Consider the following 56,485-nt stretch of genomic DNA (forward strand, 5'->3'; position numbering starts at 1 on the left):
GCGAGGACGGCGAGTTCCGCTTCCAGGGCGGCTGGCATGTCAATGCCTTCATCGCCGCCGGCATCGGCGCCGTCTTCTCGTCGATCCTGCCGAACTTCACCAACTGGCTGCCGTCCTGGTGGGGCGTCTATGGCTGGTTCTTCGGCGTGGCGATCGCCGGCGTCATCTACTACGTGCTGCGCACCGCCGCCCTGGGTGCAGGTGCCAAGATAGCAAAAGCCTGACGAACTTCTCTGGGGCGGCGCAACGCCGCCCCAGATTTACGCTCCTATCATCTCGGCCAGCTTGCGCACCGTGTTCCAGTTGCGCGAGGTTCCGATGCCCATGCGCTTGTGATTTGCGGCCGCAAGCAGCCGCGAGCTAGGCCTCTCCCGTGAAAAGACGACCCAGATGTCGCCGCCGACCAGAAGCACCTTCTCGTCCGCGGCGGCATAGGCCTGAAGGCCCGATATGGCATTCTCGGCCACGGGTTTGCGCATCACGCGCACCGCGACCTGATCGCCGGCTTCCACCGACTCGGTCGGGAATGGATTGCCGCTTGCGAGTTTGCGCCAGTCTCCGGCGGCACGGACGATGATGTCGACATGGCGGCCAAAGGTCTGTTCGAAGGCGGATTCCAGCCGCTTCTCAAGTCCGGCGATCGAGATCTTTTCGCTCTCGAAAACCAGGTTGCCGGTCGCCGCCAGGGTGCGGACATTCTTCAGGCCGAGGCCTTCCGCCATCGCCTTGAGATCGGACATGACGACCCGCCGCCCCTCTCCCAGGGTGATGCTGTAGAGAAGCGCCACGTAGGTCCGCATGGTAGCGATCAGACCAGCCGGCTCTGCTCCACCGCCGCCTCGATGAAGCTGGCGAACAGCGGATGCGGATCGAGCGGCCGGCTCTTCAACTCGGGGTGATATTGCACGCCGATGAACCAGGGATGGTCGGGATATTCGACCGTCTCCGGCAGCACACCGTCGGGCGACATGCCGGCAAAGACCAGCCCGCAATCCTCCAGGCGCTTCTTGTAGTCGATATTGACCTCGTAGCGGTGCCGGTGACGTTCGGAAATCTGGGTGTCGCCGTAGATATCGGCGATCTTCGAGCCTTTGGCGAGCTCGGCCTGATAGGCGCCGAGCCGCATGGTGCCGCCGAGATCGCCGCTCGCCCTGCGCTTTTCCAGCATGTTGCCCTTCAGCCATTCGGTCATCAAACCGACGACTGGTTCCTTGGTGGGCCCGAACTCGGTCGATGAGGCATGTTCGACACCGGCCAGTGAGCGTGCTGCCTCGATGCAGGCCATCTGCATGCCGAAGCAGATGCCGAAATACGGCACCTTGCGCTCGCGTGCGAACTTCGCCGCCAGGATCTTGCCTTCGGAACCGCGTTCGCCGAAGCCGCCGGGCACGAGGATGCCGTGCACCTTCTCCAGCCAAGGCGTCGGGTCTTCCTTTTCGAAGATTTCCGATTCGATCCAGTCGAGCTTGACCTTGACATGGTTGGCCAGCCCGCCATGCGAGAGCGCCTCGATCAGCGATTTGTAGGCATCCTTGAGGCCGGTATACTTGCCGACGATGGCGATGGTGACCTCGCCCTCCGGATTGTGGATGCGGTTGGAGACAGCCTGCCATGGTTCCATGCGCGGCTTGGGCGCCGGGTCGATGCCGAACGCGGCCAGCACTTCCGAATCGAGACCTTCCTTGTGATAGGCCATTGGCACGTCGTAGATATGCGGCACGTCGAGCGCCTGGATCACGGCGCTCTCCCTGACATTGCAGAACAGCGACAGTTTGCGGCGCTCTTCCTTGGGAATGGCGCGGTCGGCGCGCACCAGAAGAATATCCGGCGCAATGCCAATGCCGCGCAATTCCTTGACCGAATGCTGGGTCGGCTTGGTCTTCAACTCACCCGCCGTCGGGATATAGGGCATCAAGGTCAGGTGGACATAGACGGCGTTGTTGCGCGGCAGATCGTTGCCGAGCTGGCGGATGGCTTCGAGGAACGGCATCGCCTCGATGTCGCCGACCGTGCCGCCGATTTCGCACAGCACGAAATCATAGTCGTCATTGCCGTCGAGGACGAAGTTCTTGATCTCGTCGGTAACGTGCGGGATGACCTGCACGGTCGCGCCGAGATAGTCGCCACGCCGCTCGCGCTCGATGATATTCTTGTAGATACGCCCGGTCGTGATGTTGTCCTGCTGGTTGGCGGAACGGCCGGTGAAGCGCTCGTAATGGCCAAGGTCGAGGTCGGTTTCGGCCCCGTCATCGGTGACGAACACTTCGCCATGCTGGTACGGCGACATCGTGCCGGGATCGACATTGAGGTAGGGGTCGAGTTTTTTGATGCGTGCGCGATAGCCTCGCGCCTGCAGGAGAGCCCCAAGGGCCGCTGCGGCAATGCCTTTTCCAAGTGAGGAAACCACGCCGCCTGTGATGAATACATATCGCGCCATGGGAGTCATCGCTTAACGCGGCCGGATTGATTCCGCCAGAGAAAAAACCGCCGCGAAGGCTTTTTCCCAAGATGGCGCTCGAACCATGACCCCGAAAAGTGGAATCCGGTTTTTGGACAAGATCACGACCAAACAGGTTTGAGCGGGACCTTAAGCAAAACAAAAGGGCCGGCTGAGCCGGCCCTTTCGGCATGATGATGGAAACGTCAGATGATGACGACTTTGGTGCCGACCCGGACGCGACTGTAGAGGTCCATGACGTGCTCGTTCATCATGCGGAAGCAGCCATTGGAGGCACTGGTGCCGATCGACTGCGGCGCGATGGTGCCGTGGATACGCAGATGCGTATCCTTCTTGCCGTCATAGAGATAGATGGCGCGTGCGCCGAGCGGGTTCTGGCCGCCGCCGGCCATGCCGTCCTTGTACTGGCCGTAGTGCTTGGGCTCGCGCTTCTGCATGTCGAGCGTCGGGATCCAGCGCGGCCATTCCTGCTTGTCGCCGACCGCGACCGTGCCCTTGAACTGCAGGCCTTCGCGGCCGACCGCGATGGCGTAGCGGCGTGCGGTGGTCGATGATTCGACGAGATAGAGCCGGCGAGCACTGGTGTCGATGACGATCGTGCCGGCATCGTAGCCCGTGAATTCCACGTCCTGAGGCACGAATTCCGGCTTCACCTTGAACGGCTTCTTGGCATTCTTCTGGGCAAGTGCCGAGTCGAGCGCGCGTGTCTCGGGCAGATAGCTGATCGATGAGCCAGATGAGGTTCCACCGAACAGACCGGCGAACAGGCCGCCGCTTGACTGCTTCTGGCCGCCGACCACCTCGCTGCGCAATTCGCCATTGTTACCGGTCAAAGCGACATTCATCACCTCGGCCGGGACAGGCTCGGCCGACTGGATAGGCGTGACCGGTTCAATCGGCTCGATAATCTTGATGGTCTTCTTGGTCGGCTTGGCATCGGCCACTTCGGTTGCCGGTGCTTTCTGACCCTTGCTGGCCAGGAATGCCTTCCGGTCCGCGTCAGCCCTGGCTTTGGCTGCCTCGCGCATCGCCAGCTTCCTGGCTTCGAGCGCCTTGGCTTTGGCGTCTTCCTTGCCAGCGGCGATCTTGGCCTCGATCTTCTTGATCTGGGCGAGGTCGTCCGGTGTCGGGGTTTTCTTCTTCTTGAGAAGCTTCAACTGCGCCGCATCGCTCTTGGCCGCGACGGGGATGGCGTCGGTTTTTTCAAGCGACACCGACTGTTGTGCGGCCATATTTGCCGGCATGCCGGCGAAGGCCGGGGAACTCATGCCGATTGCGGCGCAAAGTCCCAGGAAAATGAAGCTGCGAAGCTGCATGGCGAAGATCCGATCGTTCAATGCTTGTTGCCCACGGCGTCGCCCGGCGTCCCCCAAGGACGCCGAAAATGCCGCGTGCAATCTATAGTCGAATAAGCGCGGATGCCTCAAGCGCGAGACCGCACTGCTGCCCGTCGAATCTTCGTGATCGCGCAGCATTTGCCGCGACTGTGTTCAAACGATCACAGATCGCGGTTTGGAAACGTCAAGGTTACTGGTTCGGAACCTGAGGCGCCGCCGGCGCGGTGTTGGTGGTCCCGGTCGCTGGCGGCGTCGAGCCGGCGGCGGGTGCCGTGGCCGGGGCCGTTGCCGGAGGCTTTGCCGCGGCGTCGTTTCCGGACGGCGGCGTCGGCGTAGCGTTGCCGGCCGGTGCCGGCGTGGTCTTACCCGGCAGTTGGTTGAGCACGCCCTTGCCGTCCGAGGTTGTGGGAACCCGATCGAGAATGTCGATCGGTTTCTCGCCGTAGCGGGCGATGATCGACAAGGTCAGCGACGTCACAAAGAACGCAGCCGCCAGGATCGCCGTCGCCCGGGTCAAAGCGTTGGCGGCGCCGCGTGCAGTCATGAAGCCCGATCCGCCACCAATGCCGAGGCCGCCGCCTTCGGAGCGCTGCAGCAGCACCACGCCGACAAGGGCGAGTACGACCATGAGATGGATGACGATCAGTACGGTTTGCATAGTTTATCCTGGCAAGGCCTTGCCCGGCCGCGGACACGACCGGTGAATTGGAGGCGGCTCAATACAATGCTTTCACGGCATTTCCAAGCCCGTGGCCGGAATATGGGAAGCAACGCGCCCTTTGCAACGAATTTGGACGGGACGAGACCCGCCCACCCTCGTGACTCTCAGCCTGCAATGCTGCGATAGGCTTCGGCGATACCCAGGAAATCAGCCGCTTTCAGGCTGGCGCCGCCGACCAGCGCGCCATCGACATTCCGGACGCCCAGCAGCTCCACCGCGTTGGACGGCTTGACCGAGCCGCCATAGAGAATGCGCATCCTGGCGGCGGCGGCGCCGAGTTTTTCCGACAGCTTTTCGCGGATATGCGCATGCGCTTCGGCCACATCGGCCGCGGTTGGCGTCAAGCCGGTGCCGATCGCCCAAACCGGCTCATAGGCAATGACGGTGTTGGATGGCGTGGCACTTGGCGGCACCGAGCCGGCCACCTGGCGCGACAGCACCTCCAGCGTGGCTCCAGCCTCACGCTCCTGCCGCGTCTCGCCGATGCAAACGATGGCCACCAGCCCGGCACGCCAGGCCGCGGTGGCCTTGGCCTGGACCGTCGCGTCGTCCTCGCCGCTTTGTTCGCGGCATTCGGAATGACCGACAATGACATGGCTCGCGCCCGCGTCCTTCAGCATCTCCGCGGAAATGCAGCCGGTATAGGCGCCGCTCTCCTTGCTATGGCAGTCCTCACCGCCGGCATGGACCGGCGTGCGCGACAGGATCTCGGCGGCATGGGAAAGCAGTGTCGCGGGAACACAGACCAGTGCTTCGGTCTCGGCGTCGAGCCCGCTCATGAAACCGTTACCGATCATCCTGAGCTCGTTCAGCGAGGCGCTGGTGCCGTTCATTTTCCAGTTGCCGGCGACAAGCGGGCGAATTCCTGGCGTCATGGTGTGCTTCTCCGGGGGATATCAGGCTCTGGCCCTCACTACCAAAATCAGGCCACAAAGCAATCGACAGTGGACCGGAAGGGCGCTATTGCGCTTGTTTCAGACTCGGCGCATGCGAAAATGCGCATAAATCGGAAGTAACCATGCTTGGTATATTGAGAAGCGCGGCGGGTACCTGGGTCGCGAAGACATTGCTTTCGCTGCTGGTGGTCAGTTTCGCCGCGTGGGGCATCTCCGGACGGCTGATGGGCGGCCTTGCGGGCCACGATTCGGTGATAACGGCCGGCGGCACCAAGGTATCGATCAACGAATACCGCCTTGCATATGACCGCCAGCTCGCCGTCATGTCGCAGCAGTTCGGTCAGCGCCTCACTCATGAACAGGCAAAGGCGCTCGGCATCGACAACCAGGTGCTGGCGCAACTCGTTTCCGGTGCCGTTCTCGACGAACAGGCACGCAAGCTGGGCCTCGGCCTCTCCAAGGACCGGCTGGCCGAACTCACCCGCGAAGATCCGGCTTTCAAGGGCCCTGGTGGTCAGTTCGACCGAAGGACATTCGACTACATGCTGCACGAGGTCGGCATGCGGCCCGAGGATTACCTGAAGAACCGCGCCCAGGTGGCGGTGCGCCAGCAGATCGTCGAGGCTGTCTCGGACGGCCTCAAGGCGCCGGACACGTTCTTCAAGGCGGTCGCGCTCTACCGCGGTGAAGACCGCACCGTCGACTATTTGACATTGCCAAAGACGCTGGTCGAGCCGATCGAAGCGCCGAGCGACAGCGTGCTCCAGGCCTATTTCGAGGCCAACAAGAAAACCTACGCCGCACCTGAATACCGCAAATTCTCGTATGTCCGCCTGGAGCCGGTGGACATCATGGACACGACCGCGGTCACCGACCAGCAGGTCAGCGACGACTACAACAAGAACAAGGCACGCTACACCACGCCCGAAATGCGCACCATCGAGCAGCTTGTGTTCAAGACGCCGGATGCGGCCAAGGCAGCACTCGATTCGCTCAAGGCCGGCGCCACCTTCGACAAACTGGTGATCGCCGAAGGCAAGGCCCCGGCCGACACGCTGCTTGGCACGCTCGCCAAGGACAAGATCGCCGACAAGGCGGTTGCCGATGCCGCCTTCGCGCTCAACGTCAATGAAGTCAGCCAGGTCGTTCAGGGCACCTTCGGCCCAGTGCTGTTGCGCGTGACCGAGATCAAGCCCGAGGCGGTAAAGCCGCTCGCCGAAGTGTCCGACCAGATCCGCAAGGACCTGGCGCTGGGCGAGGCAAGCCGTATCCTTTTGGATGTGCACGACAATTATGAGGACACCCGTGCATCGGGCAGTTCTCTGGCCGACGCGGCCGCCAAATTGAAGCTTAAGGACATCACCGTCGACGCCATCGATCGCAATGGCCTGAGGCCCGATGGCTCCATCGTCAAGGACCTGCCGGAATCACCGTCGCTGATCAAGGCCGTCTTTGATGCGGAACCCAACACCGAAAACGAGGCGCTGACCACCGCGGACAACGGCTTCGTCTTCTATGAGGTCGGTTCGATCACACCGGCCCGCGACCGCACTCTTGACGAGGTGCGCCAGAAAGTTGTCGCCGACTGGACGGCGGCCGAGACCACCAAGCGGCTCGCCGCCAAGGCGGGCGAACTCGAGAAGCGCCTCAAGGCCGGCGCCACGCTCGACGTCATTGCCGGTGACCTCAAGCTGGAAAAGCAGACCAAGCGCGGTTTGAAGCGCGAAGCCGATGATGCCGATTTCGGCAAGGAGGGCGCCGCCGTGATGTTCGGGGTCGGCGAAGGCGGCACCGGCTTGATCCCCTCGCCCACCGGCGACGGCCAGATCCTGTTCAAGGTCGCCGAAGTGTTCGAACCGGCCGGCGCCGACGCCAGCTCGGTGCCGGAAGACGCGCAGAAATCATTCACCTCCGGCATGTCCGACGACCTGCTCGACCAATTGGTGGCGCAGTTGCAGACGCAGTACGACGTCCGCATCGACCAGGCCGCCGTTGCCCAAGCCTCGACGAGATGAGCGCGCTGAAAACCCATATCGCCAAGGTCGCGACCGGCACTGCCCTGTCCTTCGAGGAGGCCTGCGAGGCCTTCGACATCATCATGTCGGGCGATGCGACCCCAGGGCAGATCGGCGGCTTCCTGATGGCGCTGCGCGTGCGCGGCGAGACGGTGAACGAGATTTCGGGCGCTGTCGCAACGATGCGCGCCAAGATGCTTCGCGTCGATGCCCCTGACGGCGCCATCGACATCGTCGGCACCGGCGGCGACAATTCGCACTCGGTCAACATCTCGACGGCCTCCGCCTTTGTCATTGCCGGCAGCGGCGTGCCTGTCGCCAAGCACGGCAATCGTGGCCTGTCCTCGCTGACCGGCGCGGCCGACGTGCTGATTGCCCTCGGCGTCAAGATCGACATTGCGCCGGAGATGATCGGCAAATGCATCCATGAAGCCGGTGTCGGCTTCATGTTCGCGCCGGCGCACCATCCGGCGATGAAGCATGTCGGTCCGGTTCGGGGCGAGCTTGGCACGCGCACCATCTTCAACCTGCTCGGCCCGCTTTCCAACCCGGCCAGCGTCAAGCGGCAGATGGTCGGCGTGTTCATGCCGGAATGGATCATGCCGGTGGCCGAAACGCTGAAGGCGCTCGGCACCGAGCATGCCTGGGTCGCCCATGGCGATGGCTATGACGAGATCACCACCACAGGCGAGACGCAGGTTGTCGAACTGGTTGGCGGCGAAATCCGCAGCTTTACGCTGACCCCGGAAGAGGTTGGACTGAAGCGCCATACCAAGGATGAGCTGCGCGGCGGTGATGCCGCCTATAATGCCAAGGCCTTGCGCGACATGCTGGGCGGCGCCGCCGGCGCCTACCGCGACACGGTGTTGATGAATGCCGGCGCCGGACTGGTGATCGCCGGCAAGGCGACGACACTCGGCGACGGCATCGCCATCGCCGCGCAGGCGATCGACGGCGGCCGGGCGCTGCAGGTGCTCGACCGGCTGGTCGAAATTTCGAACGGGTGAACCGTGTCTGACATTTTGCGTAAGATCGAAGCCTACAAGCGCGACGAGATAGCCGCCGCCAAGGCACGCCTGCCGCTGGCCGAGATCAAGGCGCGCGCAAAAGACGCCGACGCGCCGCGCGGCTTTCTCGCCGCGCTCCAAGCGAAGCGCAGATCGGGCGGCTTTGCACTGATCGCCGAGATCAAGAAGGCAAGTCCGTCCAAAGGGTTGATCCGTGCCGATTTCGATCCGCCGAGTCTGGCCAAGGCTTATGAAAAAGGCGGCGCGGCCTGCCTTTCCGTGCTGACCGATGCGCCCTCCTTTCAGGGCGCACCGGAGTTCCTGACCAAGGCGCGAGCCGCCGTGACGCTGCCCGCCCTGCGCAAGGATTTCCTATTCGACCCCTACCAGGTCTACGAGGCGCGGGCCTGGGGCGCGGACGCCATTTTGATCATCATGGCCAGCGTCGATGACGCCATGGCAAGCGAACTCGAATCGACGGCATTCGAGCTCGGCATGGATGCCCTGATCGAGGTGCACGACGAAGCCGAGACGGAGCGCGCGCTGAAACTGTCATCGCAATTGATCGGTATCAACAACCGCAACCTGCGGACATTCGAGACCAGCCTCGATACGTCGGAGCGGCTGCGGGCAATGGTGCCGGTTGGTCATTTGCTGGTCAGCGAGAGCGGCATCTTCTCGCGTGACGATTGCCTTAGACTGCAAAGGATGGACATCGACGCCTTCCTGGTGGGCGAGAGCTTGATGCGCCAACGGGATGTGACCGCTGCAACACGCTCGCTGCTCACGGGCAAGGCGCCCGATGGGTCGGCCCGAAAATCGGAATCGATTTTCGGAGAGCACGATGCATAGAGTCAAAGTGATAGAGCGCACTTTGTGCGTCCGAATGGACGCACGTCGTTCTATGGCGATTTGACGATGGCGGCCGGCCTCACTCATCTCGGCGCGCAGGGCGAGGCCAACATGGTCGATGTCGGCGACAAGGACGAGACGACGCGCACCGCGATTGCCGAGGGTTTCGTCTCGATGCAGCCAGAGACGTTGAAGACCATCCTTGCCGGCAATGCCAAGAAAGGCGATGTGCTCGGCACCGCGCGCATCGCCGGCATCATGGCGGCGAAGAAGACGCATGAATTGATCCCGCTCTGCCACCCCCTGCTGCTGACCAAGGTTTCCGTCGACATTGAGCCTGATCATGCGCTGCCAGGCCTGAAGGTCACTGCCCTGGCGCGCGTCACCGGCAAGACCGGGGTCGAAATGGAGGCGCTGACCGCCGCGTCCGTGGCCTGCCTGACCATCTACGACATGGCAAAGGCGGTGGACCGCGCCATGGTCATCTCAGGTATCCGGCTGGTCGAAAAGACCGGCGGCAAGTCTGGCGACTACAAGGCAGGTGCCTGATGGCGCTGGTTCCAGTCGTCGAGGCGCTCGAACGCCTGCTTGATGGCGCCGTGCCGCTGGAGGGCGAAAGCGTTCCTCTCATCGAGGCTGTCGATCGTGTGCTGGCGGAACCCGTCGTGGCGCTTCGCACCCAGCCACCTTTCAACGCTTCGGCCATGGACGGCTATGCAGTGCGTGCCGCCGACGTGGCGTCGGTGCCGTCGAAACTCGCGGTGATCGGCATGGCGCCAGCCGGGCGCGGCTTTGACGGTACGGTCGGCCAGGCACAGGCCGTGCGCATCTTCACCGGCGCACCGCTGCCTGACGGCGCCGACACCATCGTCATCCAGGAAAATGTCCGGGATATCGGCGGTGGCAATATCGAGGTGATCGAGCCCGCCGCGGAGTGGCGTAACATCCGCCGCATCGGTCTCGATTTTTCCAAGGGCGACGTGCTGCTGGAAAAGGGACGCGTGCTCGACCCGGCGGCACTGTCGCTGGCGGCATCGGCCAATCATCCCCGAGTGAGCGTGGTGAAACGGCCGCTGGTCGCCATCATCGCCACCGGTGACGAGCTGTTGCCGCCCGGGAGCGAACTCGGGCCTGACCAGATTATTTCGTCCAACGCTTATGGCGTCGCCGCTGCAGCACAGTCGGTCGGTGCCCGCGCGCTCGATCTAGGGATCGCCGCCGACCGCAAGGACGCCATCGCCGGCATGGTCAGGAAAGCGGTCGCGGCGGGCGCCGATGTCATCGTTACGCTGGGCGGCGCCTCGGTCGGCGACCACGACCTGATCCATGACGTGCTGACCGGCGAAGGCATGACGCTCGGCTTCTGGAAGATCGCCATGCGTCCCGGCAAGCCACTGATGTTCGGACGCCTCGGCGATATCAGATGCATCGGCCTGCCCGGCAACCCGGTGGCAAGCCTGGTCTGCTCGCAATTGTTCCTGAAGCCGCTTCTGGCCAGGCTGGGCGGTCGCGCCTACCGTCAGGACTTCCGTCAGGCGCGGCTGGGCACCGCAATGCCCGCCAATGATCTGCGCCAGGATTATGTGCGGGCGGTGGTCAGGGAAGGCCACGGCGAACTGGTGGCAACGCCGTTCGGTATCCAGGATTCCTCGATGCTGAGGATGCTTGCCGACGCCAACGGGCTGGTCGTGCGCGCGCCTTTTGCCCCTGCATCCGCTGCCGGAGACGTTTGCAGCGTTCTGATGTTGCGCTAAAGAATTTTCCCATAAATAAGCTGATAAACAAGACAAAAATGATCTCGGCTATTCCGAGATCAAGGTCCGGGTCAACGCATGGGCCGGATCGGCAAGGCCATCAACGACGTCGTAATGATGCCGATCGGGCTCGACCACGGCACTGGTGATGGCGCCAAGCCCGGTCCAGATATTGGCCAGCAATGCATTCTGGCGCAGGAACTCGGAACGCTCCCCGCCGCCAGCCCAGCAGGTGATGCGGACACCATCCATGGGCCGCAGCAGTGCCGGGCTTTCCGTCAGCGCCTCATGCTCGTCGATTTTCAGCACCGTGTTCATGTCCGTGCGCATCAGCGGACGCAAATCATGCAAGCCTGAAATCGAAACGACATGGCGTATGCGCCGCGAGACATCGGCCGTCAAAGGCGTCGATGTCGTCACCATGCGGCTGGCGAGATGGCCGCCGGCCGAATGTCCGGTCAGCATCAGTGGTCCCCCGACCATGGCCGCCGCCTTGCCGATCGCCGCCCCGATTTCGCTGACAATGCCGGCGATGAGTATATCGGGGCATTGCGTATAGGACGGCATCGCCACGGCAAAGCCGGTGCCGACCCCGCCACCGGCGAGGTGCGACCACAAGCTCTTGTCGGTCTCCATCCAATAGCCGCCATGGATGAACACCACGAGTCCCCTGGGCGCGACATCGGGAAGGAAAAGGTCGAACCGATTGCGCGGCCCGTCGCCATAGGCGATGTCGAGCCGTGCCCGGCCCTGCGCCGACATCGCGTCTCGGAATGCTTGCGCGGGTTCCGCCCAGGCGGCCGGCCAACGGTCGCTGCCGGCGATATTGGCGCCGTTGGCGTAGGCATTGTCCCAGTCGGCAATGCGATGGTCGAGCATCGGCACCCTCCCCGAAGCGGTATCGTTTCAACACTAGCAATGGCCGCCGCCATGTCATGCGTCAATGCTCGAGCGAAAAACATTTTAGGCTTGAAACAAATTTCGACTGGTGCGATCCTGCGCTCTGTTCGACCATGGACGTGAGGCAGACAGGGGCAGCCGCAAGATGCTTGGGCCTTCAGCGCATATCGACACGTTCACGCGCGATCATTTGCCGCCGCCCGACCAATGGCCCGACTTCCTGCTCGACGGCTTCGACTATCCGGAACACCTCAACGCCGGTGTCGAATTGACCGACAGGCTGGTCGAGAAAGGCCTTGGCGACCACACCGCGCTGATCGGCAACGGCCGTCGCCGCACCTACAAGGAACTGTCCGACTGGACGAACCGGCTCGCCCATGCGCTGGTCGAGAATTATGGCGTCAAGCCGGGCAACCGGGTGCTGATACGCTCCGCCAATAACCCGGCAATGGTCGCCTGCTGGCTGGCCGCCACCAAGGTCGGCGCTGTCGTCGTAAACACCATGCCGATGCTGCGCGCCGGTGAACTCACCAAGATCGTCGACAAGGCGGAAATAACGACCGCGCTCTGCGACACCAGGCTGATGGACGAGATGACCGCCTGCGCCAAGGACAGTGCGTTCCTGAAGCAGGTGATCGGCTTCGACGGCACCGCCAACCATGACGCCGAGCTCGACCGCGCCGCCCTCGACAAGCCGGTCACCTTCACCGCCGTCAGCACCGGCCGCGATGACGTCGCCCTGCTCGGCTTCACCTCGGGCACGACAGGCGTGCCGAAGGCGACGATGCATTTCCACCGCGATCTCCTGATCATCGCCGATGCCTACGCCCGTGAAGTCCTGCAGGTGACGCCGGACGACATCTTCGTCGGCTCGCCGCCGCTCGCCTTCACCTTTGGCCTTGGCGGGCTCGCCATATTCCCCCTGCGCTTCGGTGCGGCGGCGACACTGCTGGAACAGGCGACGCCGCCCAACATGGTCCACATCATCGAGACCTACAAAGCGACCATTTCCTTCACCGCGCCGACCGCCTACCGGGCCATGCTGAAGGCCATGGACGAAGGCGCCGATCTGTCATCGCTGCGTGTTGCCGTTTCGGCCGGCGAGACCTTGCCGGCGCCGGTCTTCGAAGAGTGGACGCGAAAGACCGGCAAGCCGATCCTCGACGGCATCGGCGCCACCGAAATGCTGCACATCTTCATCTCCAACCGCTTTGACGACAGGAAGCCGGCTTCGACCGGCAAGCCGGTCGGCGGCTATGAGGCCCGCATCGTCGACGGCGACATGCACGAGGTGCCGCGTGGCGAGACCGGACGGCTGGCGGTGCGCGGGCCAACCGGCTGCCGCTACATGGCCGATGACAGGCAGAAGGACTATGTGCGCGACGGCTGGAACCTCACCGGCGACACCTTCACGCAGGATGAGGACGGCTTCTTCCACTTCGCCGCGCGTTCCGACGACATGATCGTCAGCGCCGGCTACAACATCGCCGGACCCGAGGTCGAGGCGGCGCTGCTTTCGCATCCCGATGTCGCCGAATGCGCGGTCATCGGCGCCGACGATGGCGAGCGCGGCCAGATCGTCGAGGCGCATGTCGTTCTGGTGCAAGGTGTCTCGCCAGACGCGATGACCGTCAAGCGCCTGCAGGAGCACGTCAAGGCAACCATCGCGCCCTATAAATACCCGCGATCGGTCAAATTCATCGCCGCCCTGCCCAAGACCCAGACCGGCAAGATCCAGCGCTTCCGGCTGCGCACGGAGAAGATCAATTGAGCGAGCCCTACGATCCGGCGTCCGAAGGCGCTGAGATGTCGTTCAAGGAACGCATGTCCTACAGCGACTATCTGCAACTGCAGAAAGTGCTCGACGCGCAGGCGCCGCTGTCATCGGCGCATGACGAAATGCTGTTCATCATCCAGCACCAGACATCGGAATTATGGATGAAGCTCGCCTTGCATGAGATCGGTGCTGCGATCCGTTCGATCCGTGCCGATCGGCTCGAGCCGAGCTTCAAGATGCTGTCGCGCGTCGCCCGTATTTTCGAGCAGTTGAACAATGCCTGGGACGTGCTGCGCACGATGACGCCCAGCGAATACACCGAGTTCCGCGACTCGCTCGGCCAGTCCTCGGGTTTCCAATCCTGGCAGTATCGCGCCATCGAGTTCATGGCCGGCAACCGTAACCTCGCCATGCTCGGGCCGCACAAGCACCGGCCGGACCTCAACGCCAAGCTGGAGGCAATCCTGGCCGAGCCGTCGCTCTACGATGAAGCGCTGCTGCTTCTGGCGCGCAACGGCTTCGACATTGGGGCGGACGCAAAGCGCACGGAGTGGCGCGAGACGCGGACGGAAAACGAAGAAGTCCTGGTCGCCTGGCAGACGGTGTACCGCGATCCGCAGCGCTACTGGATGTTCTACGAATTGGCCGAGAAGCTGGTCGACTTCGAGGACTACTTCCGCCGCTGGCGCTTCAACCACGTCACCACAGTGGAACGCATCATCGGCCTGAAGCGTGGCACCGGCGGCACATCGGGCGCCTCCTATCTCAAGAAGATGCTCGAGGTCGTCCTGTTTCCGGAACTCTGGAACGTCCGTACCCGGCTCTGAACCCTTGTTTGACGACTGTTCAGGTCACCGCCGTCTTGACCGCGAAGCGCGCATCCTTCCAGGCGCCGGTGCGCAGGATATCTTCCAGTACGTCGACCGCCTGCCATACATCGGTGTAACCGACATAGAGCGGCGTGAATCCGAAGCGGATCGTCGACGGCGCACGGAAATCGCCGATCACGCCGCGCTCGATCAGTGCCCGCATCACCTGGTAGCCATTGGGGTGGAGGAATGAAACCTGGCTTCCACGCGCATTGCCGTCGCGCGGGCTTTCCAGCTCCAGGCCGTAGGCGCCGCATCTGGTCTCGACGAGTTGGATGAACAGATCGGTGAGCGCGATGCTCTTCTTGCGCACCACCGCCATGTCGACATCGTCCCAAAGGTCCAGTGCCCCCTTCAGCGCCCGCATCGACAAGACAGCCTGCGTGCCGCACAGGAACCGGCGGATGCCGCTGCCGGCCGCATAACCCTGTTCGAAGGCAAAGGGCCGCGCATGGCCCCACCAACCGCTGAGCGGCTGCCGGACTTTGTCGTGATGACGCTCGGCTGCGTAGATGAAGGCTGGCGCGCCCGGACCACCATTGAGATATTTGTAGGTGCAGCCGATGGCGAAATCGGCATTGGCGCTGTCGAGCTCGACCGGCAAGGCGCCGGCCGTATGGCAGAGATCCCAGACGATGAGCGCACCGACCTGGTGGGCCTTGCATGTCAGTGCCGCCATGTCGCGCAGCTGGCCGGATTTGTAATTGACATGGTTGACCAGGATGACCGCGACACGCTCGTCGATCAGTTCCTCAATGGTCGGCGCGTCGACGCCCTCGAGCCGCAGCACGGTGCCGGGTCGCGTCGAGGCCACGCCTTCGGCCATGTAGAGATCGGTCGGAAAGCTGTCGCCCTCGGCGACGATGATCGAACGTTCCGGCCGCATGCCGAGTGCGGCATGCAGCACCTTGTAGATGTTGATCGAGGTCGTATCGCAGACCACCGTCTGGCCGGCCGCCGCACCGATCAGGCGTCCCAGCTGGTCGCCAAGCGCGACCGGCATGTCGAACCAGCCGGCTGTGTTCCAGGCACGGATCAGGTCCTGCGCCCACTCCTGCGTCGCTGCCTTCTGCAATTCGTCAAAGACGGCGGGCGCCGCGGCCCCGAGCGAATTGCCGTCGAGGTAGATGACGCCTTCCGGCAAGATGAAGCGGTCGCGCATGGCGCGCAGCGGGTCCGCCGCGTCCATGGCTTCGACGGCTGCGAGATCGGGAATTGCGCGCATCATTTGTGACATCCCTGATTATTCACGCCCTGGTGGGGTTTGGGGGGACTTGGGGGGCTTGGGGTTTACGAGCTATTCACGGATCGCTTCGCGTGCTGGCGCCGGCCCGCGACTGCGCTTGAGACTGGGCAAGGCGAGCATGGCCAGCACGAACAGGCCCGTGGCAAGCTTCAGGTCGGGCGGCGGCATGCCGGCGGCAAGGCAGAACGACACCAGCTGGTAGTAGATGATCGCGCCGGCGAAAGGCGCCAGCAGCTGCCGCCAGACCGTCTGCTTGCCGACGACGGCCTCGCCGATCATCAGCGCGGCAAGGCCGTTGATGAGGATGCCCAGCCCCATATTGACGTCGGCGAATCCCTGCGACTGCACCATCAGCGCGCCGCTTGACGCCGAAAACGCGCTCGCCAACCCGACACCGCCTATGGTCGCGGCCCAGACATTGATGCCTTGCGCCTCGGCCATGTCAGGATTGGCGCCCACGGCGCGCACGGCCGTGCCCTTCTCGGTCCTGAAGAACATGTAGAGCAGCATGAAGGCGATAAGCGCGAGAAGGCCAGCGACGACGATCTTGCTGGCGGGAAAACCCGGCCGCGCGAACGGCACCCAGTCGAACACCGTCGGCGAGCCGAACACGGAGAGGTTGGACTTGCCCATGATGCGAAGGTTGATGCTGTAGAGCATCGTCATCATCAGGATGCCGGCAAGAAGCGTGTGGATGCGGAAGCGCAGATGGATGAACGCGGTACAGCAGCCCGCCGCGAAGCCGACAACGAGGGCGGCGGCGATGCCCATCAGCGGCGATGCGCCGGCGGCAAGGAGAACGCCGCAGACGCAGCCGCCCAGCGGAAAAGCGCCTTCGCTGGTGAGATCGGGAAAATTCAGCATGCGAAACGGGATCATGATCCCGAGCACGACAAAGGCCAGGATCAGGCTCTGCGCCATGGTGACCGGCATGATCGCGACGAAGCTGGCGAGAATGTCCTGAACAAAACCCATGGTGATCAGCTCGCCAGCAACATGCGGTCGGTTTTGACGGAGAAATGGCCGATCAGATCGATAACCGTGACCCTCGCCTTCTCCTCGCCGCTAACTTCCAGAAGGACGCGGCCCGCGTCGAGCATGATCACGCGGCTGCCATAGTCGACGGCGTGCTGCATGTTGTGGGTCACCATCAAAGTCGTCAGCTTCAGCGCGCTGACGGCGCGCACCGTCGCCTGCATGACAATCTCGGCCGTGCGCGGATCAAGTGCCGCGGTATGTTCGTCGAGCAGCAGCAAGTCAGGCGATCCGCCGACCGCCATGATCAGCGACAAGGATTGCCGCTGCCCGCCCGAGAGCAGGTCGACGCGTGTGTCGAGGCGGTTTTCAAGGCCGAGACCCAGTATCGACAGGCGTTCCCTGTAGGACGCAAGGCGGGTGGCGTTCAGCCCCTGGCGTAAGGTGCGCTTGCTGCTGCGCAAATCAGCCAGCAGCATGTTTTCAGCAACCGTCATGCTGGCGGCGGTGCCGCGCATCGGATCCTGGAATACGCGAGCCAGTCTCGAGGCGCGCTTGTGCACCGGCATACCAGTCACATCGGCGCCATTGATCAGAATCTGGCCGGAATCGAGGATCAGAGCGCCGGAAATGGCGTTGAGCATGCTGCTCTTGCCGGCCCCGTTGGAGCCGATGACGATGCCGAACTCGCCTGTGGCCAGCGACAGGCTGAGACCGTCCAGCGCGATCTTCTCGTCAGCCTGGCCCTTGTAGAATACCTTACGCGCGGATCGGATCTCGAGCATCGTTCCTCCCTGACCTTGTGGTGACAGCGCCCGCGCCGTCACCCTCACAGCGCCGATGTCAGTCGACGATGCAGCCGCAATCGGCCATCGAAGCCGGTATTTCGATGCCGAACGCAGCCATCGCCTTGCGCGAGATCAACGCCATGTGGTCCTTGTAGGCCGGGCGTGACGGTGCGATCGTCTTGGGATCCTTGCCCTTGAGGATTTCGGCCGCGATGTTGCCGGCGTTGATCCCGACCTGCGTATAATTGACCGCGAAGCTCGCCGGCACGGTGCCGTTGCGGACCGCGCTGTCATCGGCGTTGACGACCGGGATGCCGGCCTGGCGCGCGGCGGCGGAGACAGCGGCGATCGCCGGCTGGATCAGGTTCGAGGTCGGTCCGTAGATCACATCGGCTTTCCCGGCGAGCGAGGCGATGCGTTGCTGAATGTCATTGACGTTGTCGATGCCGACTTCCACGACCTCGAAACCGGCGGCCGGTGCCGCCGCCTTGATCTTCTCGATCAGGGCAACGTCGTTGGCTTCACCGGGATTGTAAGGCACACCAAAACGCTTGGCGTTTGGCAACAGCTTCTTGGTGAAGGCCATCACCGCGGCAACATCCTGAAGATCGGTGGCGCCAGTCATGCCTTCATCACCCGAGTCCCACGACGGCACGAGCTTGGCCGCCACCGGATCGGTGACCGCGGCAAAGACGATCGGAATGCCGGAGCCCGCGAGCGCTTTCTTGGCGATCTGCGAGACCGGCGTGGTGATGGTGTAGATCAGCTTGGGCTGCTCGGCCTGCAGCTTTGCGATCATCTGCGGCACCAGCGATGCATCGAAATTGGTATGGCTCTCCGTATAGACGACGTCCTTACCATCGACGAAGCCATTGTCCGTCAGCGCCTTCTTGAAGCCGGCTATGGCCGCGTTCAATTGCGGATGCTCGCCAAAATTGGCGATGCCGATGCGGATTTGATCGGCGGCGGCACTGCCGGCGCTCACCATCAATGCGCCGGCCAAGAACAAACCCGACAGCCAAGCGGATTTCGACTTCAACATCATTTCCCTCCCAGATTTGATCGACGCCGTTTGCAGCGCGGCTACTGCGGCGATCATGGTCAGTCCGTCGGCCCGTGTCAAACATTATATATAATTCTTGCCATGCCCCCACATCATATATAATTTTCTTTGGCAGACGATGGATGGACCGCGATGCAGGATCAAACGATCTCCACAAAGACGGAGGCAGCCTATCAGCTGTTGCGGCGCGATATCCTGACGACGCGCCTCATGCCCGGGGCCCCGCTCAAGCTGAGTGCGCTGCGCGGCACCTATGGTGTTGGCTGGACGCCGTTGCGCGAAGCCTTGTCGCGGCTAGAGGCCGAACGCCTGGTCACCGCCATCAGCAATCGTGGTTTTGCCGTCGCTCCGGTATCGCGGGCCGAACTGGAGGACCTGGCACGCGCCAGGATGGTGGTCGAGATACCCCTGTTCCTCGAATCGATGGAAAAAGGCGGCAAGGAGTGGGAGGATGCCGTTGTCACCGCCCACTACCGGCTCTCCCGTTGCAAGACCGCGGTCGACGATCCTTCGGATGCGGCCGTCGATAAATGGGACGAGAACCACGAAGCTTTCCATGCGGCGCTGCTGAGCGCGGCGACTTCCAATTGGCTCATGCGATTCCGCTCGACCATCGCCGATCAGCTGCGACGGCATCATCGTTTTCTCGGCCTGGCGCCGACATTGCGGGCCGCGGCTGGCCTGAAGGACGGTTATGAAGAGGCTATGGAGGCATTGTGCGAAGCGATTGCGATCGAACACCATACAGCGATCATGGAAGCTGCACTCGATCGTGACGTCGAGCGGGCCAAGGCGCTGATGACGGCGCATATCGGCTATACCCTGCACGTCTATGTCCATAGCGAAGACAGCGGCGCGACCAAATACGCCGCCCGCGCCGGCAGTTTGAAAGCGGGTTCCGGGTGACTTCAGCGCTTCCGCGACGCCTATTGGCATGCGCTGGCCGGAGTGGGCCAAACGCCTGGATCCATCGCCGCCCCAAAGCTACCAATCGTTGGCGTTTTGGTTTCGTTTCGTTCCGCGAATAATGGATCCATAAATTGTACAATCCACCCGCGAAGAGCCCTCCGAAAGACTGATGCCAAGGCCTATCAGAGGATAGGCCACAGGCCATTAACCAAAACGATTTCAATGCCTCCCGATCGCCGAAAGGGTCGGCCGCAGTCCGCTGTCGCGGCAAAAAACTTCAGACGCGTTAACAAATTCATTAAACTTTAAACAGTTGCGGAACACAACTGGAACGGATAGTGTTTGTTCTGGGTTTGTTTTTTCGATTCTGGTTCAGACCTTTCGTTCAATGCCTTGGGGGCCGCCATGCTGACACGCAAGCAACATGAACTGCTGATGTTCATCCACGAACGGCTCAAGGAAAGCGGAATACCGCCCTCCTTCGACGAGATGAAGGAAGCACTCGATCTTGCCTCCAAGTCGGGCATCCATCGCCTGATCACGGCGCTGGAGGAACGTGGCTTCATTCGCCGGCTACCCAATCGGGCGCGCGCGCTGGAAGTGCTGCGGCTGCCGGACTCGATCGCGCCGGGCCTCAATGCGGCAAAGAAATTCTCGCCAAGCGTCATCCAGGGCAGCCTTGGCCAAGGCAGTCCCGGCCGCCAGATCAGGCCGGCGACGGCGCCTTCGCGCCTGCCCGCGGCCGGCAACGACGACGATGCTGTTTCAGCCGTGTCCATCCCGGTCATGGGTCGTATCGCCGCCGGTGTGCCGATCGATGCCATCCAGCATCAGACGCATTCGATTTCGGTGCCGCCGGACATGATCATGGGCGGCGAGCACTATGCGCTGGAAGTCAAGGGCGACTCGATGATCGAGGCCGGTATCTTCGACGGCGACACGGTCATCATCCGCAATGCCGATACAGCAAGTCCGGGCGAAATCATCGTGGCGCTGGTCGACGAGGAGGAAGCAACGCTGAAGCGGTTCCGCCGCAAGGGCGCCTCGATCGCGCTCGAAGCCGCCAATCCAGCCTACGAAACACGCATCTTCGGACCGGATCGGGTCAAGGTGCAGGGCAAGCTCGTCGGGCTGATCAGGCGCTACTGAACTGGCTTACCATCGGGCTTGTCGGCCTTTTTATAGGGGGCCAGCCCCCTCGCCTCGCGTGAGAATTTTCGCTGCTCGTGCCAGGGTCGGTATGGTCCGTCGATGGCGAATTCGATCTCAGCCGGGGTCGTGGCCGATTGGGGATCGAAGAAAACGGCGGCACTCCCCTTGCGGGCGAGCTGGCGTTTGGTGACGACGAGAACCAGCGGATTATGGCAGGCGTCATAGGCGGTCGCGTCATTGACGACGATCAGGTCGGCGAAAGCGCAGGCCTTCCAGGTGTTCTTGCGATCCTCGACATAGGCGATGATCGCGCCGGAAGGGTGCCTGGCAAGGCACAGGCCTTCGCGGCAATAAAACGGCGATCCCTGCGGCAGGTCGGTGGGAGCGGAAATATCGAATTGCCCGTCCGTCTTGTCGAACATTTCCGGTAGGACGATTGTTTCGGAGATCAGAGCGCGTTTCCAATTGTCGGCTGCGAATTCGTTCGGACGTTCCCGGTTGACGGCCAGTTCGCCATTGCCGATCGACAGAGCCACCAGCCGCGCATCTTCCGAGATCAGCACATCGGGCGCGCGCGTGTGCGACACAGTCAACAGACCGGCAAGCGCGAATGGCACCGCCGTGAGCCGGAGCCACGTCGTCGCCATCGTCGCGATGACCAGCGCGACGGTGACCAGCAGCACGGATTGCTGCGAAATCAGTCCGACTCCATCGACCGGAGAGCGCTCCGATATCCACGCCGATATGGCGATCATCGCTGTCAGGCCCTTGCCCATGAGGTAGAGAGCCGGCCAATCCAACCCGAACGGCATCAGCAACGCGCTGGCGACGGCCAGGAACATCACGATCGATACGATCGGCATGACGGCCAGATTGGCGAACAGGCTGAGCGGTGACACCCGCTGGAAATGCCAGATGGCAAACAGTGCCGTCGCGCTGCCGGCGATGATGGACGTCATGGCCAATCCACCTGTCGCCAAGAGGAATTTTCGCGTCAGAAATCCGGGTAGGGATCGCTTTGGCGGCGGAGGCCTCGTCTTTCCCGCATGGTGGTCGGCCCAGCCGGCATAGGCGCCAACCAAGGCTGCGGTTGCCGCGAACGACATCTGGAAACTCGGGCCGACGACCTCGTGCGGCGAAACCAGGATAACGGCGATCGCCGAGATCGCCAGATTGCGCATGGTCAGCGCCGCGCGATCGAACAAGACGGCGATCAGCATCACCGCCAGCATGATGAAGCTGCGTTCGGCCGCGACGACGACGCCCGAAATGACGAGATAGGCGGCGATCGAAAACAGTGCGGCGGCGGCGGCGTATTTCTTCACCGGCCGGCGCGCGGAAAAGCCTGGAAACAGCGCGAAGGCGCCGCGCAGCAGACCCATGATGGTGCCGGCCACCAGCGCCATATGCAGACCCGAAATCGAGATGATGTGATAGATGCCGGTGCGCCGCATCGCTTCGTTGATTTCATCGGGAATGCCGGCCCGCACGCCGACGATCAGCGCCGCCGCGATCTCGCCTTCCGCGCCGCCAATGCTGCCCCTGATGTGGTCGGCGATGGCTTCGCGGGCATTTTCGATGCCTGAAAACACGCGTGCCGGCAGCGGTATCTCACCGGCTTCGGCGGAGACAACCGTTGGATTGCCGAGAAAGAAGCCGCTGCCGCCGATGCCGGCGAAATAGCTGTCGAAGGAGAAGTCGTAGCTGTCCGGCCGCACCGGGCCGGTCGGCGGCAGCAGTTTGGCATAACCTGTGACAAGCGAGCCGGCAGTCATTTCGGGCGGTATCTTGCGTGCCGAAAGCCGGACCCTTTCAGGCGCGTAGCGCAGTTTCGGCCGGGCGGTCGAAATCACGTCCATGGTCAGCCGGATGCGGCCGCTCTCCATCTCCTCGAGCGAGATCACGCGGCCGGTCAGTTGCGTCGAGATTTCCGAGCCCAGCATCCGGGTTCCGGCTCGCCATGTTTCGACCTTCGCCGCAAGCAGGCCAAGCGCACACAACAGCACCGCCATGAAACACAGATGGGTTTTCGGCCAGGAGCGCGAGACGAATGCACAGACCGCCGCCAGAACCACGACCGCGACAGGCTCTGCAAAATCGGGCTCGGACGCCAGCGAAAAGTAGCAGATCGCCCCAACGGCCAGGCAGACCGGCACCAGCAGGAAGGCGATGCCCCGGTCGAGTTCCAGCTCCGCCGCCTTGGCCACGACGTGACGCAGGCGAGGCAAGGATACCAGGCCGATTTGCCGGCGCACGCGCACAATTCTGCGTGCGGCAGGAGATGGAGTTGGCGCCGGGCTATCCGCCTGCAGCGGCTGGGTTGCGGGCGCAGCCACGAGCGGCGATGGCAGCGGGATCGCAGGAGGCGTCGCAAACAGCGATCGCTCGCTGACGCCGACAATGGCGCCCTCGCCCCGATCCGAGCCTCGGCCTCGTCCAGTCATCGGGTCTGCCCCTTGCGCCCTCGACACCCTATGCTACATGAACGCGCGACGCGCGAAAGTCCGCGCACTCCGCACTCAGCTTCAGACGTTTTCCGAGAGTTCCATGCCCGACAAGGTCATCACCCGTTTTGCTCCCTCGCCGACCGGCTATCTGCATATCGGCGGCGCGCGCACGGCGCTGTTCAACTGGCTCTATGCCAAGCACACCGGCGGCATGATGCTGCTGCGCATCGAGGACACCGATCGCGAGCGTTCGACCGATGCGGCCACATCGGCCATTCTGGACGGCCTGACCTGGCTCGGCCTGTCGTGGGATGGTGACTCGGTCTCCCAATTCGAGCGCGCGCCGCGCCACCGGGAGGTGGCCGAGGAGCTGGTGCGCCTGGGCAAGGCCTATTACAGCTACGAGACTTCAGCCGAGCTCGAGGCGATGCGCGAGGCAGCACGCGCCAAGGGCCTGCCGCCACGCTATAACGGCCACTGGCGTGACCGCGCCCCGTCGGAGGCACCCGCCGGCGTCAAGGGTGCCATCCGCATCAAGGCACCGACCGAGGGCGAGACGGTGGTGCAGGACCGGGTCCAGGGCGAGGTGCGTTTCCCCAACAAGGATCTCGACGATTTCATCATCCTGCGTTCGGACGGCAACCCGACCTATATGCATGCCGTCGTCGTCGATGACCACGACATGGGCATCACCCATATCATCCGTGGCGACGATCACCTGACCAATGCCGCACGCCAGACCGTGATCTACAACGCCATGGGCTGGGACGTGCCGTCGATGTCGCACATCCCGCTGATCCATGGCGCCGACGGCGCCAAGCTGTCGAAACGCCACGGCGCGCTGGGCGTCGAGGCCTACCGCGCCATGGGCTATCTGCCCGAGGCGCTGCTGAACTACCTGGCGCGGCTGGGCTGGAGCCATGGCGACGACGAGGTCATGTCGATCAAGGACATGATCTCCTGGTTCGATATCGGCGACGTCAACAAGGGCGCGGCGCGCTTCGACTTCGCCAAGCTCGAGGCGCTGAACGGCGTCCATATGCGCCGCATGGCCGACACCGAATTGTTCGACATTTTCATCGCCACCTTGCCCTATCTGGAGGGTGGCCCGGCAATGGCGGCGCGCCTCGACGAGAAGAACAAGGCGCAATTGCTGGCAGCACTTCCGGGCCTGAAGGAGCGCGCCAAGACGCTGGTCGAGCTCGTCGACGGCGCCGGCTTCCTGTTTGCCGCGCGGCCGCTGCCGATCGACGACAAGGCGGCACTCCTGCTCAATGACGATGCCCGCAAGATCCTGCGCGGCGCTCACGAAGCTTTGAACGCGCTGTCCGGCGACTGGACAGCCGCCACGGCCGAGGCCGCGATCCGCGACTATGCGCTGGCTGGCGGCCATAAGCTCGGCGCCGTGGCCCAGCCGCTGCGGGCTGCCTTGACCGGCAAAAGCACCTCGCCGGGCGTGTTCGACGTGCTGGCCGTGCTGGGGCGTGAGGAAAGCCTGGCGCGCATAGCGGATCAAATCGATTAGGAGCAAACTGGCCCAAGAAGATTGGCATTGAAAGGCGCGTTTCGCAGTGCAACATTAGGCTTGGCCCAATCTGGCACGCACCTCCTAAAATGCGGTGGCGAATACGCGCATTGCGGTGATTTCGACGTGTCGCTCTGCGGAATTTGCCTTTGCCGGCATGAGGAAACAAGAAGGAGTTTGCAATGACCGAAGCTGCGAAAAAACTGGATGTGGGCGGCCAGGAGGCCACGGCAACGCTGCAATTTGCCGGCAAGACTCACGAATTCAAGGTGCGAAGCGGCTCGGTCGGACCTGACGTCATCGACATCGCCTCGCTCTACAGCACCACCGGCGCCTTCACCTATGATCCCGGCTTCACCTCTACGGCAAGCTGCGAGTCGGAGATCACCTTCATCGATGGTGATGCCGGCATCCTCCTGCATCGGGGCTACCCGATCGACCAGTTGGCCGAACACGGCGACTTCCTCGAGGTCTGTTACCTCCTGCTCTACGGCGAACTGCCGACGAAGGCGCAGAAGGACGATTTCGATTATCGCGTGACGCGCCACACCATGGTGCACGAGCAGATGTCGCGCTTCTTCACCGGCTTCCGCCGCGACGCGCACCCGATGGCGGTGATGTGCGGCGTGGTTGGCGCGCTGTCGGCCTTCTATCACGACTCGACCGACATCTCCGACCCATACCAGCGCATGGTTGCGTCCATGCGCCTGATCGCCAAAATGCCGACGATCGCGGCCATGGCCTACAAGTACCACATCGGCCAGCCCTTTATTTATCCGAAGAACGAGCTGAATTTCGCCGCCAACTTCCTGCACATGTGCTTTGCCGTGCCGTGCGAGGAATACAAGATCAACCCGGTGCTGGCCCGCGCCATGGAGCGCATCTTCATCCTGCACGCCGATCATGAGCAGAACGCTTCGACCTCGACCGTTCGTCTCGCCGGCTCTTCGGGCGCCAACCCTTTCGCCTGCATTGCCGCCGGCATCGCTTGCCTGTGGGGCCCGGCCCATGGCGGCGCCAATGAAGCGGCGCTCAACATGCTGGGCGAGATCGGCCATGTCGATCACATCCCGGAATTCATCGCCCGCGCCAAGGACAAGAACGATCCGTTCCGGCTGATGGGCTTTGGCCATCGCGTCTACAAGAACTACGATCCGCGTGCCAAGATCATGCAGAAGACGGCGCATGAGGTTTTGGGCGAACTCGGCATCAAGGACGATCCGCTGCTCGACATCGCGATGGAACTGGAAAAGATCGCGCTGACCGATCCCTATTTCATCGAGAAGAAACTCTATCCGAACGTCGACTTCTACTCCGGCATCACGCTGAAGGCGCTGGGCTTCCCCACCACCATGTTCACCGTGCTGTTCGCGGTCGCCCGCACGGTCGGCTGGATCGCGCAGTGGAAGGAAATGATCGAGGATCCGCGCCAGAAGATCGGCCGCCCGCGCCAGCTCTACACCGGCGCGCCGGAGCGTGACTATGTGCCGATCGCCAAGCGGTGAATGGAAAAGTCAGTAGTCAGTAGTCAGTAGGGAATAGCCGACATATTCCCACTCACTACTCACTACTCACTACTCACTACTCACTCCCTTGATGTGCCGCATCACAACCTCCGCGGCGATTTCACCGGACGGTTTGTCCGTTGCCATACGCCGTGAGATCTCGGCAAACCCGTCTTTCTGCCAGGCGCGCATGCCACTGTCGGCCAACAGCGCTTCCAGCTGGCGCGCCAGATTGTTCGGTTTGACGTACTCGTTATAGAATTCCGGGATCAACGCGCGATCCGAGATCAGGTTGGGAAGCAGCGCCGACCAGACGGAAACGAGATACGGCGCGACGACGCGTGCGACCGGGTCGAGCCGATAGCAAGAGATCATCGGCACCCCGGACAATGCCAGTTCCAGGGACACCGTGCCGGACGCGATCAACGCGGCGTCGGCCTTGCCGAAGGCCTGCCATTTGCGCTCGGGCTCAAGGATAATCTCGGGTTTCTCGTCCCAGCGCGTGACCGCGGACCGCACGGTATCCGCGACATGTGGCACCGTCGGCAGCATCAGCCGGAGCCGATGCCCGCGCGCCCGCAACATCGACACGGTCTCGCCGAACGGTTCGAGCAGCCGCCGCACCTCGCCGCGCCGCGAGCCGGGCAGGACGAGCAGCGTCTTCACGCGGTCTGGTGATAGATCACGCGGCTGGGCTTGAGCCTTTGCCGCCGAGAGCACACCCGCGTCGTGGGTCAGACGGTGCCCGACATAGGTGCCGGGCGGACCACCCAGCCGATCGAGTTCATTCACTTCGAACGGCAGGACGCACAGAATGTGGTCGACATAGGGCTTCATCGCCACCGCCCTGCCCGGCCGCCATGCCCAGACGCTCGGGCAGACATAGTGGACGATCGGGATCGACGGGTTGGCCGCGCGCACTTTTTTGGCGACGCGCAGCGAAAAATCGGGACTGTCGATGGTGACGAGGCAATCGGGCTTGGCGTCCGCAACCATCCCCGCCAGCTGGCCGATCCGCCGGATCAGGCGCGGCAGGTCACGCAGGACGGCGCTGAACCCCATCAGAGCGACCTCGTCGGCGTCGAACGGCGAAACCAGCCCAAGCGCCTGCAGGTGGCGGCCGCCGAGTCCAACGAGCTGCACCTCGCGCCCTGTCATCTGGCGGAGCGACCGGACGATGTCGGCGCCAAGGAGGTCGCCTGACTCCTCGCCCGCGACGATCGCGATCTTCAGCGCCCTGTCAGCCATGTCCGGACTCCGCTGCGGCAAGGCCAACGATGAACAGCCCAAGCTCATTGGCACGCGAGAGAGTTGCGGGGCCTTCGAGGATCAGGGAGCGCCCCGCTTCGACGGCAATGCCGGCAAGGCCGGCCGCATGCGCTGCTTCTACCGTCTGTGGTCCCATGGAAGGAAGATCCGCCCGCAACTCCTGGCCAGGCTTGGCGCATTTGACCAGAACGCCGCGCGTCTTGCCGGCGATACGGCCGTGGCCGCGCAGCAGCCTGGCGCGGTCCAGCAATCCGGCCGTGCCCTCGATGCCTTCAAGCGCAATGGTCCGGCCACCGACCGCGATCGCCGCCTGGCCGATATCCAGCGCCCCAATGGCCTTTGCCGCGGCAAAACCCGCCTCGATGTCGCGCCAGTCCGATTTCAGAGGCTTAGCCCTGGTCAACACCCCTTCGGCGGCGACAAGGTTCGGCACGATCTCGTGGGCACCCACGACCTTAATCCCCCGGGCCTCGAGCCCGCGCGCCACCACCTTGAGCAGCCCGTCATCGCCACGCGCCAACGCCATGACAACAAGGGGCACCACGGCGAGCAGGCTGAGGCTTGGTCGCAGATGTGCCAGCCTTGGCCTGCGCTTTATCTCGCCGGCAAGTACCAGATGGGTAATCCGGTTGCGCTTGAGCAGCGGAACGAGCGATCCTATCGCCTCTAGGGCAAGGGTATCATGCTCGTACCTGCACAACTCCGCCAAGCGGTCAGCCTCACCGTCCATGAGCACGATGAAGGGCGCATGACCCTGTTCGGCCAAACCGGCAGCGACTTCGACCGGAAGGCTGCCGCCGCCGGCGATGATGCCGACCCTGGCATCAGGCGGGAGATCAAGACCAGCCGCGGCTGTCTCAGCCTTCGTCATCGGTATCGTCGCCATCGCCGCCCTTGAGCGATGGCACCGCATAGTGCCGCTTGCCGCGACTGGTGATGAAGTCGATGATCTTCATTGCGGTCGGCGACGAGGCGAACTCCGCCTTGGCGAACTCGATGTTCTCGCCGACAGTGCGGGAGCGGTCGAAGATCGTCTTGTAGGCCTTGCGCAGCAGATAGATTTCGGAACGCGGCAGACCGGCGCGCTTGAGGCCGATGATGTTCAAGCCGCGCAAGCTGGCGCGGTTACCGACCGCGATGGCGTAGGGAATGACATCACCAACAAAAGCCGAGCATCCGCCAAGAAAGGCGTTGTCGCCTACACGCACGAATTGATGAACGGCGCTGAGGCCGCCGATATAGACATTGTTGCCGATCTCGCAGTGGCCGCCCAATGTCGCCCCATTGGCGAAGGTGGCGTTGTTGCCGACGGCGCAATCATGGGCGATATGGGCGTAGGCGAGGAAATTGCCATTGTCGCCCACCGTCGTTTCGCCGCGGCTGGTGTCGGTGCCGACATGCATGGTCACGCCTTCGCGGATGGTGCAGTTGGCGCCGATGACGAGTGTGGTGCGACCGCCCTTGTGCTTGGTGTTCTGCGGCGGTCCGCCCAGGATCGCCATCGGATAGACCTTGGTCGACGCTCCGATCGTGGTCGCGCCCATGACCGAGACATGGCTAACCAGTTCGACACCGTCACCGATCACAGCATCGGCGCTGACATGGCAGAACGGCCCAATGCGCACACCGTGGCCGATTTTGGCGCCTTCTTCCACGACGGAGGAAGGATGGATTGACGTGTTGATTTTCATAGGCACTCGATCGTCAGTCGCCGGTGACCATCATGGCTGAAATCTCGGCCTCGGCCGCCTTGGTACCTTCGACCAGGGCTTCGCAGGCGAATTTGAGCAGGTTGCCGCGCTTCTTGATTTTCTTGACATGGATCTTCAACTGGTCGCCGGGAACGACCGGTTTGCGGAATTTGGCGTTGTCGATGGTCAGGAAATAGACCAGCGAGGGCTTCGACGCCCCGAGGCTGCGGATACAAATGGCGCCCGCCGTCTGCGCCATGGCCTCAACGATCAGCACACCTGGCATCACCGGCTGCTCCGGGAAATGACCCTGAAAATGCGGCTCGTTTATGGTCACGTTCTTGATGCCGATGGCGGAGTCGTCGCCATCGATGTCGACGATGCGGTCAATCATGAGGAAGGGGTAACGGTGCGGCAGGAGCTTCATAAGCCCCAATATGTCGACCGCTTCCAGCGTTGTCGCCGCCACCATGTCAGCCATTGTCCTTGCCCTGCTTGCGTGCCCTAGCCATCGTGCGCAACATGGCTATCTCTCGCATGGCTTCCGCCATCGGCTGCGCCGGATAGCCACCCCATATCTCGCCGGCGGGAACATTGCTCATAAATCCACTTCTGGCGGCAAGCTTGGCACCTGTACCAATCGTCAGATGATCCGCAAGCCCGACGCCGCCGCCCATGGTGACATTGTCCCCCACCACCACGGAACCGGAAATACCCGAAAGCCCGGCTACTATGCAATTGCGGCCGATGCGGACGTTATGGGCGATCTGCACGAGATTGTCGATCTTGGTACCTTGCCCGATGATCGTATCGGACATGGCGCCGCGATCGACGGTGGAGTTGGAGCCGATCTCGACATCGTCCTGGATGATGACCCGCCCGATCTGTGGAACACGTTCGGGACCCTTGGCGCCGCCGACAAAGCCAAAACCGTCCTGTCCGATCCTGGCGCCACCATGGATGATGACCCGATTGCCGATCAATGCGTACTGGATACTGGCGCCCGGGCCGACATAGCCGTCACGGCCAATCTGGCAGGACTGTCCGATGACGGCGTTTGGCGCGATGACGGTGCCGCTGCCGATCGAGACGCCTGGCCCGATGACCACGCCGGCCTCGATGACAGCGCCGGCTTCGACATGCGCTGTCGGATCGACGTGGGCATGGGGCGAAACACCGGTTTCACCGGTCATCGGCCCCGGCGTAGCGGCCGTGGGGAACAGCAGCCGACCAACCAGGGCGAATGCCTGTTGCGGCCGCGGATGAATCAGGACGGCGACGCTAGCCGGCGCCTTGTTTGCGAATTCCGCCGGACACAGCACCGCTGCCGCCCGCAGCGACGGCATCAGCGCCGAATTGCGCCTGCCGTCGACGAAAACGAGCGCGTTGGCGCCGCCTTCATTGGCTGGCGCCAACGCTTCGATCGAAACGTCGGAGTGGCCGGAATCGACAAGCACCGAGCCAGTCAGATTCGCGACTTCGGCCGCCGTATACCGGCGTGATGGCGCGAAGAACACCGGATCGGTCATTCCAGAAGCTATATCCAGCTAGGTCGGAACATTTCTCCCGGATCCAAAACCCGGGAGCATCGTTGGCCGCCGATCAGAAGCGGGTCGATATGCCGAAGTTGAATTCCTGCACGTCGTCTTTGGCTTCCTTCTTGACCGGGATCGCATAGTCGATACGGATCGGCCCGAACGGCGAGGCCCACATCAGGCCGACACCGACCGAGGCGCGTATCTGCAAACCGGTCGAGTCCTGATCGACCAGTGACTGATCGGCAATCTTGTTGCCGTAGAGCGTCGCCGCATCCGCGAACACCGCGCCACGCAAGCCGAAGCTCTCGGGAATAACCGGGAGCGGGAATTGCGCCTCGGCCGAAGCGTTGAAATAGGTCGTGCCGCCCAGATGATCGCCGCTGGTACCGGTAGCGACCGGGCCGATGCCACCATAGGCAAAGCCGCGGATCATGCGATCGGTGCTCTGGAAGTGGTCGAAGATGCGCAGATCGCCGTCGCTGCCGTAACCCTCGACGTGACCCGCGCCACCTGAAAGGAGGCCGACAAGGTCAAGCTGCTCGGACAGCGTCTGATAGATGCTGCCGCGGCCGGTGATCTTCACGAACTTGGCATCGCCACCGAGACCCGCGACCTCCACGGTCGTGTTGGCGTAGATACCCTCGTGCGGGTTCTTCATGTCGTCGATGGTGTTGTAGACCAGCCCCAGGCTGACCGAAGACTTGATCCACGGGCTCTCCTCGATACCATCCAGGACAGCCTGGGAGATGTTGCAGTTGCCTTGCGGAACCGCATCGGTGGGATCGCAACCATCGTCGACCTTATATTTCTCCTGCGAAATATTATACGCCAGCTGGGTCGTGATGCTGTTGGTGATTGGCAGCCCGAAGCGGATCGTCGCGCCGGTGGTGTCGCTGTCGTAGTTGTTGTTGTATTCCCGCGTCGACTTGTAGATGTCGAAGCCGGCGGCGATGCGCCGCCCGAGGAAATAGGGCTCGGTGAAGGACAGGCTGTAATCGCGCGAGTTCTTGCCGCCACCGGCCGACACCTTGATGAACTGGCCACGACCGAGGAAGTTGCGCTCGGTGATCGATCCTTCGACGGACGGTCCGGCCGAGTCGCCACCGGTCGAATAGCCGGCGCCAACCGAGAATTCACCCGTCGACTTCTCGACCACATCGACCACCAGCACGACCTGATCAGGGGCCGAGCCAGGCACGGTCGAAATGTCGACTTTGTCAAAGTAATTGAGGTCTTCCAGACGCTTCTTCGCGCGCTGGATGAGCACCTGGTTGAACGCGTCGCCTTCGCTGACATCGAATTCGCGGCGGATGACATAGTCACGCGTCCGATCGTTGCCGCGGATCTCGATGCGCTCGACATAGGCCTTGGTGCCCTGGTCGACCGTGTAGACCACCGAAATCGTATGGTTCTCGAAGTTGCGATCGCCACGCGGAGTCACCTGCGCGAATGCGTAGCCGGAACCGGCCACCTTCTCGGTCAAGGCAATGATCGAGTCTTCGACGTTCTTGGCGTTGTAGACATCGCCCTTATGTGTTTCCACTACCGATTCCAGCGACTTGGAGTCCACTTCCGGGATCGTGCTTTCGACGCTGATGTCGCCGAAAGTATAGCGCTCGCCTTCCTGGACGGTGATGGTGACCGTGTATTTGTTGGTCGCATTGTCGAGTTCGCCGACAGCGGACACGACCTGGAAATCAGCATAGCCGTGATTGTAGTAGAAGCGGCGCAGCAGTTCCTGGTCAGCGCGCAGCTTGTCTTCATCATAGACGTCGTCGCGCAGGATGAACGAGACCCAGGATGAGCGCTTGGTGTTGATCACGTCCGACAGGCGGCGGCTGGAATAGGCGCTGTTGCCGACGAAATTGATTGCCGCGATCTGCGTGCGATCGCCTTCGGTGACGTGGAACACCACATTCACGCGGTTGTCGCCGAGCTCCATGATCTGCGCGGTCACGCCGGCATCGTCACGGCCGATGCGCCTGTAAGCGGCCTTGACCGCCTCGACGTCCGAATCGAGCGTAGCCTGGGAGAACGTGCCGCGCGGCTTCAGCTGAACCGCTGCCTGAAGCGCGTTGTCCTTGAGCTTCTTGTTGCCCTGGAACAGCACCTGGTTGACGACTTTGTATTCCGAAACCTTGACGACCAGGGTCGAGCCGACCTGGTTGATCTGGACATCCGAGAACAGGCCGGTGCCGAACAGCGCCTTGACCGCGCTATCGACATCGGAGCTGGAGAAGGCCTTGCCGGGCTTGATGGTGATGTAGTTGCGGATGGTATCGGCGTCGACACGCTGGTTGCCGCTCACCTCCACCCTGCTTACGACAGCGGCTTCGGCCGCCGATGTGGCAACGAACTGCACTGCGAGCGCACCGGGTACGACCAGAGCGGCGGACAGTGCCGCCGCTGACGCGGCGTTTAGAAACTTGGATGCTGCCTTCATCGGGCTTAATAACCTTTTCTCGTAGTCCCCACGGCGAGAAAACCGGACGTGCGGTCATTTCCCCTACCGTATTAACCGGATTTTCCCTACACGCAAGGCTTCTGGTTAATTTGTATTTACTTAACCCTGTTGCGTGGCTTTCGCGTCACTCATATCCCCGTGCATGGTAAACGGCGTCTCAACATCGACCATGCCCAGGCCGAATTTCTTCATGATTTCAGCACCCAAAGAGATCGTTCCAGAACACGAACCCCATGAAGCACAGTACCAGAAGCAGACCGGCCCGATAGGCCATTTCCATCATCCGTTCCGACACCGGCCGGCGGATGACGGCCTCCACCCCGTAGAACAACAGATGGCCGCCGTCGAGGGGGGGAATCGGCAAAAGGTTTAGAATGCCTATCCCGACGGAGAGCAGCGCGACAAGCTGCACCAGCCACTCGAAACCGAGTTTGGCAGCCTTGCCGGCCATGCCTGCGATCTTGACCGGACCACCCAGCTGGCACTTGTCCTCGCGCCCGACGACGAAGCGCTGCAGAAACTGGCCCGTGCGCTCGATGACATGGCCCGTTTCCTCAACGGCCGCCGCAACGGCTCCCACCGGGGTGTATGTGATGAGACGAGGCTGGCCGAGTTCCTTGTTGTTGACGACGCCGATCACCGCAACCTTGATCTTGTTGCCGAGCGCGTCCTCTTGTTCCATCAGGTGCGGCGTCGCGGTCACCGTGACCTCCTTGCCGCCGCGCAGCATGACGAAGGTGATGGTGTCGCCGGCCCGGCCCGAGACCAGCCGCTGCACGTCTCCGAAGGTTTCGACCTTGCTGCCGTCGACGCTGACGAATCGGTCGCCAGGCAAAATGCCGGCCTTGGCCGCGGGACTCTCGGCGGTAACCTCCGCCACCATGGGCTCCGCGACATAACGCCCATAGGAGGCAAACAGCACGGAAAAGACGACGATCGTCAGCAGGAAGTTGAACAGCGGCCCGGCCACCACCGTTGCCGCGCGCTTCCAGATCGCCTGGGTGTGGAAGGCAACCTTGCGTTCCTGGTCGGTCAGCGTTTCGAGCTCGTCCGATGTCGGCTTGCTGGAGGTGGCACTCATGTCGCCGACAAACTTGACATAACCGCCAAGCGGGATGGCGCAAAGCTTCCAGCGCGTGCCGCGCCTGTCGTTGAAGCCTATGAGCTCCGGACCGAAGCCGATCGAGAAGGCCCTTACCCCGATGCCGCACCAGCGGCCGACGAGGTAATGGCCCATCTCGTGAACGAACACCACCACGGTCAGTACGAAGAGAAACGGCACGAGCGTGCCGAGAAAGAGGCCTTCCGTGCTGAAAATCGCGTGAAGAATCTCGTTCAACTCAAGCCCTCAAGTTCTTCCGCGGTCGCTGCCTGACTGTGACATCAATACAGGCGAATCCAAGGCACGTCCGCGCCAGATCGTGGAATGACACCATTCAAATGGCAAACAGCCCCTGTGCCGGATGGTCGGCGCCCGCCGCAATCCAACCGATGACGTATAGGGCAAGAGCGGCCGCGACAAGCCCGTCGACACGATCCATGATGCCGCCATGGCCAGGAATGAGCACGCCCGAATCCTTGCGGCCGTGCCGCCGTTTGACCCAGGATTCGAACAGGTCGCCAGCCTGGGCGACAACGGACAGCACCAGCGCCACGAGGCCGAGCAACGCCAGGTTGCCGGCGCCGGCAATGGCTGCCAGCAAAAGTCCCGCGACGACGCCACCGACCGCCCCGCCGAACGCGCCGCTGCGCGTCTTGCCTGGCGAAATCGACGGCGCCAGTTTGGGCCCGCCGACGGCGCGCCCGACGAAATAGGCGAAGATGTCGGTCGCCCAGACGACCGCGAACAGGAACAGGATGGCGACGAAGCCCGAATGGTCGCCGTCGCGCAGCAGGGCAAGCGACAGACCCGACACGCAGGCATAGGCAAGGCCGCCAGCGTCCCACTGGTCGATCCTGCGAATTCCCGCGGTGGTCGCCGTTATCGCAACCAGAATCACCAGGAGCGGCAGCAGCCACAATGCGGACAGGCCGGCAATCAAGGCACCGACGAAAATGACCATCAGCGCTTCCGGCAGGAAGCCAAGCCCGTCGGCCGCGGCGGGCCGCGACATGCGTGTCCATTCATAAAAGATCATTGCCGCCATGACGGCGCACAGCAGCCGGAAAGGCAGGCCGCCAAGCCAGGTCAGGCCAAGGGCCGCAATAGCGAGCACGACCGCCGAAATCACACGTAGCTGAAGGTTGCTCATCCCGCGGCCGGTCGCGACGCGACGTCTTGCGGGTCCAGTCCGCCGAAGCGGCGCTCGCGGCCGGCATATTCGCGTAGAGCCTCGGCGAGGTGCTCGCGATTGAAGTCCGGCCAGTAGCACGGCAGGAAGACGAGCTCGCTGTAGGCGGCCTGCCACAAGAGGAAGTTGGACAGGCGAAGCTCGCCGCTGGTGCGGATGACCAGCTCCGGATCGGGAATGCCTTGCGTGTCGAGAGAGCCGGCAAAGCTTTCGGCGGTGATCGCCTCGCTGTCGATTTCACCGAGCGCCACCGCCTCGGCGAGCTTACGCGCCGTGCGCACGATCTCGTCGCGCCCGCCATAATTGAAGGCGATCACCAGCGTCAGCGAGGTGTTGTGGATCGTCAGCGATTCGGCTTCCTCGAGCAGCCCCCTGATGTCTGCCTGCAGCCCTGCCCGGTCGCCGATGATCCTGACCCGCACGCCGCTCTGGTGCAGCTCGGCAAGGTCGCGACGGATGAACAGCTTCAACAACCCCATAAGGTCGCTGACCTCGGACTTCGGCCGTGACCAGTTCTCCGACGAGAAAGCATAGACGGTCAGGAAGGAGATACCGAGACCGGGGGCGGCACGCACAGCCTTGCGCAGCGCCTCGACACCGGCGCGATGACCCGCGAGCCTCGGCATACCGCGCGCCTTGGCCCAGCGTCCATTTCCATCCATGATGATCGCGACATGCGCGGGCGTTGTCATGATCTCGCTTTCGGATCAGCCAAGGGCCAACCCTAAACCTGCATGATTTCAGCTTCCTTGTCGGAAAGCAGATGATCGATGGTGCTGATGGTCTCGTCGGTAAGTTTCTGGACCTGGTCGGAACGCTTGCGCTGATCGTCCTCGCTGATGTCGCCGTCCTTCTCCGCCTTCTTCAGGAAATCCATACCATCGCGACGCACATGGCGCGCGGCGACGCGCGCGTTCTCGGCATAGCCGTGCGAAATCTTGACCAGTTCCTTGCGGCGCTGTTCGTTGAGCTCCGGCAGCGGAATCCTCAGATTGGTGCCGTCGACGATCGGGTTGAAGCCCAGATTGGATTCCCGGATCGCGCGGTCGACCGCGCCGACCATCGACTTGTCCCAGACCGAGACCGAGATCATGCGCGGCTCCGGCACGGTGACGTTTGCCACCTGATTGATCGGCATGGTGGTGCCATAGGCTTGCACCTGGATCGCGTCGAGCAGGTTGCTGGAGGCGCGACCGGTCCGCAGCGAGGCCAGATCATGCTTGAACGCCGCGATTGCCCCATCCATGCGCCGCTTGAGATCGTCGTACTCACCACTCATTCTAGTCTCCTCGACCCGTCTGCCGCGGGTTCACTGCTTCGGGGCAAAGGCCCCGTGTTCGAGCCTGATCTCGAAACCCGGTTTCCCGGGATCAGGCCCGGATCACTCGTCCGCGACGACCGTACAGCGGCCGCCGCCCCTCAGAATATCGCCGAAACCACCTTTTTCGTGGATCGAATAGACGATTATCGGAATGTTGTTTTCGCGCGCAAGTGCAATCGCAGCCGTATCCATGATCGAAAGGCCGCGATTTATGACTTCGGCATGGCTGATGCGCTCGAAACGTGTCGCGCTTGGGTCCTTTTTCGGGTCGGCCGAATAGACGCCGTCGACCTGCGTGCCCTTGAACAACGCGTCGGCGCCGATTTCGGCCGCACGGAGCGCTGCGGCCGAATCGGTGGTGAAGAACGGATTGCCGGTGCCGCCGGCGAAGATCACCACCTTGCCCTGGTTCATGTAGGCGGTCGCCTGGCGCTGCGAAAAGCTCTCGCAAAGCTCAGGCATGGCAATCGCGGACAGCACGACGGCGTCGACGCCGATCTTGTTCAGCGATGTGCGCAGCGCCAGCGAATTGATGACAGTGGCAAGCATGCCCATATGGTCGCCAGTAACGCGGTCCCCACCCTTGGAGGCAACGGCCACGCCGCGAAAGATATTGCCGCCGCCAATGACGACACCCACCTCGATACCCAGCGCGCGCGCCTCGGCAATGTCGCCGGCGATGCGGTCCACGACCGAGACGTCGATGCCGAAATGCTGTTCGCCCATCAACGCTTCGCCCGAAGCTTTCAGCAGAACACGTCGATAGAGGGGCTTCACCGTCATCTGGTTCCTCGAAAATCCCGGCGCGGCAAGCTCTGAAGGGGAAAAAGGCCTCCTGCTTCGCCCGGCGGTGCTGTCATGACGGGTTGACCGGATACACGAAGGGCGCGGCGATGTCACGCCGCGCCCTTGTGCAAAATTCCAGGCTTTTTGGATCAGTTGCTGCTGATGGCAACAGCCTCGCCTTCGACCACGACCGGCAATGCATAACCGGACGGCTTGTCGCCGGTCACGACACCGCCGGCGACACGGACCTGGATCTCGGGACCGAAATAGGAATGCGGGAACGGCGCCGGCGTGCCGCTCACCTTGTCCAGCCGCTGGCGAAGCGCGGGCGGTATCGAGAAATCGAGCGCGGCAAGATTGTCCTGCAACTGCGAAAGTCTCGTTGCCCCAAGGATAACGGTGGCGATTCCTGGCTGTGTCGCCACCCAGTTGAGCGCCACCTGAGCCATGCCGCGGCCGAGTTCGGCGGCGACTTTCTCCAACTCCGCCACAACAGCCCAGTTGTGATCCGTGAATTTCTGGAAGCCGGGATGGGTGGTGTTGCGGAAACCGTCGAGCCGGCCGGCATTGCCCGCTTGCGCCGGGCGGTATTTGCCGCTCAACAGGCCGCTGGCCAGCGGGCTCCAGACCATGATGCCGGCGCCATGACGTGTCCCGAACGGCACGAATTCATGCTCGATGGCACGTTCCGCCAGGGAGTATTCGAGCTGCAACGCCGAGATCGGCTCATAGCCACGCAGTTCGGCGATCGCCTGAGCCCGCCCGGCATACCAGGCCGGCACGTCGGACAGGCCGATGTGACGTATCTTGCCTGCCCGAACCAGATCGTCGAGCGTACGCAGCACTTCCTCGGCCGGCGTCAGCCTGTCCCAGATATGCATGAGATAGAGATCGATGTAGTCGGTGCCCAGCCGCTTCAGCGAGGCGTCGACGGCACGCATGATGTTCTTGCGGCCATTGCCGCCGGCGTTCGGATTGCCGGGGTTCGAGTTCATGGTGAATTTGGTGGCGATCACCGCCTTGTCGCGCAAGCCTCGCTCGGCCACGAATTCACCGAGCCAGGTCTCGGCGGTGCCCCCGGTATAAAGGTCGGCGGTGTCGAAGAAATTGCCGCCGGCCTCGACATAGGCGTCGAACATCGCGCGCGCCGTATCCCGGTCCGCGCCCCAGCCCCATTCCGTGCCGAAGGTCATCGTGCCCAGCGCCAGCCGGCTGACGCGCAGGCCGCTGTTGCCGAGTGTGTAGTAGCTCATCGTCATTGTCTTCTCCGATCCTGATCCGGTTGATGCGGGCGTCATTGGCCCGGGGTCGTCTTGACCCAGGGATTGCCGCGTTCATGCGTCATGCGGAAGGTGAAGCCATCGACCTTCCAGGTGGTGCCAGAACGCGTCAGGTGGTGCTCATAGGTGCCCCAGACTTCCCAGAGTGGATCGCCATTGCCCTCCATCAGGTTCCAGGCATAGCCGTTCGACAGAACAGTCGCCGTGTCCGCCTCGAGGACGACCTGGTGATTGGTGCGCAGGTGCAGGCTGGTCTTGCTGCCCTTGAGATTGCCGGCCCAGGCGCCGATCAGATCGTCGGAGGCAATGTTGGCCGCGGGCTGCCCGGACAGGCTGCTGAAGTCGGCGGTGACCCGATCCGCGAAATAGCTGCGCGCGCGTTTCCAGTCCTGTGCGTCGACGGCGCGGTCGATGGCATCGGCGATACGGATCACGGCGCGTTCATCGGCAAGTGCCTGCCAGCCGGTCGGTTCGGCACCACCGGCATCGACGGGCGCCAAGGCAAGGCCTGCGGCGAAGGTAACGTGTTTCAAGGCATTCATTTCGCTTCTCCTTGTGCCATCAGCCCGATCGCCGATGTGTTGGCGACAATGTGGACCTCTGCCTCGGCGTCGATAAGATTGCATGATCTGCATGGACCGTGCGATATGGTTCATGAATGGACCGAGACCTGCTCACCCACCTGCCTGTCATTGTAGCCGTTGCGCGGCGCGGCGGCTTCGCACTTGCCGCGGCGGAACTCGGGATGAGCCCGTCGGCGGTCAGCCATGCGGTGCGGCTCGTGGAGGAGCGTATCGGCCAGCCGCTGTTTGCGCGCACGACGCGCAGCGTTTCGCTCACCGAGGCCGGCAAGGCGCTGGTGGAAACGGCGGCCCCTGCCCTCCAGGATATTGCCGAGCGGATGGACCGCATCCGCAGCGACAAGGGCAGGCCGTCTGGCCTGCTCAGGATCAACGCCTCCAACATCGCGATTCCATTGGCGGTGACGCCGGTCGTCGCCGCGATGGCCGAGCGCTATCCCGACATTTCGGTCGAGATTTTTGCCGATCAGGGATTGGTCGACATCGTCGGCGAAGGTTTCGACGCCGGCATCCGGCTCGGCGAGATGATCGCGCAGGACATGGTTGCCATCCGCCTGACGCAGCCCTTCAAAGTCGTCATCGTCGCCTCTCCCGCCTATATCGGGCGACGTGGCCGTCCGCGCCGAGTAGCCGATCTCGCGAACCACAATTGCATCGGGTACCGGCTTGTCCGCTCAGGGGCTCTCTATCGCTGGGATTTGACCGAGGATGGCAAGGATGTGGTCATGGAAACCAGCGGTACGGTCATCGTGACAGATTCGCTCGCCGCCATTGATCTGGCGCTCGCTGGCGTCGGCCTCGCCTATATGTTCGAGCCGCTGGCCCGCGCGGATCTGGCAGCCGGGCGCCTGGTGCAGGTTCTGCCGCAATCAGCGATCGAGGAACCCGGCCTTTTCCTCTACTTCCCGCGCCGCGCGGCGATGGCGCCGAAGCTCAGGGCGTTTATCGATACCGCAAACGAAATCGGCCGGGCATCCCTGCGGACGCCCAGCCGAAAAACACAGTCGGAATAAAGCGGTAGGGCGCTTACTTCTTGACCGCCGCCGCGACTTCCGCGGCGAAATCGGACTCTTCCTTCTCGATGCCCTCGCCGAGCGCGAAGCGCAGATAGGCCGTGATCTTGGCCGGCGCGCCGATTTCCTTTTCGGCATCCTTCAGCGCCTTCTCGACAGTGATGTCGGGGTTGAGCACGAAGGCCTGCTTCAAGAGCACGACTTCCTCATAGAACTTGCGCAGGCGACCCTCGACCATCTTTTCGATGATGGCTTCCGGCTTCCCGGACTGGCGCGCCTGGTCGGAGAAGATTGCCTTCTCACGCTCGACCGCCGCCGGGTCGATCTGCTCGGCGGTCAGCGCCATCGGGTTGGTGGCGGCGACATGCATGGCGACCTGGCGGCCAAAGGCATTGGCGGCATGCTCGTTGCCGGTAGTCTCGATCGCGACCAGCACGCCGAGCTTGCCAAGGCCATCGGCAACCGAATTGTGGACGTAGGTCGCAACCGCGCCATGCGGCACGGTCAGCTTGGCCGAGCGACGGAAGCCCAGGTTCTCGCCAATGGTGCCGACAGCGTCCTTGATGGCGTCGGTGACCGACTTGTCCGAACCCGGATACTTCGCGGCGGCCACAGCCTCTGTCGTGCCATAGGCAAGCGCCACCTTGGCGACGTTGGCGACGATTTCCTGGAAGGCGGCATTGCGGGCGACGAAATCAGTCTCGGAATTCACCTCGACGACGGCGGCTTCGCGCACGCCGTTGTCGACGCCGATCAGGCCTTCGGCGGCGGTGCGGCCGGCCTTCTTGTCGGCCTTGGAGATGCCCTTCTTGCGCAGCCAGTCAACGGCTTCTTCCATGTTGCCGTTGGTCTCGTTCAACGCCGCCTTGCAGTCCATCATGCCCGCGCCGGTCAAGTCGCGGAGTTCTTTGACCTGTGCAGCCGAAATGCTCATTGTCGCCTCTTTGTTTAAATGCACCGACGCACCATCGTTATTCGATGGTGCGTCTGTTTAGCGTGCCAAAATATGAGAAAGATGAAGGCCGCAAACCGGCCTTCGACTATCAAGCCTCTGGGGCTTCCGACGCAGGAGCCGTATCGAGTGCCGGCTCGACCGGAGCTTCGACCGAAGCGCCGATATCCATGCCGAGCGCGCCCTGCTGACGGGCGATGCCGTCAATCGCGGCCTTGGCGATCAGATCGCAATAAAGCTGGATGGCGCGGGCCGCGTCGTCATTGCCGGGGATCGGGAAATCGATCTTGTCCGGATCGCAGTTCGAATCGATGATGGCAACGACCGGGATGCCCAGGCGCTTGGCCTCGAGGATGGCGATCGCTTCCTTGTTGGTGTCGATCACGAACATCAGGTCGGGCGTCGAGCCCATGTCCTTGATACCGCCGAGCGCCTTGTCGAGCTTCTCGCGCTCGCGGTCGAGGTTCAGGCGTTCCTTCTTGGTCAGGCCTTGCGCCTCGCCGGCCAGCATCTCGTCGAGCTTGCGCAGGCGCTGGATCGAGTTCGAGATCGTCTTCCAGTTGGTCAGCATGCCGCCGAGCCAACGCGAATTGACGTAGTACTGGGCCGAACGCTGCGCGGCATCGGCGACGATGTCGGACGCCTGGCGCTTGGTGCCGACGAACAGCACGCGGCCGCCCTTGGCAACGGTGTCGGAAACCTGCTTCAGCGCCTGGTGCAGCAAAGGCACCGTCTGCGAGAGGTCGATGATGTGGATGTTGTTGCGGGCGCCGTAGATGTAGGGCGCCATCTTCGGGTTCCAGCGGTGGGTCTGGTGGCCGAAGTGAATGCCAGCTTCCAAAAGCTGGCGCATGCTGAAATCAGGCAGTGCCATTCTCATTTCCTTTCCGGTTAGCCTCCACGGACACAGGCATTTTTTGAACGAAGTCCTCGAACGCCACCGGAGGTTTCAGCCGGATTTCTCCCGGGCAGACACCAAAGTCCGTGTGTGGAATGAGCGGGCATATAGAGGGGAAGCGCGATAAACGCAAGCCGTGTGACGCTTTCCGCTCAGCGTGCGGCAATCAGCGCTCCGGTGCCCATCATGGCACTGCCGGCGAACCTGTTCATCAGTCGCATGCGCCGGGGCGTCCTGAACCAGCCCGAGGCCTGGCCCGCCAGCGCGGCATAGACACCCATGGTGAGGATATTGACGCTGATAACGACGGCCACCACCAGCAGGCCATCGACAAACGTCAGCGTGTCGAGATCGAGGATCAGCGGCATGATCGAGGCATGGAACAGGATCGCCTTCGGGTTCCCCAGCGCAATGGACGCGCCAAGGAAGAAGAATCGCGACAGTCTCGCCTGTGCCGTCTGCGACCCGTTCGGTTGCGTGGCCGAGGCCCGCCACATCCTGATGCCGAGAAAAATCAGGTAGGCGGCGCCTGCATATTTAAGCAGGAGGAATATCCATTCGAATGTCTGGGCCAGGGCTACCAGCCCGAGCAGTGCCAGAGTGACCAGCACGGCATCGCCGGCGGCGACCCCCACGCCGGCCATGAAGGCGCGAAGAAAACCACGCGACACGCCATTGGTGATGACCGTGAACATCGCTGGCCCCGGTGTGGCGGCGGCGAGTGTGACGGCTGCGCAATACGCGAAAAATGCCGTTGGAGTCATGACCGGGCCTTTCCGTTGGGTACCCGCACGCGCCTGAAGATCGCGACGATCTCCTCGCGGCTGCATTCGATGGCGCCGAGCCGCACCGCGCGGTCGCGCTCGAAACCGGTTATGTCATAGTGTGGCGCCGATGTCCTGGGCGGCCCCTGGTAGGACGAGCGCTTCACGCCAAGCCGGGATGCGAACCGATGCAGTTCTTCGGTGTCGTCGGCCATCAAATGGCACCAGCGATGGCCTGCCCACTTCCAGATCGCCGCATCGACATAGACCGCCATCAAGCCCGGCCAGTTCACTTGCGCATCGCTGCTACTTCGATACGGGACAAGGCTTTGTCTGGTCGAACAGCGACAGGTTGACCAGCTTGCCGGTCATGGAGAAGTCGCCATAGTCCATGACGAGATCACGGGTGATGCCGTTTTCGTGCAGCTTGAAGCTGATCCGGTATTCCGGCACTTCCTCGCCCTTCTGCGCACTGTCGTCGAAATAGGCGATGTCGACCGGCCAGTATTTGTCGGTGGCAAGCTTCGCCAGTGCCGGCGCTTCCGGATCGGCCTTGTCGGCTTCGGTCTTCTTGCCGACGACAACCGTGGTCGTCATCACCTTGTTGGCGTCCTCCGACCCGTCGAACAGGTTGGTTTGATAGAAGTTTTCGCCTTTTTCGGCCTTGCCGATCAACTCGACCAGATGCTGGGTCGGAAACTGGGTGGCCGCGAGTTCAAGACTGTTCTTCTCCGGCTTGTCGATATCGACCTTCAGCCCCTTGGCATTCTTTGTCGCGACGCCCTTGACCTCCTTGTCGAGGTTCTGGTCGACGAAGGACTTCGTTACGAAAGAAAACACCTTGCCTTCCGCGTCCTCGAAGGTGGTGGTCTGCTGGTCGGTCAGCTTCGTGTTGTCGCTGGTCGCGATCTGCGTGACGAAACGGAATTTCACCGTGTAGCCTTCGCAGGCCGAGCCGTTGAACTCGTAGACCATACGGCCGGTGATACCGGTGATGCCGGATCGATCATCCGCCTTCTTGAGGGTGAGATCGTAGACGGCGCGATGCGCCTGCAGCGCCGGTACGGCGAAAGCGGAGCCCACAGGGAACAGCGCCGACAACAGAACGGCGTGGAATGCAAGGCGCGCTGCGCGCATGAGGTACTCCAATCGTCGCGGCTGATGGCAGGGCCGCAGGGAAAGATGGTCCAGCTTAAAAAAAGTCGTGGCGGAAGCGAGGCAAAAATAGCAATTTCGGCCCGGCCAGCGCGGCACCTTCCAGCAATAGGGAAAAGCAATGAGTGAAACAATCGAAAAGCGGCTAAGTGATCTCGGCGTGACGCTTCCTGTTGCCGCCGCGCCTGCCGCCAACTACGTGCCCTATTGCAGGACCGGCAACCTGCTGTTCACGGCGGGACAATTGCCGCTTAAGGACGGCAAGTTGCAGGCGAGCGGCCTGCTCGGCCGCGACGTCGACACGGCAAGCGGCAGGAACGCGGCGAAATACTGCGCCATCAACATCCTGGCGCAAGCCAAGGCGGCACTTGGCGACCTCGAGAAGATCCGCCGTCTGGTGAAGATCACCGTCTTCGTGGCGTCGGCGCCCGACTTCGTCGAACAGCATCTGGTCGCCAACGGCGCGTCCGATTTCCTGGTTGCCGCGCTTGGCGAAAGCGGCAAGCACGCACGCTCCGCCGTCGGCACCGCCTCCCTGCCGCTTAATGCCGCGGTGGAAATCGAAGCGATCTTTGAAGTCGAATGAGTGAAGGTGCGGACATGACCGACCTCTCCTGGCTGACTGCCCGGCCGGTTGCCCATCGCGGCTTTCACGACATGAACAAGTCGCGCTGGGAAAACACGCTTTCCGCCTTCGCCGCCGCGGCCGAACGCGGCTACGCGATCGAATGCGACGTGCATCTGTCGTCGGATGGCGTTCCCATCGTCATCCATGATGACGATCTGCAACGGCTGACAGGGCAGGACGGTTTCGTCTGGCAACGCAGCGCGGCCGAACTTGCCGCGCTCAAGGTCGGCGGCACGGCGGATCACGTGCCGACGCTGCAGGAAACGCTCGACCTCGTCGACGGCCACGTGCCCATGGTCGTCGAGCTGAAAGGAACTCCCGGTCGCGATGAGGGCCTGGTGGCGCGCGTCGGCAAGATGCTGAAGCGCTACAAGGGCAAGGCGGCGATCATGTCGTTCGATCACTGGCTGATCCGCGATTTCCCCAGGCACGCGCCCGGCGTTCCGGCTGGATTGACTGCCTATGGCAAGGACGCCAAGCTGATCGAAGCACATTTTTCCATGCTGGCGCACGAACTCTCCTTTACCTCCTATGCCGCCGGCGATCTGCCGAACCCGTTTGTCAGCTTCGTGCGCGAAAAGCTCAAAATGCCTGTCATTACCTGGACGGTGCATGACCAGCCGGCGGTCGACCTGACCTTTAGATATGCCGACCAGATGACGTTCGAAGGGTTCGAACCCGACCTGGTCAAAGTCGCCTGAGCAGGGTGCCCGAAACGTGACTTGTAGCGGCCCGAATGGAGCTTAAATAAGCCTCATGGATCAGGGCGACGACTGCGACGGACAATCGGCGAATGCGGGCTATTCGATCCGCATCGCCGCGGGCATAGGCGCCTTTACCTGCGATGAATGGAACGGCTTTGCCGGGACCACGCGCGGCGACGCGGCCGGATATAACCCGCTCGTTTCATTCGCGTTTTTGAGTGCTCTGGAGGATTCGGGCTGCGCCGTGCGGCGCACTGGCTGGCAAGGCCATCACCTGCGGCTGGAAACCGCGCAAGGCAGGCTGCTCGGCGCTATTCCCTGCTATCTCAAATCGCACAGCCAGGGTGAATATGTGTTCGATCACGGCTGGTCGGATGCCTTCGAGCGCGCCGGCGGCCACTACTATCCAAAACTGCAAAGTGCCGTGCCGTTCACGCCGGTCACCGGCCCTCGCCTGCTGGTCGGCAAAGGCGAGGATCAGGACGCGGTTAAGGCCGGGCTTGCCGCCGGGCTCAAAATGGTGACCGACAAGCTCGGCATATCCTCGGCCCATGTCACCTTCGCGCAGGAAAGCGACGTCGCGATGCTGGAGGCCGCGGGCTTCCTGCATCGCACCGATCAGCAATTCCATTTCTTCAACGAAGGCTTTTCCACCTATGACGACTTCCTCGCCACGCTTGCCTCGCGCAAGCGCAAGGCGATGAAGAAAGAACGGCGCGAAGCGCTTGCCGACGGCATCACGATCGACTGGCTGATCGGCAAGGACCTGACCGAAAAGGCCTGGGACGACTTCTTCGCCTTCTATATGGACACCGGCAGCCGCAAATGGGGCCGCCCCTACCTGAACCGCCAGTTCTTTTCGCTGATCGGCGAACGCATGGCGGACGACATCCTGCTGGTGATGGCCAAACGCAACGGGCGCTACATTGCCGGCGCCATCAACTTCATCGGCTCCGACGCGCTCTACGGCCGCAACTGGGGCTGCATCGAGGATCACCCCTACCTGCATTTCGAGGTCTGCTATCACCAGGCCATCGACTTCGCCATCGAACGCAAGTTGAAGGTGGTCGAAGCAGGCGCGCAAGGCGAACACAAGCTGGCGCGCGGCTACCGGCCGGTGACCATGCATTCGGCGCATTACATTGCCCACCCCGGCCTGCGCAAAGCGGTCGCCGATTATCTCGGGCGCGAGCGGCGCGAAGTGGAGCGGATGGGCGAATACCTGGAAGAACATACCCCGTTCCGCAAAGATCTCGAGGAATAGCAGGCTGGCCGGCGGGCTTCCGGTCGACCGGTGTCCGCCACACGGGCCGCCTTGCTGAACGACTGCGCCGCACCTTATTTCGACAGCGTGTCGTCGCGCAAAAGACGCTTTCATCGCGCGCTCGTAGACGCCGCCATGGTCGATCTCGGCGGATCGCCCCGCAGCTCCGTCTTGCCGCTCGGAGGCGGCTTCGCTACACCGGACGGCAAGGCAAACTCCGGAGCGTTCGCCATGACTGAGACCGCCTATGACACCGACAACATCTTCGCAAAAATCCTGCGCGGCGAAATACCCTCGCACCGCATCTATGAGGACGAAGCGGTCGTGGCCTTCATGGATGTGATGCCGCAGGGGCCGGGGCATACACTGGTGATGCCGAAGGTGCCGTCGCGCAACCTGCTCGACGCCGATCCGTCAACGTTCGGCCCGCTTTTCACGGTGGTCCAGAAAGTGGCGCGAGCCGTCCGCAAAGCATTTGACGCCGACGGCGTCACCGTCATGCAGTTCAATGAACCTGCTTCGGGGCAGACCGTCTATCATCTTCACGTGCATGTCATCCCGCGCTTCGACAGCATCCCGCTGAAGCCACATACGGGCGCGATGGAGAATCCGGAAGTGCTGGCGCGGAACGCAGACAAGATCCGCGCCGCGCTGGGAAGCTGATTCCGCGCATCATTTCGCGGAGAGAACCGGCCGCTCGCGTGAGCCGTTCGATCGCGCTCGGGCGGGGGCGTTGCATCAGTCCTTAGGCAGAAGCCTCCCCGAGGGCCCGGGTGCTCGACTTCCTGAACGCGCCACCTCGTCGTCCCAATGAAAAAAGCCCCGTTTCCGGGGCTCTCTTCAACTTTTGTCAGGTTCAGTTCTTTCTGGGCAGTTGCGGCACCAAGCTGCGCTTGCCGCCGTCCTTGCCCTTGGGCTCGGGCTTCTGCGCCACGACCTTCTTTGCCGCAGGCTTCCTGGCAACGGCCTTGGAGGGCTTCGGCGCGTCTTCCGGCTCTTCCTTCTTCGGCTTCACCGGCGCCTCGTCGGCGAGCGATTCGAGCTTGAGGCCGGTCTCGCCGGTTTCCTTCTTCTCGACGGTGACGCGCACCGTGCCGCCCTTCTTCAGCTTGCCGAACAGCACTTCGTCGGCCAGCGGCTTCTTGATGTGCTCCTGGATGACGCGGCCGAGCGGACGCGCGCCCATGCGTTCGTCATAGCCCTTGTCGGCGAGCCAGGCGATCGCGTCCGGCGACAGGTCGAAGGTGACGCCACGCTCGGAAAGCTGGGCTTCCAGCTGCATGACGAACTTCTGCACCACCTGGTGGATGACCGGCACCGGCAGCGAGCCGAACGGAATGATCGCATCGAGACGGTTGCGGAATTCCGGCGTGAACAGCCGGTTGATCGCTTCGACATCGTCGCCTTCGCGCTTGGTCGAACCGAAACCGATCGCCGCGCGCTGCGCATCGGATGCGCCCGCATTGGTGGTCATGATCAGGATGACATTGCGGAAGTCGATCTGCTTGCCGTTGTGGTCGGTCAGCTTGCCGTGGTCCATCACCTGCAACAGGATGTTGAACAGGTCCGGATGCGCCTTTTCGACCTCGTCGAGCAGCAGTACGCAGTGCGGATGCTGGTCGACACCGTCGGTCAAAAGGCCGCCCTGGTCGAAGCCGACATAGCCGGGAGGCGCGCCGATCAGCCGCGAGACGGTGTGGCGTTCCATATATTCCGACATGTCGAAACGGATCAGTTCGACACCGAGCGAGGCGGCCAACTGCTTGGCGACTTCGGTCTTACCGACGCCGGTCGGACCTGAGAACAGGTAGGAGCCGATCGGCTTCTCCGGTTCGCGCAGGCCGGCACGCGCCAGCTTGATCGCCGAGGTCAGCGCGGTGATGGCGGTGTCCTGGCCGTAGACGACGCGCTTGAGCTCGATGTCCAGGCCCTGCAGCACCTTCTCGTCATCGGCCGAAACCGTTTTCGGCGGGATGCGCGCCATGGTGGCGATCGTCGCTTCGATCTCCTTGATACCGATCGTCTTCTTGCGCTTGGCCTCCGGCACCAGCATCTGCGAGGCGCCGGTCTCGTCGATCACGTCGATCGCCTTGTCCGGCAGCTTGCGGTCGTTGATGTAGCGCGCCGACAGCTCAACCGAGGCCTTGATTGCCTCGTTGGTGAACTTCACCTTGTGGAATTCCTCATAATAGGGCTTCAGGCCCTTCATGATCTCGATGGCGTCCTCGATGGTCGGCTCGTTGACGTCGATCTTCTGGAAGCGCCGCACCAGCGCGCGGTCCTTCTCGAAGAACTGGCGGAACTCCTTGTAGGTGGTCGAACCGATGCAGCGGATCGCACCCGACGACAGAGCCGGCTTCAACAGGTTCGACGCATCCATGGCGCCGCCTGACGTGGCACCCGCACCGATCACGGTGTGAATCTCGTCGATGAACAGCACGGCGCCCGGATAGTCCTCGAGCTCCTTGACGACCTGCTTCAGCCGTTCCTCGAAGTCACCGCGATAGCGGGTGCCGGCCAAAAGCGTGCCCATGTCGAGCGCGAAGATGGTGGCATTGTGCAGCACTTCCGGCACGTCGCCCTCGACGATGCGCTTGGCCAGGCCTTCGGCGATCGCCGTCTTGCCGACTCCGGGGTCACCGACATAGAGCGGGTTGTTCTTGGAACGGCGGCACAGCACCTGGATGGTGCGGTTGATCTCGCTCTCGCGGCCGATCAGCGGATCGATCTTGCCGGCCTTGGCCTTGTTGTTGAGGTTGACGCAATAGGCGGTCAGCGCGTCCTGTTGCTGCTTCTTCTTGCCGCCTTCCTCCTGGGGCTCGGCACCGTTCTGGCCGCCCTGCTCGTCATCGGCGCCGCGCGGGGTGCGGCTCTCGGACGCGCCCGGACGCTTGGCGATGCCATGCGAGATGTAGTTGACCGCGTCGTAGCGGGTCATCTGCTGTTCCTGCAGGAAATAAGCGGCATGGCTTTCGCGCTCGGCGAAGATGGCGACGAGCACGTTGGCACCCGACACTTCCTCGCGGCCAGATGACTGCACATGGATCACCGCGCGTTGGATGACGCGCTGGAAACCGGCGGTCGGTTTGGAATCCTCATCGTAGCCGGTGACCAGATTGTCGAGCTCGGTGTCGATGTAGGTCAGAACGGTATGCTTCAGCTCGTCAAGATCGACGTTGCAGGCGCGCATGACGGCGGCCGCCTCGGTGTCGTCGATGAGCGCGAGCAGCAGGTGTTCAAGGGTTGCATATTCATGGTGCCGCTCGTTGGCGAGCGTTAGCGCTTGATGAAGCGCCTTTTCCAGGCCTTGGGAGAAAGCCGGCATGTTACCTCACTTCTTCTCCATCACGCATTGCAGCGGATGCTGATTCTGTCGGGCGAAATCCATGACCTGAGACACTTTGGTCTCGGCCACCTCGAATGTATAGACCCCGCACTCGCCCACTCCATGATTGTGAACATGAAGCATGATGCGTGTGGCAGCTTCGCGGTCCTTCTGGAAAAAACGCTCCAGCACGTGAACCACGAACTCCATCGGAGTGTAGTCGTCGTTGAGGATGAGGACCCGGTAAAGGCTGGGCTTCTTGGTCTTGGTTTTGGTGCGCGTGATGACGGCCGTCCCGCGGCCGGCCTCATTGCCGTCGCCGCCGCCGTTTTGCATCCGCGCCACTCGTCTCGTGGCAGTCAAACCGATCGTCACGTATTCCTGCCTCTTCGAATCCTCATGCGAGTTTCACATGTAGGTGTTCGATGGACGATTTTAAGCCCTTCTGGTTAGCTGACAATATGGCTAGGTGACCAACTTGGCGGAATTTCGCGATCGTGAAGCGTTGACATGAAAAAACCCGGCCGCGTTTCCACGACCGGGTTTTGTCCCGCGCCCAAAGGGCCGGATATGGAATTCTCGGGTGAAAATTATTTCGCCTTGGCAACGATCGATTCGAACGGCTTGTAGGCTTCCTTGGCGAGTTCGGCATAGAGGTCGCCAATCTTGGTGGCCTCGGCAACGAACGCCTCGTAGGACTGCTTGGCATAGTCGGATTGAATCTCGATCGCCTTGTCCAGCGACTTGGCCGAGAACAGCTTCTCGACCGCGGCGCTGCCGGCTTCAAGGCTCTTCTTGGTGTATTCGCCGGCCTCGGTGGCGATCGCCTGCGCGCCCTTGGACAAAGAGGCGAAGCTCCTCAATCCGGTGTCAGTGAACTCCTTGCCGTATTTGCTGAAGTCCTCATAGGTCTGGCTCATTTCGTACTCTCCCTGGACGGTTGACGCGCCCTGCCCCGAGCGCCGTTGTGCAATGCATAATATATATTGTGCGTCGCACAAAAGTCAAGAATTCAGGGGCTCGCGGCCGCACTGGCGGCGGCAATGGCTAAAATTCAAATAAAGGAAGGCTCAAACCGCCAGAAAATGGTGAACGCGGCGGTTACCATAAACGGATTGGTAACGCTGCCCCGCTAGCTTGGCCGGAAGCGAGGCAGGATCCCTTTGCCGCCTCCAGCGCAACGAGAAATTCAAAGGAACTACCAGTGCGTCAGGCGTTGTCGGACATCGTTTCCAAATCCGCGTCCCCTCTCAAAACGATCATGATCCTCGCCATGGCGATGACATTCGTCATCGCGGGTGGCGCCTCGTCGTTCGCGGCAAAATCGGCAGCCATCGTCGTCGACGCCAAGACCGGCAAAGTGCTCTACTCGGCCAATGCCGATGGTCGGCGCTATCCTGCCTCGCTGACCAAGATGATGACGCTCTATCTGACCTTCGAAGCGATGGCGAAGGGCAAGATCAGCAGAAACACGCCAGTCGTGTTTTCAGCCCATGCATCCGCCGAGGCGCCGACCAAACTCGGCGTGAAGCCGGGCGGATCGGTCGCGGTCGAGACCGCGATCCTGTCGATAGTCACGAAGTCGGCCAACGACTCGGCGACCGCGCTCGGCGAGATGCTCGGCGGCAACGAAACCAATTTCGCCCGCATGATGACGGCCAAGGCGCGGCAGCTCGGCATGAACGGCACCGTCTTCCGCAACGCCAACGGCCTGCCCGACCCGGGGCAGTTCACCACAGCGCGCGACATGGCCACGCTCGGGATCGCGCTCAGGGAACATTTTCCCCAGTACTACGGCTATTTCGCGCAGCGCTCCTTTCTCTACGGTCGCCAGCGCATCAATGGGCACAACCGCCTGCTCGGACGCATCAAGGGCGTCGACGGCATCAAGACCGGCTATACCCGCGCCTCCGGCTTCAATCTCGTCTCGTCCGTATCTGACGGCAACCGCCGCCTTGTCGCCGTTGTCATGGGTGGCACGTCGGGCGGCAGCCGCGACAACCAGATGGCTGGTCTGATCAACGCCTATTTGCCGAGGGCATCGACCCGCGGTGGCGGCGATCTGGTCGCCAAGGCGGACAGCAATCCCATCAGCGCACTTGCGAAGGTTCTCCTGCCCAAGCATGACGCGCCGACCCCCGACGAAAAGCCGGTTGCCGTGGCGGAAGCCGATACGGCCGTCGCGGACGACGCGACCGTTGCCCAGGGCGACAGCGAGGACGAGGATACAGCCGAGGCAGAGGCACCCAAGCTGGTTGTCCCGGCAAAGAAGGTGAAGACGGTCATCGTCTCCGCCCCCAAGGTCGCCACCGCACAGGTCGTGGCTGCCTATGCAGAGCCCGCCCCGGCCGTTGATCCGGTCAACACCGCGTCGGTCCCGTCAGGCTGGGCCATCCAGGTCGCTTCCTCGCCGAAGCAGTCCGAAGCCCAGGCTTTCCTCGACAACACAACCAAGCAGGCTCCCAAGGTGCTGGCCGACGCTTCCGGCTTCACCGTCGCTTTCGACAAGGACGGCGTCACCTACTACCGCGCGCGTTTCGGCGGCTTTGGGTCGAAGGATGCCGCGTGGAAGGCCTGCACCGCTTTGAAGAAGAAGAAAATCGAGTGCTACGCCGTCCAGCAATAGGACCGCGTGGAAGGTATCTCCCGGAAAAATTTTGCGTCGAAGGAGACTAGTTGTGATTGGAGAGCAAGACGTCCTTGGCTTCGTTAATCCGCGCCGCCAGGAAAGACGTGCCGCCGATATCGGGGTGCAGGCGCTGCATCAGGCGGCGGTGCGCCTTGCGGACATCCGCCGCGGCGGCCCCCGCTTCAAGACCAAGGACCTTGTAGGCCTCCTCCTTAGTCATGGCGCCCGGACTTGGCGCAACACCCAGCCCTTCGCCACCGTTCGTCTCAGCGTGTTTGCGCCAGACGGGAAATCTGCCGTCAAGATACGTCTCTAGCAACTGCCGGCTCTCCGGATCGCCGGAGAGCTCGCGGTAGAGATGCTGCAATTCCGCAAGGGTCATCGAGCCGAGCATCTTGCCATCGTGGCGGCCGGCCAGAACCAGCCCTTCAAGGCCGCCCGTATTATGATCGAGTTCCATCTCGAGTGCCGCTGTCCGCACGGTTGAGCGTTTTCCAGCAACCGGCCTGGCATTTGGCCGGCCCGTACGCGTGGCGCCGTACCAGGCGATTGCCACGAACAGGATGATGCCGCCGATGGCTTGACGCCCTACCACGAGCACGGCGCCGCCGACCAGCGCCAGCAGGATCGGCCCCAAGCTTCTCATCCCGCTTGCGAGTTGCGCCGGATCCGCGCGGAGAAAGGCCGTGGCTACCCCCAGGAGCACTAGCAACAACGCGACCACAACGATAATTGCGCCTAACATTTCCCATCGCCCCGCAGGTATCCTGTCCGCCTGGACAGCCGCGTGATGTCCTTCAACACTTTTTCTGCGCCAGAATCATGGCCTTTACCCGGGCTGGAAGAGGACCATCGTGCGAACTGGTTCCGCAACGCCGCGGCCTGTGTCGACTTCGACGGTTCTTCATCGCGCATGGATTTGAAGATGTGGCGTTGTCCCGTCGCTTGCAAGTCCAGCACGAGGCAAGATTGAGGGCCAGAAAATGTCTAAAGCACGTCGCGTCGAAACGGACCTATGCGACGCGCTTCAGAGGCTTTGTCTTTATGGGCGACATGCGTTAGAGCAAGCCGAGTTCGGCCAGCTCGCGCCTGAGTTTCGGCGGCATCTCGACCAATCCCGCCTTACCCTTGCCGAGATCGGCCGGAGCGTCCGCTGGCTTCAGATAGCGCCAGCCCTGGAAGGCGCGGCGCGGCTGCCAGTCGGTACGCACCACCTCGGGATCGAGCATCAAATGGCAGCGGCCGATGCCCTCGTCATCGATGAACGGCCGTATCTCCGTGATCAATTGGCGGCATTGCACGCTGCCCTTGATAACCCAATAGAGTGAGCCGCCATCGGTGACCTCGTCGCCACGCGTCGGCACCATGCGGGTAGTGTGCCAGTGTTCGGCTGGCTCACCGGCACGGCGGCGCTCGTCAAGACGGAAGGCGATCCACTCTTCGAGATCCTCGACACTGTCGCAGCCGACGCAAAGCTTTAGGAGATTGAGAGCCATTCGCTAAGGTTAGTCCGGAGCGCCGAGACGTCAACGGCCTGACGGACTTCTCCACAGAGCCGGTTTGGGCCAGCCCTCAACACTCCACGACGTTGACCGCCAGCCCGCCAAGGCTGGTTTCCTTGTACTTTTCGTTCATGTCGAGCCCGGTCTGGCGCATGGTCTCGATCGCGACATCGAGCGGCACGAAATGCACGCCGTCGCCTTTGATGGCCAGTGACGCGGCCGTCACCGCCTTGACGGCACCCAGCGCGTTGCGCTCGATACATGGCACCTGGACCAGCCCGCCGACCGGGTCGCAGGTCATGCCGAGATGATGTTCGAGCGCGATCTCGGCGGCATTCTCGACCTGTTCGGGCGTGCCGCCCATGACCGCGCACAGGCCGGCGGCGCCCATCGCCGAGGCTGAGCCGACCTCGCCCTGGCAGCCGACTTCGGCGCCGGAGATCGACGCATTGGACTTGATGATGCCGCCGACAGCCGCTGCCGTCAGCAGGAAGTCGCGGATGCTCGGCTGGTCGGCCTCGGGATGGAAATGCAGCCAGTAGCGCAGCACCGCCGGCAGCGTGCCGGCCGCGCCATTGGTCGGCGCGGTGACGACACGCCCGCCGGCCGCATTTTCCTCGTTTACGGCCATCGCATAGATCGACAGCCAGTCATTGGCGAGCAGCGGGTTCGGCCGGTTCTGCTGCCACTGTTCCTGCAGCTTGTCATGCAGTTGCCTGGCGCGCCGCCGCACCTTCAGCCCGCCTGGCATGATGCCGTCCTGCGACAGGCCGCGGTCGATGCAGCCCTTCATCGCGTCCCAGATAGCGTCGAGACCGGTGTCGAGCGCCTCGCGCGACATCTGCGTTTCCTCATTGGCGCGCTTCATGTCGGCGATGGAAAGGCCGCTCTTGGCCGCCATCTTCAGCATCTCGACCGCGTTCTTGAAGGGATACGGCACCTTCTTGCCCTCGGTCGTGACCGAGCCTTTCGCCTTCATCCGCTGCAGCTCTTCTTCCGAAACGACGAAGCCACCGCCGATCGAATAGTAGATGCGCTTGAGCAGCAACCGGCCGCCAGCGTCGTAGGCGTAGAACGCCATGCCGTTGGCATGACCGGTGAGCGGCCTCTTGCGGTCGAGCACCAGATCGGTGGCAGGGTCAAAATGGTAGGATGGGTGGCCGGGCGGTGAAACCAGCTTGTCGGCGGTGATGCGGCTGATGATGCCGTCGGCCTGGTCGGGGTCGACCGTTTGCGGCGTCTGGCCGGCAAGGCCGAGAATGACGGCACGGTCGCTGCCATGGCCGATGCCGGTATAGGCGAGCGAGCCATGCAGGCTGGCGCCGATGCGGTCGACCTTGGCACCGGCGGGCCGCGGCCAGTCGTCGCCCGCGACCTCGTCGAGAAACCGGCGCGCAGCCGTCATAGGCCCCATCGTGTGCGAGCTCGAGGGGCCGATGCCGATCTTGAACAGGTCGAAAACCGAAAGGAACACGCTGTCTCCTGGATCATGTCGAGGACTACATATAGGAATTCCCGAGATGTTTCCGCTCTTTTGACAATCGCGGCGCAGCACCTGCCGACCTTGTTTGCTCCGGCAGCGACATTGATTACCCGACGCTGCATGCGGCGATCGAAGCGATCAAGATGTGATAAATTCACCCTATGGGCGATTCCTCCTATCTTTCGACGGCCGATCTCGCGGCGCTGGGCTTTTTCCTCCTCGCATGGGTGCTGCACACGCTTGCTTCCGATGGCAAGCTGGTTAGCCGCATGTCGCTGACGACTGCCATGAATGCCCAACGCGAGGCCTGGATGCGCGCCATGGCCGAGCGTGAGATCCGCATCGTCGACACCGCCATCATGAGCGGCCTGCAGCAGGGAACCGCCTTCTTCGCCTCCAGTTCACTGATCGCGCTCGGCGGCTGTTTCGCCCTGCTTGGCGCGTCCGACCGGGTGCTTGAGGTGCTGAGCACCCTGCCCTTGGGCGGCGCGCCGTCGCGCTCGGCTTTTCAGATCAAGGTGCTGGGACTGGTGCTGATCCTGGCCTTTTCCTTCTTCAAATTCGGCTGGGCCTACAGGCTGTTCAATTACTGCTCGATCCTGATCGGCGCCGTGCCGATCCCACATGGCGAAGCCTCGCGCAATCCCGTCACGCAAACGGCTGTGTGGCGCGCGACGCAAATGAATATGCTGGCCGGCAAGCATTTCAATTCGGGCTTGCGCGGCGTGTTCTTCTCGATCGGCTATCTCGG

General features: G+C 62.6%; 54 protein-coding genes (2 of these 54 only partly in view). 19 read left to right on the forward strand and 35 right to left on the reverse strand.

All coding sequences use genetic code 11. The annotated features are described in order from the left end of the window. On the forward strand, positions 1–224 hold the 3' end of the coding sequence (locus tag O7A61_RS01475; protein WP_337128094.1) for an NCS1 family nucleobase:cation symporter-1. Its footprint begins 1,234 nt before the window's first position; the window shows 224 of its 1,458 coding nt (coding positions 1,235–1,458); its start codon lies off the left edge, out of view; the stop codon is at positions 222–224. Positions 225–260: 36 nt separating this feature from the next. Here O7A61_RS01475 and O7A61_RS01480 read toward each other — a convergent pair whose 3' ends face one another. From O7A61_RS01480 to tpiA, 5 genes are all read right to left on the reverse strand, one after another. Then, positions 261–800, reverse strand: a complete 540-nt coding sequence (locus tag O7A61_RS01480; RefSeq protein WP_337128095.1) for a DUF1697 domain-containing protein — start codon at positions 798–800, stop codon at positions 261–263. 8 nt (positions 801–808) lie between these two features. Further along, positions 809–2,446, reverse strand: a complete 1,638-nt coding sequence (locus O7A61_RS01485; RefSeq protein ID WP_140505430.1) for a CTP synthase — start codon at positions 2,444–2,446, stop codon at positions 809–811. A 197-nt stretch (positions 2,447–2,643) separates the two neighbouring features. Continuing rightward, entirely contained in the window at positions 2,644–3,774 is a 1,131-nt protein-coding gene (locus tag O7A61_RS01490; RefSeq protein WP_337128096.1) for a L,D-transpeptidase, read from the reverse strand. A 211-nt stretch (positions 3,775–3,985) separates the two neighbouring features. Next, positions 3,986–4,453, reverse strand: a complete 468-nt coding sequence (gene secG / locus O7A61_RS01495; protein WP_337106885.1) for a preprotein translocase subunit SecG — start codon at positions 4,451–4,453, stop codon at positions 3,986–3,988. 167 nt (positions 4,454–4,620) lie between these two features. Then, the gene (gene tpiA / locus O7A61_RS01500) at positions 4,621–5,391 is read right to left on the reverse strand and encodes a triose-phosphate isomerase (protein WP_140505435.1); all 771 of its coding nucleotides are present in this window, start codon (positions 5,389–5,391) and stop codon (positions 4,621–4,623) included. A 143-nt stretch (positions 5,392–5,534) separates the two neighbouring features. On the opposite strand from tpiA, the gene O7A61_RS01505 reads away from it, so the two are divergent. From O7A61_RS01505 to O7A61_RS01525, 5 genes are all read left to right on the forward strand, one after another. Next, on the forward strand, positions 5,535–7,427 hold the full coding sequence (locus tag O7A61_RS01505) for a SurA N-terminal domain-containing protein (RefSeq protein ID WP_337128097.1): 1,893 nt from the start codon (positions 5,535–5,537) through the stop codon (positions 7,425–7,427). Further along, positions 7,424–8,434 carry an anthranilate phosphoribosyltransferase gene (gene trpD, locus O7A61_RS01510; RefSeq protein ID WP_337128098.1) on the forward strand — a complete coding sequence of 337 codons (1,011 nt, stop codon included), beginning with the start codon at positions 7,424–7,426 and terminating at the stop codon, positions 8,432–8,434. Before O7A61_RS01505 ends, trpD begins: the two co-directional genes overlap by 4 nt. Before the next feature lie 3 nt (positions 8,435–8,437). Then, a complete protein-coding gene (gene trpC / locus O7A61_RS01515) occupies positions 8,438–9,286 on the forward strand; it encodes an indole-3-glycerol phosphate synthase TrpC (RefSeq protein WP_337128099.1) in 849 nt (282 codons plus the stop codon). A gap of 66 nt (positions 9,287–9,352) precedes the next feature. Continuing rightward, entirely contained in the window at positions 9,353–9,835 is a 483-nt protein-coding gene (moaC, locus tag O7A61_RS01520) for a cyclic pyranopterin monophosphate synthase MoaC (RefSeq protein ID WP_337128140.1), read from the forward strand. Further along, a complete protein-coding gene (locus O7A61_RS01525) occupies positions 9,835–11,040 on the forward strand; it encodes a molybdopterin molybdotransferase MoeA (protein WP_337128100.1) in 1,206 nt (401 codons plus the stop codon). Before moaC ends, O7A61_RS01525 begins: the two co-directional genes overlap by 1 nt. Before the next feature lie 48 nt (positions 11,041–11,088). Here O7A61_RS01525 and O7A61_RS01530 read toward each other — a convergent pair whose 3' ends face one another. Next, the gene (locus tag O7A61_RS01530) at positions 11,089–11,919 is read right to left on the reverse strand and encodes an alpha/beta hydrolase (protein ID WP_337128101.1); all 831 of its coding nucleotides are present in this window, start codon (positions 11,917–11,919) and stop codon (positions 11,089–11,091) included. Positions 11,920–12,085: 166 nt separating this feature from the next. Between O7A61_RS01530 and O7A61_RS01535 the strand changes: the two genes are divergently transcribed. Beyond that, entirely contained in the window at positions 12,086–13,711 is a 1,626-nt protein-coding gene (locus tag O7A61_RS01535; protein ID WP_337128102.1) for an AMP-binding protein, read from the forward strand. Continuing rightward, positions 13,708–14,544, forward strand: a complete 837-nt coding sequence (gene kynA, locus O7A61_RS01540) for a tryptophan 2,3-dioxygenase (RefSeq protein WP_140505446.1) — start codon at positions 13,708–13,710, stop codon at positions 14,542–14,544. The genes O7A61_RS01535 and kynA overlap by 4 nt, the downstream gene beginning before the upstream one ends. Positions 14,545–14,563: 19 nt before the next feature. Here the strand turns inward: kynA and kynU are convergent, their stop codons facing one another. The 4 genes from kynU to O7A61_RS01560 form a co-directional block, all read right to left on the reverse strand. Further along, positions 14,564–15,811, reverse strand: a complete 1,248-nt coding sequence (gene kynU / locus O7A61_RS01545) for a kynureninase (RefSeq protein ID WP_337128141.1) — start codon at positions 15,809–15,811, stop codon at positions 14,564–14,566. Between the two features lie 72 nt (positions 15,812–15,883). Next, positions 15,884–16,807 carry an ABC transporter permease gene (locus O7A61_RS01550; RefSeq protein ID WP_337106876.1) on the reverse strand — a complete coding sequence of 308 codons (924 nt, stop codon included), beginning with the start codon at positions 16,805–16,807 and terminating at the stop codon, positions 15,884–15,886. Positions 16,808–16,812: 5 nt separating this feature from the next. Then, entirely contained in the window at positions 16,813–17,592 is a 780-nt protein-coding gene (locus tag O7A61_RS01555; RefSeq protein WP_337128103.1) for an ABC transporter ATP-binding protein, read from the reverse strand. A gap of 58 nt (positions 17,593–17,650) precedes the next feature. Further along, positions 17,651–18,637, reverse strand: coding sequence for an ABC transporter substrate-binding protein (locus tag O7A61_RS01560; protein WP_337128104.1), 987 nt, complete (start codon positions 18,635–18,637; stop codon positions 17,651–17,653). Between the two features lie 153 nt (positions 18,638–18,790). Here O7A61_RS01560 and O7A61_RS01565 point away from each other — a divergent pair, with 153 nt between their 5' ends. Together O7A61_RS01565 and lexA are read left to right on the forward strand one after the other, a co-directional pair. Continuing rightward, positions 18,791–19,564, forward strand: coding sequence for a GntR family transcriptional regulator (locus O7A61_RS01565; protein ID WP_337128105.1), 774 nt, complete (start codon positions 18,791–18,793; stop codon positions 19,562–19,564). A 408-nt stretch (positions 19,565–19,972) separates the two neighbouring features. Continuing rightward, positions 19,973–20,716, forward strand: a complete 744-nt coding sequence (gene lexA, locus O7A61_RS01570) for a transcriptional repressor LexA (protein ID WP_337128106.1) — start codon at positions 19,973–19,975, stop codon at positions 20,714–20,716. Here lexA and O7A61_RS01575 read toward each other — a convergent pair. Continuing rightward, positions 20,710–23,163 carry a ComEC/Rec2 family competence protein gene (locus tag O7A61_RS01575; protein WP_337128107.1) on the reverse strand — a complete coding sequence of 818 codons (2,454 nt, stop codon included), beginning with the start codon at positions 23,161–23,163 and terminating at the stop codon, positions 20,710–20,712. The genes lexA and O7A61_RS01575 overlap by 7 nt on opposite strands. 103 nt (positions 23,164–23,266) lie before the next feature. Between O7A61_RS01575 and gltX the strand changes: the two genes are divergently transcribed. Beyond that, complete coding sequence (gene gltX / locus O7A61_RS01580) at positions 23,267–24,691, forward strand: glutamate--tRNA ligase (protein WP_337128108.1); 1,425 nt, start codon at positions 23,267–23,269, stop codon at positions 24,689–24,691. Between the two features lie 182 nt (positions 24,692–24,873). Continuing rightward, positions 24,874–26,196 (forward strand): citrate synthase, encoded by a 1,323-nt coding sequence (gene gltA, locus O7A61_RS01585; RefSeq protein ID WP_337128109.1) that lies wholly within the window; start codon positions 24,874–24,876, stop codon positions 26,194–26,196. A 69-nt stretch (positions 26,197–26,265) separates the two neighbouring features. On the opposite strand, the gene lpxB is transcribed toward gltA, so the two are convergent. From lpxB to O7A61_RS01650, 13 genes are all read right to left on the reverse strand, one after another. Beyond that, positions 26,266–27,444 carry a lipid-A-disaccharide synthase gene (gene lpxB, locus O7A61_RS01590; RefSeq protein ID WP_337128142.1) on the reverse strand — a complete coding sequence of 393 codons (1,179 nt, stop codon included), beginning with the start codon at positions 27,442–27,444 and terminating at the stop codon, positions 26,266–26,268. Beyond that, complete coding sequence (locus O7A61_RS01595) at positions 27,437–28,351, reverse strand: LpxI family protein (protein ID WP_442921032.1); 915 nt, start codon at positions 28,349–28,351, stop codon at positions 27,437–27,439. The genes lpxB and O7A61_RS01595 overlap by 8 nt, the downstream gene beginning before the upstream one ends. Further along, positions 28,323–29,156, reverse strand: coding sequence for an acyl-ACP--UDP-N-acetylglucosamine O-acyltransferase (gene lpxA, locus O7A61_RS01600; RefSeq protein ID WP_337128111.1), 834 nt, complete (start codon positions 29,154–29,156; stop codon positions 28,323–28,325). Before lpxA ends, O7A61_RS01595 begins: the two co-directional genes overlap by 29 nt. A gap of 13 nt (positions 29,157–29,169) precedes the next feature. Then, positions 29,170–29,637, reverse strand: coding sequence for a 3-hydroxyacyl-ACP dehydratase FabZ (gene fabZ / locus O7A61_RS01605; RefSeq protein WP_015317790.1), 468 nt, complete (start codon positions 29,635–29,637; stop codon positions 29,170–29,172). Beyond that, on the reverse strand, positions 29,630–30,685 hold the full coding sequence (gene lpxD / locus O7A61_RS01610) for a UDP-3-O-(3-hydroxymyristoyl)glucosamine N-acyltransferase (RefSeq protein WP_337128112.1): 1,056 nt from the start codon (positions 30,683–30,685) through the stop codon (positions 29,630–29,632). The genes fabZ and lpxD overlap by 8 nt, the downstream gene beginning before the upstream one ends. Before the next feature lie 73 nt (positions 30,686–30,758). Further along, positions 30,759–33,137, reverse strand: a complete 2,379-nt coding sequence (gene bamA / locus O7A61_RS01615) for an outer membrane protein assembly factor BamA (RefSeq protein ID WP_337128113.1) — start codon at positions 33,135–33,137, stop codon at positions 30,759–30,761. 217 nt (positions 33,138–33,354) lie between these two features. Continuing rightward, the gene (gene rseP / locus O7A61_RS01620) at positions 33,355–34,497 is read right to left on the reverse strand and encodes an RIP metalloprotease RseP (RefSeq protein WP_337128114.1); all 1,143 of its coding nucleotides are present in this window, start codon (positions 34,495–34,497) and stop codon (positions 33,355–33,357) included. Between the two features lie 97 nt (positions 34,498–34,594). Next, positions 34,595–35,410, reverse strand: a complete 816-nt coding sequence (locus O7A61_RS01625; RefSeq protein ID WP_337128115.1) for a phosphatidate cytidylyltransferase — start codon at positions 35,408–35,410, stop codon at positions 34,595–34,597. Then, positions 35,407–36,141, reverse strand: coding sequence for an isoprenyl transferase (locus tag O7A61_RS01630; RefSeq protein WP_337128116.1), 735 nt, complete (start codon positions 36,139–36,141; stop codon positions 35,407–35,409). The genes O7A61_RS01625 and O7A61_RS01630 overlap by 4 nt, the downstream gene beginning before the upstream one ends. Before the next feature lie 32 nt (positions 36,142–36,173). Continuing rightward, a complete protein-coding gene (gene frr / locus O7A61_RS01635; protein WP_027142617.1) occupies positions 36,174–36,728 on the reverse strand; it encodes a ribosome recycling factor in 555 nt (184 codons plus the stop codon). Between the two features lie 102 nt (positions 36,729–36,830). Then, positions 36,831–37,553 carry a UMP kinase gene (pyrH, locus tag O7A61_RS01640; protein ID WP_027142616.1) on the reverse strand — a complete coding sequence of 241 codons (723 nt, stop codon included), beginning with the start codon at positions 37,551–37,553 and terminating at the stop codon, positions 36,831–36,833. A gap of 152 nt (positions 37,554–37,705) precedes the next feature. After that, on the reverse strand, positions 37,706–38,815 hold the full coding sequence (locus O7A61_RS01645; RefSeq protein ID WP_337106861.1) for an aldo/keto reductase: 1,110 nt from the start codon (positions 38,813–38,815) through the stop codon (positions 37,706–37,708). A gap of 35 nt (positions 38,816–38,850) precedes the next feature. After that, on the reverse strand, positions 38,851–39,378 hold the full coding sequence (locus O7A61_RS01650; protein ID WP_337128117.1) for a nuclear transport factor 2 family protein: 528 nt from the start codon (positions 39,376–39,378) through the stop codon (positions 38,851–38,853). A 116-nt stretch (positions 39,379–39,494) separates the two neighbouring features. Between O7A61_RS01650 and O7A61_RS01655 the strand changes: the two genes are divergently transcribed. Beyond that, entirely contained in the window at positions 39,495–40,430 is a 936-nt protein-coding gene (locus O7A61_RS01655) for a LysR family transcriptional regulator (RefSeq protein WP_337128118.1), read from the forward strand. A gap of 13 nt (positions 40,431–40,443) precedes the next feature. Here O7A61_RS01655 and tsf read toward each other — a convergent pair whose 3' ends face one another. The 5 genes from tsf to O7A61_RS01680 all read right to left on the reverse strand — a co-directional run bounded on the left by tsf (position 40,444) and on the right by O7A61_RS01680 (position 44,181). Further along, on the reverse strand, positions 40,444–41,364 hold the full coding sequence (tsf, locus tag O7A61_RS01660; protein ID WP_337128119.1) for a translation elongation factor Ts: 921 nt from the start codon (positions 41,362–41,364) through the stop codon (positions 40,444–40,446). Positions 41,365–41,473: 109 nt separating this feature from the next. Continuing rightward, positions 41,474–42,256, reverse strand: a complete 783-nt coding sequence (gene rpsB, locus O7A61_RS01665) for a 30S ribosomal protein S2 (protein WP_337128120.1) — start codon at positions 42,254–42,256, stop codon at positions 41,474–41,476. A 176-nt stretch (positions 42,257–42,432) separates the two neighbouring features. Beyond that, a complete protein-coding gene (locus O7A61_RS01670; RefSeq protein WP_337128121.1) occupies positions 42,433–43,044 on the reverse strand; it encodes a LysE family translocator in 612 nt (203 codons plus the stop codon). After that, the gene (locus O7A61_RS01675; RefSeq protein ID WP_027142608.1) at positions 43,041–43,319 is read right to left on the reverse strand and encodes a DUF4031 domain-containing protein; all 279 of its coding nucleotides are present in this window, start codon (positions 43,317–43,319) and stop codon (positions 43,041–43,043) included. The genes O7A61_RS01670 and O7A61_RS01675 overlap by 4 nt, the downstream gene beginning before the upstream one ends. A 31-nt stretch (positions 43,320–43,350) precedes the next feature. Continuing rightward, positions 43,351–44,181: a cell envelope integrity EipB family protein gene (locus O7A61_RS01680; protein WP_027142607.1), complete on the reverse strand. Its 831-nt coding sequence runs from the start codon at positions 44,179–44,181 to the stop codon at positions 43,351–43,353. 139 nt (positions 44,182–44,320) lie between these two features. Between O7A61_RS01680 and O7A61_RS01685 the strand changes: the two genes are divergently transcribed. The 4 genes from O7A61_RS01685 to O7A61_RS01700 all read left to right on the forward strand — a co-directional run bounded on the left by O7A61_RS01685 (position 44,321) and on the right by O7A61_RS01700 (position 47,458). Continuing rightward, a complete protein-coding gene (locus tag O7A61_RS01685; RefSeq protein ID WP_337128122.1) occupies positions 44,321–44,785 on the forward strand; it encodes a RidA family protein in 465 nt (154 codons plus the stop codon). Positions 44,786–44,799: 14 nt separating this feature from the next. Beyond that, positions 44,800–45,528 (forward strand): glycerophosphodiester phosphodiesterase, encoded by a 729-nt coding sequence (locus tag O7A61_RS01690; RefSeq protein WP_337128143.1) that lies wholly within the window; start codon positions 44,800–44,802, stop codon positions 45,526–45,528. A gap of 55 nt (positions 45,529–45,583) precedes the next feature. Beyond that, positions 45,584–46,795: a GNAT family N-acetyltransferase gene (locus tag O7A61_RS01695; protein ID WP_337128123.1), complete on the forward strand. Its 1,212-nt coding sequence runs from the start codon at positions 45,584–45,586 to the stop codon at positions 46,793–46,795. A gap of 231 nt (positions 46,796–47,026) precedes the next feature. After that, positions 47,027–47,458, forward strand: coding sequence for an HIT family protein (locus tag O7A61_RS01700; protein ID WP_140505492.1), 432 nt, complete (start codon positions 47,027–47,029; stop codon positions 47,456–47,458). Between the two features lie 193 nt (positions 47,459–47,651). On the opposite strand, the gene clpA is transcribed toward O7A61_RS01700, so the two are convergent. From clpA to O7A61_RS01715, 3 genes are all read right to left on the reverse strand, one after another. Further along, a complete protein-coding gene (gene clpA, locus O7A61_RS01705; protein ID WP_140768279.1) occupies positions 47,652–50,120 on the reverse strand; it encodes an ATP-dependent Clp protease ATP-binding subunit ClpA in 2,469 nt (822 codons plus the stop codon). A gap of 6 nt (positions 50,121–50,126) precedes the next feature. Continuing rightward, positions 50,127–50,456 carry an ATP-dependent Clp protease adapter ClpS gene (gene clpS, locus O7A61_RS01710; protein ID WP_010909565.1) on the reverse strand — a complete coding sequence of 110 codons (330 nt, stop codon included), beginning with the start codon at positions 50,454–50,456 and terminating at the stop codon, positions 50,127–50,129. A 254-nt stretch (positions 50,457–50,710) separates the two neighbouring features. Next, entirely contained in the window at positions 50,711–51,040 is a 330-nt protein-coding gene (locus O7A61_RS01715; RefSeq protein ID WP_337128124.1) for a phasin family protein, read from the reverse strand. Between the two features lie 284 nt (positions 51,041–51,324). Here O7A61_RS01715 and O7A61_RS01720 point away from each other — a divergent pair, with 284 nt between their 5' ends. Then, positions 51,325–52,746: a D-alanyl-D-alanine carboxypeptidase family protein gene (locus O7A61_RS01720; RefSeq protein WP_337128125.1), complete on the forward strand. Its 1,422-nt coding sequence runs from the start codon at positions 51,325–51,327 to the stop codon at positions 52,744–52,746. Between the two features lie 46 nt (positions 52,747–52,792). Here O7A61_RS01720 and O7A61_RS01725 read toward each other — a convergent pair whose 3' ends face one another. The 3 genes from O7A61_RS01725 to O7A61_RS01735 form a co-directional block, all read right to left on the reverse strand. Next, on the reverse strand, positions 52,793–53,494 hold the full coding sequence (locus O7A61_RS01725) for a DnaJ domain-containing protein (RefSeq protein WP_337128126.1): 702 nt from the start codon (positions 53,492–53,494) through the stop codon (positions 52,793–52,795). Between the two features lie 313 nt (positions 53,495–53,807). Then, positions 53,808–54,245, reverse strand: a complete 438-nt coding sequence (locus O7A61_RS01730) for a DUF1489 family protein (protein ID WP_337128127.1) — start codon at positions 54,243–54,245, stop codon at positions 53,808–53,810. 76 nt (positions 54,246–54,321) lie between these two features. Next, positions 54,322–55,725: an L-serine ammonia-lyase gene (locus O7A61_RS01735; protein WP_337128128.1), complete on the reverse strand. Its 1,404-nt coding sequence runs from the start codon at positions 55,723–55,725 to the stop codon at positions 54,322–54,324. Between the two features lie 170 nt (positions 55,726–55,895). On the opposite strand from O7A61_RS01735, the gene O7A61_RS01740 reads away from it, so the two are divergent. Next, positions 55,896–56,485, forward strand: the 5' portion of a protein-coding gene (locus O7A61_RS01740; RefSeq protein ID WP_337128129.1) for a DUF599 domain-containing protein. It continues 130 nt past the right edge of the window; 590 of the gene's 720 nt are visible here — the first part of the coding sequence; it begins with the start codon at positions 55,896–55,898; the stop codon falls past the right edge of the window.

This window comes from Mesorhizobium sp. Cs1321R2N1 (genome assembly GCF_037179725.1).
GTDB lineage: Bacteria > Pseudomonadota > Alphaproteobacteria > Rhizobiales > Rhizobiaceae > Mesorhizobium > Mesorhizobium salmacidum.

Excerpts from the sequence above, each read along its gene's own strand:
- O7A61_RS01480 (WP_337128095.1), bottom strand. The coding sequence starts at position 800 with ATGCGGACCTACGTGGCGCTTCTCTACAGCATCACCCTGGGAGAGGGG.
- O7A61_RS01485 (WP_140505430.1), bottom strand. The coding sequence starts at position 2,446 with ATGACTCCCATGGCGCGATATGTATTCATCACAGGCGGCGTGGTTTCC.
- O7A61_RS01490 (WP_337128096.1), bottom strand. The coding sequence starts at position 3,774 with ATGCAGCTTCGCAGCTTCATTTTCCTGGGACTTTGCGCCGCAATCGGC.
- secG (WP_337106885.1), bottom strand. The coding sequence starts at position 4,453 with ATGCAAACCGTACTGATCGTCATCCATCTCATGGTCGTACTCGCCCTT.
- tpiA (WP_140505435.1), bottom strand. The coding sequence starts at position 5,391 with ATGACGCCAGGAATTCGCCCGCTTGTCGCCGGCAACTGGAAAATGAAC.
- O7A61_RS01505 (WP_337128097.1), top strand. The coding sequence starts at position 5,535 with ATGCTTGGTATATTGAGAAGCGCGGCGGGTACCTGGGTCGCGAAGACA.
- trpD (WP_337128098.1), top strand. The coding sequence starts at position 7,424 with ATGAGCGCGCTGAAAACCCATATCGCCAAGGTCGCGACCGGCACTGCC.
- moaC (WP_337128140.1), top strand. The coding sequence starts at position 9,353 with ATGGCGGCCGGCCTCACTCATCTCGGCGCGCAGGGCGAGGCCAACATG.
- O7A61_RS01525 (WP_337128100.1), top strand. The coding sequence starts at position 9,835 with ATGGCGCTGGTTCCAGTCGTCGAGGCGCTCGAACGCCTGCTTGATGGC.
- O7A61_RS01530 (WP_337128101.1), bottom strand. The coding sequence starts at position 11,919 with ATGCTCGACCATCGCATTGCCGACTGGGACAATGCCTACGCCAACGGC.
- O7A61_RS01535 (WP_337128102.1), top strand. The coding sequence starts at position 12,086 with ATGCTTGGGCCTTCAGCGCATATCGACACGTTCACGCGCGATCATTTG.
- kynU (WP_337128141.1), bottom strand. The coding sequence starts at position 15,811 with ATGCGCGCAATTCCCGATCTCGCAGCCGTCGAAGCCATGGACGCGGCG.
- O7A61_RS01550 (WP_337106876.1), bottom strand. The coding sequence starts at position 16,807 with ATGGGTTTTGTTCAGGACATTCTCGCCAGCTTCGTCGCGATCATGCCG.
- O7A61_RS01555 (WP_337128103.1), bottom strand. The coding sequence starts at position 17,592 with ATGCTCGAGATCCGATCCGCGCGTAAGGTATTCTACAAGGGCCAGGCT.
- O7A61_RS01560 (WP_337128104.1), bottom strand. The coding sequence starts at position 18,637 with ATGTTGAAGTCGAAATCCGCTTGGCTGTCGGGTTTGTTCTTGGCCGGC.
- O7A61_RS01565 (WP_337128105.1), top strand. The coding sequence starts at position 18,791 with ATGCAGGATCAAACGATCTCCACAAAGACGGAGGCAGCCTATCAGCTG.
- lexA (WP_337128106.1), top strand. The coding sequence starts at position 19,973 with ATGCTGACACGCAAGCAACATGAACTGCTGATGTTCATCCACGAACGG.
- O7A61_RS01575 (WP_337128107.1), bottom strand. The coding sequence starts at position 23,163 with ATGACTGGACGAGGCCGAGGCTCGGATCGGGGCGAGGGCGCCATTGTC.
- gltX (WP_337128108.1), top strand. The coding sequence starts at position 23,267 with ATGCCCGACAAGGTCATCACCCGTTTTGCTCCCTCGCCGACCGGCTAT.
- gltA (WP_337128109.1), top strand. The coding sequence starts at position 24,874 with ATGACCGAAGCTGCGAAAAAACTGGATGTGGGCGGCCAGGAGGCCACG.
- lpxB (WP_337128142.1), bottom strand. The coding sequence starts at position 27,444 with ATGGCTGACAGGGCGCTGAAGATCGCGATCGTCGCGGGCGAGGAGTCA.
- O7A61_RS01595 (WP_442921032.1), bottom strand. The coding sequence starts at position 28,351 with ATGGCGACGATACCGATGACGAAGGCTGAGACAGCCGCGGCTGGTCTT.
- lpxA (WP_337128111.1), bottom strand. The coding sequence starts at position 29,156 with ATGAAAATCAACACGTCAATCCATCCTTCCTCCGTCGTGGAAGAAGGC.
- fabZ (WP_015317790.1), bottom strand. The coding sequence starts at position 29,637 with ATGGCTGACATGGTGGCGGCGACAACGCTGGAAGCGGTCGACATATTG.
- lpxD (WP_337128112.1), bottom strand. The coding sequence starts at position 30,685 with ATGACCGATCCGGTGTTCTTCGCGCCATCACGCCGGTATACGGCGGCC.
- bamA (WP_337128113.1), bottom strand. The coding sequence starts at position 33,137 with ATGAAGGCAGCATCCAAGTTTCTAAACGCCGCGTCAGCGGCGGCACTG.
- O7A61_RS01625 (WP_337128115.1), bottom strand. The coding sequence starts at position 35,410 with ATGAGCAACCTTCAGCTACGTGTGATTTCGGCGGTCGTGCTCGCTATT.
- O7A61_RS01630 (WP_337128116.1), bottom strand. The coding sequence starts at position 36,141 with ATGACAACGCCCGCGCATGTCGCGATCATCATGGATGGAAATGGACGC.
- frr (WP_027142617.1), bottom strand. The coding sequence starts at position 36,728 with ATGAGTGGTGAGTACGACGATCTCAAGCGGCGCATGGATGGGGCAATC.
- pyrH (WP_027142616.1), bottom strand. The coding sequence starts at position 37,553 with ATGACGGTGAAGCCCCTCTATCGACGTGTTCTGCTGAAAGCTTCGGGC.
- O7A61_RS01645 (WP_337106861.1), bottom strand. The coding sequence starts at position 38,815 with ATGACGATGAGCTACTACACACTCGGCAACAGCGGCCTGCGCGTCAGC.
- O7A61_RS01650 (WP_337128117.1), bottom strand. The coding sequence starts at position 39,378 with ATGAATGCCTTGAAACACGTTACCTTCGCCGCAGGCCTTGCCTTGGCG.
- O7A61_RS01655 (WP_337128118.1), top strand. The coding sequence starts at position 39,495 with ATGGACCGAGACCTGCTCACCCACCTGCCTGTCATTGTAGCCGTTGCG.
- tsf (WP_337128119.1), bottom strand. The coding sequence starts at position 41,364 with ATGAGCATTTCGGCTGCACAGGTCAAAGAACTCCGCGACTTGACCGGC.
- rpsB (WP_337128120.1), bottom strand. The coding sequence starts at position 42,256 with ATGGCACTGCCTGATTTCAGCATGCGCCAGCTTTTGGAAGCTGGCATT.
- O7A61_RS01670 (WP_337128121.1), bottom strand. The coding sequence starts at position 43,044 with ATGACTCCAACGGCATTTTTCGCGTATTGCGCAGCCGTCACACTCGCC.
- O7A61_RS01675 (WP_027142608.1), bottom strand. The coding sequence starts at position 43,319 with ATGGCGGTCTATGTCGATGCGGCGATCTGGAAGTGGGCAGGCCATCGC.
- O7A61_RS01680 (WP_027142607.1), bottom strand. The coding sequence starts at position 44,181 with ATGCGCGCAGCGCGCCTTGCATTCCACGCCGTTCTGTTGTCGGCGCTG.
- O7A61_RS01685 (WP_337128122.1), top strand. The coding sequence starts at position 44,321 with ATGAGTGAAACAATCGAAAAGCGGCTAAGTGATCTCGGCGTGACGCTT.
- O7A61_RS01690 (WP_337128143.1), top strand. The coding sequence starts at position 44,800 with ATGACCGACCTCTCCTGGCTGACTGCCCGGCCGGTTGCCCATCGCGGC.
- O7A61_RS01695 (WP_337128123.1), top strand. The coding sequence starts at position 45,584 with ATGGATCAGGGCGACGACTGCGACGGACAATCGGCGAATGCGGGCTAT.
- O7A61_RS01700 (WP_140505492.1), top strand. The coding sequence starts at position 47,027 with ATGACTGAGACCGCCTATGACACCGACAACATCTTCGCAAAAATCCTG.
- clpA (WP_140768279.1), bottom strand. The coding sequence starts at position 50,120 with ATGCCGGCTTTCTCCCAAGGCCTGGAAAAGGCGCTTCATCAAGCGCTA.
- clpS (WP_010909565.1), bottom strand. The coding sequence starts at position 50,456 with ATGCAAAACGGCGGCGGCGACGGCAATGAGGCCGGCCGCGGGACGGCC.
- O7A61_RS01715 (WP_337128124.1), bottom strand. The coding sequence starts at position 51,040 with ATGAGCCAGACCTATGAGGACTTCAGCAAATACGGCAAGGAGTTCACT.
- O7A61_RS01725 (WP_337128126.1), bottom strand. The coding sequence starts at position 53,494 with ATGTTAGGCGCAATTATCGTTGTGGTCGCGTTGTTGCTAGTGCTCCTG.
- O7A61_RS01730 (WP_337128127.1), bottom strand. The coding sequence starts at position 54,245 with ATGGCTCTCAATCTCCTAAAGCTTTGCGTCGGCTGCGACAGTGTCGAG.